At 71.8% G+C, this 57671-nt stretch carries 45 protein-coding genes; 31 read left to right on the forward strand and 14 right to left on the reverse strand.

The window, feature by feature from the left end; all coding sequences use genetic code 11:
* Positions 1-439 (forward strand): flavodoxin-dependent (E)-4-hydroxy-3-methylbut-2-enyl-diphosphate synthase (locus ABZ478_RS35560; protein ID WP_359556280.1); only part of this gene is annotated, 439 nt, incomplete at its 5' end.
* Positions 440-686: 247 nt separating this feature from the next.
* Here ABZ478_RS35560 and ABZ478_RS35565 read toward each other — a convergent pair.
* Positions 687-2537 (reverse strand): SpoIIE family protein phosphatase, encoded by a 1851-nt coding sequence (locus ABZ478_RS35565; protein ID WP_359556282.1) that lies wholly within the window; start codon positions 2535-2537, stop codon positions 687-689.
* Between the two features lie 266 nt (positions 2538-2803).
* On the opposite strand from ABZ478_RS35565, the gene ABZ478_RS35570 reads away from it, so the two are divergent.
* From ABZ478_RS35570 to ABZ478_RS35580, 3 genes are all read left to right on the forward strand, one after another.
* Positions 2804-3652 carry a GNAT family N-acetyltransferase gene (locus tag ABZ478_RS35570; protein WP_359556284.1) on the forward strand — a complete coding sequence of 283 codons (849 nt, stop codon included), beginning with the start codon at positions 2804-2806 and terminating at the stop codon, positions 3650-3652.
* Positions 3653-3672: 20 nt separating this feature from the next.
* Positions 3673-4206, forward strand: coding sequence for a GNAT family N-acetyltransferase (locus ABZ478_RS35575; protein ID WP_359556287.1), 534 nt, complete (start codon positions 3673-3675; stop codon positions 4204-4206).
* Positions 4207-4316: 110 nt separating this feature from the next.
* Positions 4317-6020 carry a proline--tRNA ligase gene (locus ABZ478_RS35580; protein ID WP_359556288.1) on the forward strand — a complete coding sequence of 568 codons (1704 nt, stop codon included), beginning with the start codon at positions 4317-4319 and terminating at the stop codon, positions 6018-6020.
* A gap of 532 nt (positions 6021-6552) precedes the next feature.
* Here the strand turns inward: ABZ478_RS35580 and ABZ478_RS35585 are convergent.
* From ABZ478_RS35585 to ABZ478_RS35595, 3 genes are read right to left on the reverse strand one after another with little or no spacing between them, the layout of a single operon-like run.
* Positions 6553-7461: an aminoglycoside phosphotransferase family protein gene (locus ABZ478_RS35585; RefSeq protein ID WP_359556289.1), complete on the reverse strand. Its 909-nt coding sequence runs from the start codon at positions 7459-7461 to the stop codon at positions 6553-6555.
* A 52-nt stretch (positions 7462-7513) separates the two neighbouring features.
* The gene (locus ABZ478_RS35590; RefSeq protein WP_358935801.1) at positions 7514-7999 is read right to left on the reverse strand and encodes a ferritin-like domain-containing protein; all 486 of its coding nucleotides are present in this window, start codon (positions 7997-7999) and stop codon (positions 7514-7516) included.
* The gene (locus tag ABZ478_RS35595; protein ID WP_359556290.1) at positions 7996-8541 is read right to left on the reverse strand and encodes a hypothetical protein; all 546 of its coding nucleotides are present in this window, start codon (positions 8539-8541) and stop codon (positions 7996-7998) included. The genes ABZ478_RS35590 and ABZ478_RS35595 overlap by 4 nt, the downstream gene beginning before the upstream one ends.
* A 238-nt stretch (positions 8542-8779) precedes the next feature.
* On the opposite strand from ABZ478_RS35595, the gene rimP reads away from it, so the two are divergent.
* The 9 genes from rimP (at position 8780) to ABZ478_RS35640 (ending at position 21625) form a co-directional block, all read left to right on the forward strand.
* On the forward strand, positions 8780-9289 hold the full coding sequence (gene rimP, locus ABZ478_RS35600; protein WP_359556293.1) for a ribosome maturation factor RimP: 510 nt from the start codon (positions 8780-8782) through the stop codon (positions 9287-9289).
* 2 nt (positions 9290-9291) lie between these two features.
* On the forward strand, positions 9292-10290 hold the full coding sequence (nusA, locus tag ABZ478_RS35605; RefSeq protein ID WP_359556295.1) for a transcription termination factor NusA: 999 nt from the start codon (positions 9292-9294) through the stop codon (positions 10288-10290).
* Positions 10291-10391: 101 nt separating this feature from the next.
* On the forward strand, positions 10392-10697 hold the full coding sequence (locus tag ABZ478_RS35610; protein WP_359556298.1) for a YlxR family protein: 306 nt from the start codon (positions 10392-10394) through the stop codon (positions 10695-10697).
* Between the two features lie 149 nt (positions 10698-10846).
* A complete protein-coding gene (gene infB, locus ABZ478_RS35615; protein ID WP_359556300.1) occupies positions 10847-13909 on the forward strand; it encodes a translation initiation factor IF-2 in 3063 nt (1020 codons plus the stop codon).
* A gap of 211 nt (positions 13910-14120) precedes the next feature.
* Entirely contained in the window at positions 14121-14414 is a 294-nt protein-coding gene (locus tag ABZ478_RS35620; protein WP_359556302.1) for a DUF503 domain-containing protein, read from the forward strand.
* Positions 14415-14466: 52 nt separating this feature from the next.
* Positions 14467-14928 carry a 30S ribosome-binding factor RbfA gene (rbfA, locus tag ABZ478_RS35625; protein ID WP_358935815.1) on the forward strand — a complete coding sequence of 154 codons (462 nt, stop codon included), beginning with the start codon at positions 14467-14469 and terminating at the stop codon, positions 14926-14928.
* Positions 14925-15830: a tRNA pseudouridine(55) synthase TruB gene (gene truB, locus ABZ478_RS35630; RefSeq protein ID WP_359556303.1), complete on the forward strand. Its 906-nt coding sequence runs from the start codon at positions 14925-14927 to the stop codon at positions 15828-15830. Before rbfA ends, truB begins: the two co-directional genes overlap by 4 nt.
* 1271 nt (positions 15831-17101) lie before the next feature.
* Entirely contained in the window at positions 17102-20548 is a 3447-nt protein-coding gene (locus ABZ478_RS35635) for a serine protease (protein WP_359556366.1), read from the forward strand.
* Between the two features lie 129 nt (positions 20549-20677).
* Complete coding sequence (locus ABZ478_RS35640) at positions 20678-21625, forward strand: bifunctional riboflavin kinase/FAD synthetase (protein WP_359556306.1); 948 nt, start codon at positions 20678-20680, stop codon at positions 21623-21625.
* A gap of 70 nt (positions 21626-21695) precedes the next feature.
* Here ABZ478_RS35640 and ABZ478_RS35645 read toward each other — a convergent pair whose 3' ends face one another.
* The 3 genes from ABZ478_RS35645 to eccE all read right to left on the reverse strand — a co-directional run bounded on the left by ABZ478_RS35645 (position 21696) and on the right by eccE (position 27560).
* Positions 21696-25229: an SCO5717 family growth-regulating ATPase gene (locus ABZ478_RS35645; protein WP_359556309.1), complete on the reverse strand. Its 3534-nt coding sequence runs from the start codon at positions 25227-25229 to the stop codon at positions 21696-21698.
* A gap of 364 nt (positions 25230-25593) precedes the next feature.
* Complete coding sequence (locus ABZ478_RS35650; protein WP_359556311.1) at positions 25594-26373, reverse strand: hypothetical protein; 780 nt, start codon at positions 26371-26373, stop codon at positions 25594-25596.
* On the reverse strand, positions 26373-27560 hold the full coding sequence (gene eccE / locus ABZ478_RS35655; RefSeq protein ID WP_359556314.1) for a type VII secretion protein EccE: 1188 nt from the start codon (positions 27558-27560) through the stop codon (positions 26373-26375). Before eccE ends, ABZ478_RS35650 begins: the two co-directional genes overlap by 1 nt.
* 389 nt (positions 27561-27949) lie before the next feature.
* Between eccE and eccB the strand changes: the two genes are divergently transcribed.
* Genes eccB through ABZ478_RS35670 form a run of 3 tightly spaced genes read left to right on the forward strand, consistent with a single transcriptional unit; the run spans position 27950 to position 31427 of the window.
* Positions 27950-29473 (forward strand): type VII secretion protein EccB, encoded by a 1524-nt coding sequence (gene eccB, locus ABZ478_RS35660; RefSeq protein ID WP_359556316.1) that lies wholly within the window; start codon positions 27950-27952, stop codon positions 29471-29473.
* Between the two features lie 23 nt (positions 29474-29496).
* Complete coding sequence (gene mycP, locus ABZ478_RS35665) at positions 29497-30831, forward strand: type VII secretion-associated serine protease mycosin (RefSeq protein ID WP_359556317.1); 1335 nt, start codon at positions 29497-29499, stop codon at positions 30829-30831.
* Entirely contained in the window at positions 30819-31427 is a 609-nt protein-coding gene (locus ABZ478_RS35670; RefSeq protein ID WP_359556320.1) for a hypothetical protein, read from the forward strand. The genes mycP and ABZ478_RS35670 overlap by 13 nt, the downstream gene beginning before the upstream one ends.
* A gap of 18 nt (positions 31428-31445) precedes the next feature.
* Here ABZ478_RS35670 and ABZ478_RS35675 read toward each other — a convergent pair whose 3' ends face one another.
* The 5 genes from ABZ478_RS35675 to ABZ478_RS35695 all read right to left on the reverse strand — a co-directional run bounded on the left by ABZ478_RS35675 (position 31446) and on the right by ABZ478_RS35695 (position 34852).
* Positions 31446-31958 (reverse strand): hypothetical protein, encoded by a 513-nt coding sequence (locus ABZ478_RS35675; protein ID WP_359556323.1) that lies wholly within the window; start codon positions 31956-31958, stop codon positions 31446-31448.
* Between the two features lie 65 nt (positions 31959-32023).
* The gene (locus ABZ478_RS35680; RefSeq protein ID WP_359556325.1) at positions 32024-32521 is read right to left on the reverse strand and encodes a hypothetical protein; all 498 of its coding nucleotides are present in this window, start codon (positions 32519-32521) and stop codon (positions 32024-32026) included.
* Between the two features lie 56 nt (positions 32522-32577).
* Positions 32578-33897 (reverse strand): hypothetical protein, encoded by a 1320-nt coding sequence (locus ABZ478_RS35685; protein WP_359556328.1) that lies wholly within the window; start codon positions 33895-33897, stop codon positions 32578-32580.
* Between the two features lie 69 nt (positions 33898-33966).
* Positions 33967-34410 (reverse strand): hypothetical protein, encoded by a 444-nt coding sequence (locus tag ABZ478_RS35690; protein WP_359556331.1) that lies wholly within the window; start codon positions 34408-34410, stop codon positions 33967-33969.
* A 97-nt stretch (positions 34411-34507) separates the two neighbouring features.
* Complete coding sequence (locus tag ABZ478_RS35695) at positions 34508-34852, reverse strand: DUF4333 domain-containing protein (protein WP_359556333.1); 345 nt, start codon at positions 34850-34852, stop codon at positions 34508-34510.
* 552 nt (positions 34853-35404) lie between these two features.
* On the opposite strand from ABZ478_RS35695, the gene ABZ478_RS35700 reads away from it, so the two are divergent.
* From ABZ478_RS35700 to ABZ478_RS35740, 9 genes are all read left to right on the forward strand, one after another.
* Positions 35405-35851: a hypothetical protein gene (locus ABZ478_RS35700; RefSeq protein WP_359556335.1), complete on the forward strand. Its 447-nt coding sequence runs from the start codon at positions 35405-35407 to the stop codon at positions 35849-35851.
* A 2-nt stretch (positions 35852-35853) separates the two neighbouring features.
* A complete protein-coding gene (locus ABZ478_RS35705) occupies positions 35854-37638 on the forward strand; it encodes a hypothetical protein (protein ID WP_359556369.1) in 1785 nt (594 codons plus the stop codon).
* A gap of 98 nt (positions 37639-37736) precedes the next feature.
* Positions 37737-38966, forward strand: a complete 1230-nt coding sequence (locus tag ABZ478_RS35710) for a S8 family serine peptidase (RefSeq protein WP_359556336.1) — start codon at positions 37737-37739, stop codon at positions 38964-38966.
* A 133-nt stretch (positions 38967-39099) separates the two neighbouring features.
* Positions 39100-39447: a WXG100 family type VII secretion target gene (locus tag ABZ478_RS35715; protein ID WP_143640178.1), complete on the forward strand. Its 348-nt coding sequence runs from the start codon at positions 39100-39102 to the stop codon at positions 39445-39447.
* Between the two features lie 96 nt (positions 39448-39543).
* Positions 39544-39843, forward strand: coding sequence for a WXG100 family type VII secretion target (locus ABZ478_RS35720; RefSeq protein ID WP_358935850.1), 300 nt, complete (start codon positions 39544-39546; stop codon positions 39841-39843).
* A gap of 145 nt (positions 39844-39988) precedes the next feature.
* On the forward strand, positions 39989-40921 hold the full coding sequence (locus tag ABZ478_RS35725; RefSeq protein WP_359556339.1) for a serine/threonine protein kinase: 933 nt from the start codon (positions 39989-39991) through the stop codon (positions 40919-40921).
* A gap of 14 nt (positions 40922-40935) precedes the next feature.
* Positions 40936-43125 carry a protein kinase gene (locus tag ABZ478_RS35730; protein WP_359556341.1) on the forward strand — a complete coding sequence of 730 codons (2190 nt, stop codon included), beginning with the start codon at positions 40936-40938 and terminating at the stop codon, positions 43123-43125.
* Positions 43126-43208: 83 nt separating this feature from the next.
* The gene (locus ABZ478_RS35735; protein WP_359556343.1) at positions 43209-45362 is read left to right on the forward strand and encodes a protein kinase; all 2154 of its coding nucleotides are present in this window, start codon (positions 43209-43211) and stop codon (positions 45360-45362) included.
* Positions 45363-45448: 86 nt separating this feature from the next.
* Positions 45449-45577: a hypothetical protein gene (locus ABZ478_RS35740; protein ID WP_359556346.1), complete on the forward strand. Its 129-nt coding sequence runs from the start codon at positions 45449-45451 to the stop codon at positions 45575-45577.
* A gap of 143 nt (positions 45578-45720) precedes the next feature.
* On the opposite strand, the gene eccCa is transcribed toward ABZ478_RS35740, so the two are convergent.
* Positions 45721-49695, reverse strand: a complete 3975-nt coding sequence (gene eccCa / locus ABZ478_RS35745; protein WP_359556347.1) for a type VII secretion protein EccCa — start codon at positions 49693-49695, stop codon at positions 45721-45723.
* 336 nt (positions 49696-50031) lie between these two features.
* Between eccCa and eccD the strand changes: the two genes are divergently transcribed.
* Positions 50032-51540, forward strand: coding sequence for a type VII secretion integral membrane protein EccD (gene eccD / locus ABZ478_RS35750; RefSeq protein WP_359556371.1), 1509 nt, complete (start codon positions 50032-50034; stop codon positions 51538-51540).
* A 68-nt stretch (positions 51541-51608) separates the two neighbouring features.
* Here eccD and ABZ478_RS35755 read toward each other — a convergent pair whose 3' ends face one another.
* Positions 51609-51902 carry a DUF397 domain-containing protein gene (locus tag ABZ478_RS35755; protein WP_359556349.1) on the reverse strand — a complete coding sequence of 98 codons (294 nt, stop codon included), beginning with the start codon at positions 51900-51902 and terminating at the stop codon, positions 51609-51611.
* Between the two features lie 280 nt (positions 51903-52182).
* Here ABZ478_RS35755 and rpsO point away from each other — a divergent pair, with 280 nt between their 5' ends.
* The 5 genes from rpsO to ABZ478_RS35780 all read left to right on the forward strand — a co-directional run bounded on the left by rpsO (position 52183) and on the right by ABZ478_RS35780 (position 57633).
* Positions 52183-52470 (forward strand): 30S ribosomal protein S15, encoded by a 288-nt coding sequence (rpsO, locus tag ABZ478_RS35760; protein WP_005479656.1) that lies wholly within the window; start codon positions 52183-52185, stop codon positions 52468-52470.
* A 324-nt stretch (positions 52471-52794) separates the two neighbouring features.
* On the forward strand, positions 52795-55014 hold the full coding sequence (locus ABZ478_RS35765) for a polyribonucleotide nucleotidyltransferase (protein WP_359556351.1): 2220 nt from the start codon (positions 52795-52797) through the stop codon (positions 55012-55014).
* On the forward strand, positions 55011-56390 hold the full coding sequence (locus ABZ478_RS35770; protein WP_359556354.1) for a pitrilysin family protein: 1380 nt from the start codon (positions 55011-55013) through the stop codon (positions 56388-56390). The genes ABZ478_RS35765 and ABZ478_RS35770 overlap by 4 nt, the downstream gene beginning before the upstream one ends.
* Positions 56391-56414: 24 nt before the next feature.
* Complete coding sequence (gene dapB / locus ABZ478_RS35775) at positions 56415-57167, forward strand: 4-hydroxy-tetrahydrodipicolinate reductase (RefSeq protein WP_359556356.1); 753 nt, start codon at positions 56415-56417, stop codon at positions 57165-57167.
* A gap of 13 nt (positions 57168-57180) precedes the next feature.
* Positions 57181-57633, forward strand: a complete 453-nt coding sequence (locus tag ABZ478_RS35780) for a hypothetical protein (protein WP_358935869.1) — start codon at positions 57181-57183, stop codon at positions 57631-57633.
* The last annotated feature ends 38 nt before the right edge of the window (positions 57634-57671 follow it).

Consider the following 57671-nt stretch of genomic DNA (forward strand, 5'->3'; position numbering starts at 1 on the left):
GGGCATCGGCGACACCATCCGGGTCTCGCTGTCCGCGCCCCCCGTGGAGGAGGTCAAGGTCGGCAACCAGATCCTGGAGTCCCTGAACCTCAAGCAGCGCGGCCTGGAGATCGTCTCCTGCCCGTCCTGCGGCCGCGCCCAGGTCGACGTCTACAAGCTGGCCGAAGAGGTCACCGCCGGTCTGACCGGTATGGAGGTCCCGCTCCGCGTCGCCGTCATGGGCTGCGTCGTGAACGGCCCCGGCGAGGCCCGCGAGGCCGACCTCGGCGTCGCCTCCGGCAACGGCAAGGGCCAGATCTTCGTCAAGGGCGAGGTCATCAAGACCGTCCCCGAGTCCAAGATCGTGGAGACCCTCATCGAGGAGGCCATGAAGCTCGCCGAGGCCATGGAGGCCGACGGCGTGGCCTCCGGCGAGCCCGAGGTCTCGGTGGCGGGCTGACCCCCACACCGGCCGGCCCGAAGTGCCGGCCGGCTCGTTCCCTTCGCGCGCCCCGTGCCGGGCCCTGCGCCGGAGCGTCCTGCTGGACGCGTCCGGAGCGGGCCGGGCCCGGGGCGTCCGGCTGCCGGGGATAAAAAGGGGAGCGGTGGCGCGCGGCGAGGTCACCGGGCGTGCCGTGGGGCGTGCCCCGTCGGGCGTGCCCCCTTGGGCGCCCCTCTGCGAGCCGGGCGGGATGCGGCGGGTCCCCTCACTCCTCGCCTTCGCCCCGCGTCGGGTCCTGGACCGGAGCGTCCTGCTGGACCGAGCCGGGAGCGGCGCGGTCCGGGGCGGCCGGGCTGTAGGGGGACTGCGGAGGCGGTGGGGCGTTGCGGTCGCCGGGGGCGCCCGCGCCCGCGGCCGGTATGCGCAGCGCGAGCAGGGCCACGTCGTCACCGCTCGGCCCTATCCGTCTCAGCAGCTCGTCGCAGAAGTCGTCCACGGTCCCCTCGTCCAGCCGCCCGGCCAGCATGGCGGCGTGGTGGCGCAGTTTGGCCATGCCGAGGTCGATCGGACGGTCCCGGCTCTCCACGAGGCCGTCGGTGTAGAGCAGCAGCGTGCACTCTGCGGGCAGTTCCTCGGTGGCGTCCGGCCAGCTCAGGCCCAGGTGCAGCGTGGCGCTCATGCCGATCAGCGGCCCGTGCCCGCCGGTCAGGAACCGCGCGTCGCCCTCACGCGTCACCAGCAGCGGCGGCGGGTGCCCGGCGTTCACCCAGCGCAGCCGCCAGGGCCCGCCCTCGGGGCCCTCGATCCGGGCGAAGAGCAGCGTGGCCATCGGGGCGTCGCTGGTGTTCGTCACCGCCTCGTCGAGGCGGCGCATGATCACGCTGGGCGGCTCCCGGTCGACCCAGGCCAGGCCCCGCAGCATGTTGCGGACCTCGGCCATGTGGGCGGCGGCCTTGAGGTCGTGGCCCACCACGTCCCCGATCACCAGGGCCATCACCCCGTCGCTGAGCAGGAACGCGTCGTACCAGTCGCCGCCGATCTCCATCGCCCGCTGCGCGGGGAGGTAGCGCGCGGCCATCCGCAGGTGGTCCACCTGGGGCAGCGGGGCCAGCAACTGGCGCTGCATGGTCGCGGCGACGTTGCGCTGCTCCTCGTAGAGCCGCTCGTTGTCCAGCACCAGTGCCACACGCCAGCCCAGGTCGGCGAGGAGCCGTACCTCGGCGTCGGTGAAAGCGGAGGACGCGTCGGCGCGGCCCACGGTCAGCATCCCGTAGTGGTGCCGGCGGGCGCGCAGCGGCACGACGACGGCCGAGTGACCGCCGAGCCGCTCGAACAGCGGCCCGTGGGTCGCGGCGAGCGGGGCGTCCCGGTCCCGCAGCTCCTCCGCGATCAGCAGCACGGGCTCCTCGTCACTCGTCGCCCGCGCCAGCGCCCGGCGGGCCCTGCGCGGCAGCGGCGGCAGCGGACCCTCCAGCCGTTTCGCCCGGTGCGGGTGCGCCGGACAGCGGACGGCGACCCGCTCCAGCGCCCCGGTGCGCTCCGAGCGCAGGGCCACCGCGGCCCAGTCGCCCAGTTCCGGGACGAGCATCCGCAGCACCCGGCGCACCTGGCCGGTCGGGTTCCGGGCCGAGATCAGCACCGAGGAGATCTTCGACACCAGGTTCAGCCGGGCCGTCAGCGCCTCCAGGGCGCTGGTGCGCGCCGCCGCCCGCCGCTCGGCGTCCCGGTGCAGGCTGAAGTCGCTGAAGACGATCGCCAGCCCCGCCCTGAGGCCCGCCAGCCGCAGGGGAGTGGTCGCCCAGATGATCGGCAGCGTCGTGCCGTCGGCGCGCAGGAAGTACTCCTCGCTGCCTTGCTCCACGGACCGGTTGTCGTGCAGGGGAGCCCGCATCAGGCACTGATCGCGGGGCACCGGGCTGCCGTCGGGACGGCGGTGCAGCAGGTCGTGCGCGTCACGGCCGAGCATCTCGCCGGACGTCCGGCCCAGGAGCTGCTCGGCCCACGGGTTGACGTACGTGATGCGCCCGGCCAGGTCGATGGTGAAGACACCGGTGCCCAGATCACGCAGGATCGCGTCCGGGAGCTCCGGCTCACGGCTCGCGTCCGCCCCGCTCATGTCCTCACGCCCTCGTCGTCGTACCGGACGGCCGTCCGGTGGTCCGGCACCGCGCGCTCCGGTGCCACACCCACCGCGTTCCCGCCACCGTCCGATAAATGGCTTCTTGTGTCATTTTCACCTTTACTCGCGGGTCGCTCCGCCTTCGGCGCGGCGTGTTGCCGCCGGCCCCACCGCGAGCCCGGGCCCGGTACCGGGGGCGGCGCCGCCAGGAATCCGCAGGTACAGTGCGGAGATCAGCAGAACCCCAGCGTGAGGCCCCGCCCGTGTTGACCCAGACCACCTCCCGGGTGCTCGAACCGAGCGACCTTGACGCCGCGCTCGCCGTCCTCGACCGCGAGCCGGTCGCGAACGCCTTCGTGACCTCCCGGGTACAGGTCGCGGGCCTCGACCCCTGGCGGCTCGGCGGCGAGATGTGGGGCTGGTACGAGGACGGCATGCTCACGTCCCTCTGCTACGCCGGTGCCAACCTCGTCCCCATCTGCGCCACCCCGCGCGCGGTGCGCGCCTTCGCCGACCGCGCCCGCAGGGCCGGCCGCCGCTGCTCCTCCATCGTCGGACCCGCCGACTCCACCGCCCAGCTCTGGCGCCTGCTCGAACCGCACTGGGGCCCGGCCCGCGAGGTCCGCGCCCAGCAGCCCCTGATGGTCACCGACCGCCTGCCCGGTGACATCGCCCCGGATCCCTACGTCCGCCGCATCCGCAAGGACGAGATGGAGACGATCATGCCGGCGTGCGTGGCGATGTTCACCGAGGAGGTCGGGGTGTCCCCGCTGGCCGGGGACGGCGGCCTGCTGTACCAGGCACGGGTGGCCGAGCTCGTCGGCTCCGGCCGCTCCTTCGCCCGCCTCGACGAGCACGGCAAGGTCGTCTTCAAGGCGGAGATCGGCGCGGCGACGCCCCAGGCCTGCCAGATCCAGGGCGTGTGGGTCGCCCCCGAGTACCGGGGCTTGGGCCTGGCCGCGCCCGGCATGGCGGCGGTGCTGCGCTACGCCCTGGCCGACGTGGCGCCCGTGGTCAGCCTCTACGTGAACGACTTCAACACCGCGGCGCGCCGCACGTACCGCCGGGTGGGCTTCCAAGAGGTGGGAGCCTTCATGAGCATCCTCTTCTGAGGCCCCTGTACGCTCCCCGCATGGACCTCGTGATCGGCCCCCTGGACCTCGCAGCCCACGTCGACGAGGCCCTGTCCGTCCAAGCCCTCGCCTTCGGACTGGGCCCGGAGGAAGTCGCCGTACGCCGCCAGATCGTCCAGCGTCACATGCAGTACCCGGGCGCCCGGGCCCTCGGCGCGACGACCGCGCGGGGCCACCTCGTGGGCTTCGTCTACGGCATGCCCAACTCCCGCGGCCACTGGTGGTCCACCGTCGTGGAGCCATACCTCCGCGCCGGGCGGAACGAGTACTGGCTGGACGACTCCTTCGTCATCACCGAGCTGCACGTCCACCCCGACCACCAGAACCGGGGCATCGGCCGCCGCCTGATCACCACCATCACCGACGCTGCCGACGAACCCCGCTCGATCCTCTCCGCGATCGACGTCGAGAGCCCCGCCCGCGGCCTCTACCACTCCCTCGGCTACATCGACCTCGCCCGCCAGGTGCACTTCCCGAGCGCCGCCAAGCCGTACGCCGTGATGGGCGCCCCCCTGCCGCTGCGCAGGGGTTAACCGATTTCCACCGGCACAGCCCGCCCGGCTAACCTCCTATGCCATAACCCTCCCCCACTCCCGGCTTCGCCCGAGCGGGGGGACCACCATCCGGCAGGAGTACGACAACCATGGCGAACGCACCGGTCCAGCGCATGTCCCAGTTGATGGCGAAGACGCTGCGCGACGACCCGGCGGACGCCGAGGTCCTCAGCCACAAGCTCCTCGTCCGCGCGGGCTACGTCCGCCGCACCGCGGCGGGCATCTGGTCCTGGCTGCCGCTCGGCAAGAAGGTCCTCGCCAACGTGGAGCGGATCGTCCGCGAGGAGATGGACGCCATCGGCGGCCAGGAGGTCTCCCTCCCCGCCCTGCTGCCGCGCGAGCCCTACGACGCCACCGGCCGCTGGGACGAGTACGGCCAGGAGCTGTTCCGGCTGAAGGACCGCAAGGGCGGCGACTACCTCCTCGGCCCGACCCACGAGGAGATCTTCACCCTGCTGGTCAAGGACCAGTGCACGTCCTACAAGGACCTGCCGGTGATCCTCTACCAGATCCAGTCCAAGTTCCGTGACGAGGCCCGCCCCCGCGCCGGCATCCTGCGCGGCCGCGAGTTCCTGATGAAGGACTCGTACTCCTTCGACCTCGACGACGAGGGCCTGGCGAAGTCCTACGCCCTGCACCGCCAGGCCTACCAGAACATCTTCGACCGGCTCGGCCTCGACTACCGCATCTGCGCGGCCACCGCCGGCGCCATGGGCGGCTCGAAGTCCGAGGAGTTCCTCGCCCCGGCCGAGGCCGGCGAGGACACCTTCGCCGACTGCCCGAACTGCGACTTCGCCGCCAACACGGAGGCCATCACCTACGAGCTGCAGCCGGTGGACGGCTCGGACGTTCCCGCGCTCGAGGAGATCCCGACCCCCGACACCCCGACCATCGAGACCCTCGCCGCCTCGCTCGGTGTCCAGGCCTCGGCCACTCTGAAGAACCTGCTGGTCAAGGTGGACGGCGAGATCGTCGCCGTCGGCGTCCCCGGTGACCGCGAGGTGGACCTCGGCAAGCTGGAGGAGCACTTCGCCCCGGCCGCCGTCGAGATGGTCACCGAGGCCGACTTCGCCGGCCGCCCGGACCTGGTGCGCGGCTACGTCGGCCCGCAGGGCCTGGGCGACAAGGTCAAGTACGTCGCCGACCCGCGGGTGGCCCCCGGTACCGCCTGGATCACCGGCGCCAACAAGGAGCACACCCACGCGAAGAACGTCGTCGCCGGCCGTGACTTCGAGGTCGACGAGTACGTGGACGTCGTCGTGGTGCGCGACGGCGACCCCTGCCCGAAGTGCGGCACCGGCCTGAAGCTGGACCGCGCCATCGAGATCGGCCACATCTTCCAGCTGGGCCGCAAGTACGCCGACGCCCTCAAGCTGGACGTCCTCGGCCAGAACGGCAAGCCGGTCCGCGTGACCATGGGCTCCTACGGCGTCGGCGTCTCCCGCGCGGTCGCCGCCCTCGCCGAGCAGCACGCCGACGAGCACGGTCTGGTCTGGCCCAAGGAGGTCGCCCCGGCCGACGTACACGTCGTCGCCGCCGGCAAGGCGGTGCAGACCGAGCTGGCGCTCGACGTCGCGGAGCGGCTGCGGTCCGCCGGCCTGCGCGTCCTGGTCGACGACCGGGCCGGTGTCTCCCCGGGCGTGAAGTTCACCGACGCCGAGCTGATCGGCGTACCGCAGATCCTGGTGGCCGGCCGCCGCTCCGCCGAGGGCGTGCTGGAGCTCAAGGACCGCAAGACCGGCGAGCGCGAGGAACTGTCCGTCGAGGACGCCATCGCCCGTCTGTCCGCCTGACCCCTGACCGGCTCGCGCCCCGCGCCCCTTCGGGGGAGCGGGGCGCGAGCCGTGTGGCGTTGCCGTGGTCGGGGCCGGTGGACTTGCGGGTGCGGGACTTTCCGTCGTGGGCGTCCCGGTGGTCACGTGGCTCCGCGCCGGGGCCCCGCCGCATCCATGACGTGCCCGCCGGGAGGCGCGGGGCTCGATGCCTGTCGGGTTCCTGCCGCGTCCACGCCGTGCTCAAGCCCCCTGGCCGCGGAGGCCGGGCGTCGGGCGGCCGTCGACGCGGTTCTGCGTCCTGCTCCGCGCGGAGCGGTTGCGGGCGGTGTCCTGTGGATCGCGCCGGGAGCCGCAGAGGGCTCGGTGCCTGTCGGGTCCCTGCGGTGCCGGCGCCCTGCTCGGGCCCGTGGTCGCGGCGAGCGGACCGGTCCCGGCGGGCACCGCGCGCCCGGCGTCTCCGGGAAAGGGGCCCTGGAGCGCGAAAGGCGGCCCGGCCGTGCGGGCCGGGGCCCGCGGTGCGTCCCGCCGTGCCGGGCGCCGCCCGCCGGGGCTACAGCCAGCCCGCGAATTCGAGCAGCAGCTCCGCGTCCTTCGGGCGGCCCACTCGCAGGGCCCGGGCTCCGGACTCCACCGCGCGGAACAGGGTCCAGCCCCGCAGCCGTTCCAGGTCCACCTCCAGCGACTCCGCGAGCCGCTTGATCCGGCGCCGGGTGGTGGACGCCCCGGACGGGTTGGCGATCAGGTCCTCCACCCGGTCGCGCACCAGCCGCGCGAGATCGAAGGCGCACTCACCGACCACCGGGTCCGGCCCCACCGCCAGCCAGTGCATCCGCTCCCCGGCGAGCACCTTGCTCTGCCGGAACGTGCCGTGCAGCAGCCGGTGGTCCGGCGGCGCGGCCAGCAGTTCCGCACGGGCCGTGAGCGCCGCGTCCACCAGCGGTGCCGTCTCCGGCTCGGCCAGCGCGCCCGCCCGCATCGCCTCCGCCTGCCGCCCGGTCCGCTCCGCAACCGTCTCGAAGGCATGCCCGTCCGGCGGCTCGACCCACAGCCGTCGCAGCGTCCCCGCCGCCTCCAGCAGCGCCTTCGCCTCCGGCAGCGACCGCACCGACACATCCGGATGCAGCCGCTCCAGCAGCAGCGCCCCGTCCGCGCTGTCCCCGGCGTCCGACTCCAGCAGCTGTACGGCACCCCGTCCCGCCCAGTGCGCCAGCGCCGCCCGCTCGCTCTCGGGCCGGGCCCGGCCGGGGGCCAGCTTCAGCACCGCCGGTGTGCCGTCCGCCCGCCGGACCAGTACCACCAGGCTGCTGCGGCCGCCCGGCACCTGGACCCGCTCCACGGTCAACTCGCGCCGCGCGACCGTCCGTTCGGCCGTCTCCGGCAGCCGTGCCAGCCAGTCGTCCCCGGCCGGCGCCGTCTCACCGAGCGCCCGCACCAGCCGCCGGGGCGGTTCGAAAACCATGCGCGAGTCGTTTCCTTCCTCTCCTGAGCCTGCCCCGCGGGCGGCTCCGCCGTCACCTCGACGGGGACGCCGAGGTACTCGGCCCCGCCGCACCCGTGTCGTCACCGGTCCGCTCGGCGAGCCCAGGGAAGGCTACGCTCTCCCCGCTCCAGCGCACCGCCCGCACCGCGGCCTCCCGCAGTGCCCCGGCGGCCGCACCGCGCCGCTCCCCGGCCGTCGCCCGGACCAGGTCCGAGTAGACACCGGCCACCCGCTCCTCCAGATCGGCGGCGAGCCGCACCGCGGCCGCGGAGTCCGCCACCTGGAACGGCAGCGCGTACGCGGCGCTCGCGGCGACCGGCTCGCCGCCCAGCTCGCGCACCTCGCGCACCAGCGCGTCCCGGCGGGCCCGGTGCGCGTCGTACGCCGCGCGGGCCTGCTTCAGCCGCTTGTCGCCGACGCGCCCGCCGACGACGCCGTACCCGTACACCGCGGCGTGCTCCGCCGCCAGCGCGGCCTGCAGCGCGGTCAGTTCGGCAGATCCGTCCCGCTCGCTCACTTGGCCCCCTCGGTCAGCAGATACGCGTGCGCCGCCCCGGCCGCCGCCGCCGACGCCATCAGCCGGGCCAGCTCGCCCGGCACGTCCAGCAGGTCCTTCGCCCGGCGGTCGGCGAGGCTCCGTTCGGCGGTGGCGAGGAACGCCAGCGCGTCCTTCTCGCCGGCGGGCACGGCCAGGGCCGGCGAGGACGCGGCCGCGGCCGTCGGTGCGGCAGAACCGGCGGAGCCGGACACCGGCGCCTGCGTGCCGGTGGCGGTGCGGCCGGCGAACGCCGCCCGGTGCGCCGCGACCTGCGCCCGCAGCGGTCCCAGCGGCTCCGCCAGCGCGGGGTGCGCGGCGAGCACCGCGTCGTACCGCTCCAGCAGCCCCTCACTGTCCCGGGCCGCACGCGCGCGTGCCCGCGCGGTCACCGAAGGGGTCCCGCCGGCGGCGGAGTCGGGACCGGCCGAGCAGCCCACCAGCAGGGCGGCCCCGGCGGCCGAGGCGAGCAGGGATCTTCTGCGCGGACCCGAGAGGGTGCGCGGCGGCGGAGGGTACGACACTGCAGACGTCCTCGGGCACTCGTACGAAGGGAACGGCAGGCAACGGCAGGGAACCGCAAGGAGGGGCGACGCCCATCGGGCGGCATGCCCGTGATCACCGTACCCGCGCCCCGCTGGTACGCCACTCACCGGCACCGCGCGTACACAGGTGGACGGCAACAGTCCCTGCGACCGGATACCCTTTGATCAGACACGCGACCCATCCCACAACAGCACACGCGGCCGAGGAGTCACCCGGATGAGCACCACCCAGAGCGAGAGGCTGCGAGAGCTGCTCGAACCGCTCGTCACCTCCCAGGGGCTGGACCTCGAAGAGATCGCCGTGGAATCCGTCGGACGCAAGCGTGTGCTGCGCGTGACCGTCGACTCCGACACCGGAGCGGACCTGGACCGGATCGCCGATGTGAGCCGCGCGCTCTCGGCGAAGCTCGACGAGACCGACGCGATGGGCGACGACGCGTACGACCTGGAGGTCGGCACCCCCGGCGCGGAGCGCGCCCTGACCGAGCACCGGCACTTCGTGCGCGCCACCGACCGGCTGGTGAGGTTCCAGCTGACCGACGGCGGCGAAGTGGTCGCGCGCATCCTCGAAGTGGACGAGGAGGGCATCGAGGTCGAGGTGCCCGGGGTGAAGGGCCGCAAGGCGACCGCCCGCAGACTCGGTTTCCCGGAGATCGCGAAGGCGCGCGTGCAGGTCGAGTTCAACCGCAAGGACAAGAAGGACATGAAGGAAGAGGAGGAGGCGTAGCCGTGGACATCGACATGAGCGCCCTGCGGGGCTTGGTGCGGGAGAAGGAGATCTCCTTCGACCTGCTGGTCGAGGCGATCGAGTCGGCCCTCCTCATCGCCTACCACCGCACCGAGGGAAGCCGCCGGCACGCGCGCGTGGAGCTCAACCGGGAGACCGGGCATGTGACCGTGTGGGCGAAGGAGGACCCGGAGGACCTCGAAGAGGGCCAGGCGCCCCGCGAGTTCGACGACACCCCGTCCGGCTTCGGCAGGATCGCCGCCACCACCGCCAAGCAGGTGATCCTGCAGCGGCTGCGCGACGCCGAGGACGACGCGACGCTCGGCGAGTACGCCGGCCGCGAGGGCGACATCGTCACCGGCGTGGTCCAGCAGGGCCGCGACCCCAAGAACGTGCTCGTGGACATCGGCAAGCTCGAGGCCATCCTGCCGGTGCAGGAGCAGGTGCCGGGCGAGACGTACCAGCACGGCCTGCGCCTGCGGTCGTACGTCGTCCGGGTGGCCAAGGGCGTCCGCGGCCCCTCGGTGACCCTCTCCCGCACGCACCCCAACCTGGTGAAGAAGCTCTTCGCCCTGGAGGTGCCGGAGATCGCCGACGGCTCGGTCGAGATCGCCGCGATCGCCCGCGAGGCCGGTCACCGCACCAAGATCGCCGTGCGGTCCACCCGTTCGGGCCTGAACGCCAAGGGCGCCTGCATCGGCCCCATGGGCGGCCGGGTGCGCAACGTGATGGGCGAACTGAACGGTGAGAAGATCGACATCGTCGACTGGTCGGACGACCCGGCCGAGATGGTGGCGAACGCGCTGTCACCCGCCCGGGTGAGCAAGGTGGACGTCGTGGACCTGGCCGCCCGGTCCGCCCGGGTGACCGTGCCGGACTACCAGCTGTCGCTGGCGATCGGCAAGGAAGGGCAGAACGCCCGGCTCGCCGCCCGGCTGACCGGCTGGCGGATCGACATCCGGCCGGACACCGAGCAGGCCGGGGACCGCGACGGGGAATAGATCTCGGCCGAGTGGCGCTGAGATCACGTCAGCTCGCAGCAAGCAAGCGTTCGACTTTTCCCCCGAAGGGGTGAGGTCGGTTCGGGGAGGTAGACTTAGGAGTGTCTGGCCGGACGCAAGCCCGCGCATGCCCTGAGCGCACCTGTGTGGGGTGCAGGCAGCGAGCGGCCAAAGACGTTCTGCTGCGGACCGTGGCGGATCAGGAGCGGTGCGTTCCCGATCCTCGCGGTACGCTGCCCGGCCGGGGTGCGTACGTACACCCCGACCCGGTCTGTATCGACCAGGCGGTACGCCGCCGGGCGTTTCCTCGGGCGCTGCGCGTGCCCGGGCCGCTCGACGTAAAGGCGTTGCGCCGCTACGTCGAGCGACAGACAGTTGCCGAGCAGGCAACGCAGGCAACACCGTAGAAAGCGAGCCGTGCGGAACCCCCCGCGCGGCCTGGTACCTCGCGAGTCGAAAGCAGGTCGAGATTGCGATGAGCACTCGATGAGTACGCGATGAGTACGCCCATGAACTAGCGACGGTCCGGACGCAACCCGGACCTCAGAGGAGCGAAGTGGCTAAGGTCCGGGTCTACGAACTCGCCAAGGAGTTCGGTGTGGAGAGCAAGGTCGTCATGGCCAAGCTCCAGGAACTCGGTGAATTCGTCCGTTCGGCGTCTTCGACGATCGAAGCGCCCGTAGTACGCAAGCTGACCGACGCCTTCCAGGGTGGTGGCTCCGGCAAGTCCGGCAAGCCCGCCCCCCGCAAGGCTGCCCCCAGGCCCGCCGCGCCGTCTCCGGCGCAGGCGGCCCGTCCGGCTGCACCGAAGCCGGGCGCCCCCAAGCCGCCGGCCGCCCCGCAGCCCGCGGCTCCGTCGGCTCCCGCCGCCTCGACGCCGGCCCCCGGCCCGCGTCCGGTCCCGGGTCCGAAGCCCGCGCCGCGTCCGGCGCCGGCCGCCCCGGAGTTCACCGCTCCGCCGGCTCCGCCCGCGCAGACCCCGCAGGCTCCGGCCGCGCAGGGCCCGCGTCCCGGCGGCGCCCGTCCGGGTGCGCCGAAGCCCGGTGGCCGTCCCGCGGCTCCCGGTCAGGGCCAGGGTGGCCGTCCCGGCCAGGGTGCCCAGCGCCCCGGTGGCCAGGGTCAGCGTCCGGGTGCCCGCCCGGCCGGCCCGCGTCCGGGCAACAACCCCTTCACGTCCGGTGGCTCCACCGGTATGGCGCGCCCGCAGGCGCCCCGTCCGCAGGGCGGACCCCGGCCGGCCGGAGGCCACGGCGGTCCCGGTGCCCCCGGCGCCGGTCCCCGTCCGCAGGCTCCCGGCCAGGGCGGCGGTCCGCGTCCGCAGGCTCCGGGCGGTAACCGTCCGTCGCCGTCCGGCATGCCCCGCCCGCAGGGCGGTCCGCGTCCCGGCCCGGCCGGTCCGCGTCCGAACCCCGGCATGATGCCGCAGCGTCCCGCTGCCGGCCCGCGTCCCGGTGGCGGTGGCCCCGGCGGCCGTGGTCCCGGTGGCGGCGGTCGTCCCGGTGGCGGCGGCGGTCGTCCGGGTGGCGGCGGCTTCGCCGGTCGCCCGGGTGGCGGCGGTGGCGGCTTCGCCGGTCGTCCCGGTGGTCCCGGTGGCGGTGGCGGCGGCTTCGCCGGTCGTCCCGGTGGTCCCGGTGGCGGCGGTGGCCGTCCCGGCTTCGGTGGCCGTCCCGGCGGTCCCGGTGGCCGCGGTGGCACGCAGGGCGCCTTCGGCCGTCCCGGCGGTCCCGCGCGTCGTGGCCGCAAGTCGAAGCGGCAGAGGCGCCAGGAGTACGAGGCCATGCAGGCCCCGAGCGTCGGCGGCGTGATGCTGCCGCGCGGCAACGGCGAGGCCATCCGCCTCTCCCGCGGCGCGTCGCTCACGGACTTCGCGGAGAAGATCAACGCCAACCCGGCGTCCCTCGTCGCGGTCATGATGAACCTCGGCGAGATGGTCACCGCCACGCAGTCCGTCTCCGACGAGACCCTGCAGCTCCTCGCCGGCGAGATGAACTACACGGTTCAGATCGTCAGCCCCGAGGAGGAGGACCGCGAGCTGCTCGAGTCCTTCGACATCGAGTTCGGTGAGGACGAGGGCTCCGAGGAGGACCTGGTCGTCCGTCCGCCGGTCGTGACCGTCATGGGTCACGTCGACCACGGTAAGACCCGACTGCTCGACGCCATCCGCAAGACGAACGTCATCGCGGGCGAGGCCGGCGGCATCACCCAGCACATCGGTGCCTACCAGGTCGCGACCGAGGTCAACGACGAAGAGCGCAAGATCACCTTCATCGACACCCCTGGTCACGAGGCGTTCACCGCCATGCGTGCCCGTGGTGCGAAGTCGACCGACATCGCGATCCTGGTCGTCGCGGCCAACGACGGCGTCATGCCGCAGACGGTCGAGGCGCTCAACCACGCCAAGGCCGCCGAGGTGCCGATCGTCGTCGCGGTCAACAAGATCGACGTCGAGGGTGCCGACCCGACCAAGGTGCGCGGTCAGCTGACCGAGTACGGCCTGGTGGCCGAGGAGTACGGCGGCGACACGATGTTCGTCGACATCTCCGCCAAGCAGGGTCTGCACATCGACTCGCTGCTGGAGGCCGTGGTCCTCACGGCCGACGCCTCGCTCGACCTGCGGGCCAACCCGCACCAGGACGCGCAGGGCATCTCGATCGAGTCCCGTCTCGACCGCGGCCGCGGTGCCGTGGCGACGGTCCTCGTCCAGCGAGGCACGCTGCGGGTCGGCGACACGATGGTCGTGGGCGACGCCTACGGCCGGGTGCGCGCCATGCTCGACGACAACGGCAACAACGTCGCCGAGGCCGGACCCTCGACGCCGGTCCAGGTCCTGGGCCTGACCAACGTCCCGGGTGCGGGCGACAACTTCCTGGTGGTCGACGAGGACCGTACGGCCCGTCAGATCGCCGAGAAGCGTGCCGCCCGTGAGCGCAACGCCGCGTTCGCCAAGCGCACGCGCCGCGTGTCGCTGGAGGACCTGGACAAGGTGCTCAAGGCCGGCGAGGTCCAGCAGCTGAACCTGATCATCAAGGGTGACGCTTCCGGTTCGGTCGAGGCCCTCGAGTCCTCGCTGCTCCAGCTGGACGTCGGCGAAGAGGTCGACATCCGCGTCCTGCACCGCGGCGTCGGTGCGGTCACGGAGTCCGACATCGACCTGGCGATGGGCTCGGACGCCATCGTGATCGGCTTCAACGTCCGCGCGGCCGGCCGCGCGGCGCAGATGGCCGAGCGCGAGGGCGTGGACGTCCGGTACTACTCGGTCATCTACCAGGCGATCGAGGAGATCGAGGCGGCCCTCAAGGGCATGCTCAAGCCGGAGTACGAGGAGGTCGAGCTCGGCACGGCGGAGATCCGCGAGGTCTTCAAGTCGTCCAAGCTGGGCAACATCGCCGGTGTGCTCATCCGGTCCGGCGAGGTCAAGCGCAACACCAAGGCGCGCCTCATCCGCGACGGCAAGGTGGTCGCGGAGAACCTCAACATCGAGGGCCTGCGTCGCTTCAAGGACGACGTCACCGAGATCCGCGAAGGCTACGAGGGTGGTATCAACCTCGGAAACTTCAACGACATCAAGGTCGACGACGTCATCGCGACGTACGAGATGCGAGAGAAGCCGCGGGTGTAACACCCACGGTTCGCCGCCGGCCGGCGGGACTGCGGTCCCGCCGGCCGGCGTGCCGTTGCCCGGGGGCTCCGTCCCCGGGCAACGGTCCGGCCGACGGTGCCGCGGAAACCCTGTCGAGCCACCGGCGGGTACGGGGTACCGTTCTTGGTGTCCCCGGCCATACGGACCCGGGGCCACCGATCCCGTACCGGCGGGTGAACCGGTTACACACATGTACGTGGGGACTCTGTCCTTCGACCTGCTCCTCGGCGACGTCCACTCGCTGAAGGAGAAGCGCTCCGTCGTCCGCCCGATCGTCGCCGAACTCCAGCGTAAGTACGCGGTGAGCGCGGCCGAGGTGGACCACATGGACCTCCACCGGCGAGCGATCATCGGCATGGCCATGGTCTCCGGCGACACGGCGCACCTCGCCGACGTACTGGACCGGTGCGAACGGCTGGTCGCCGGCCGCCCCGAAGTGGAACTGCTGTCCGTGAGACGGCGCCTCCACGGTGAAGACGACTGACGACGACCAGACCAACAGAACGCCAGAAGAAGAAAGAACGGGAGACGGACCAGTGGCCGACAACGCGCGGGCGAAAAGGCTGGCGGACCTCATCCGGGAGGTGGTGGCCCAGAAGCTGCAGCGCGGGATCAAGGACCCGCGGCTCGGCTCGCACGTCACCATCACGGACACCCGGGTCACGGGTGACCTGCGGGAGGCGACCGTCTTCTACACGGTCTACGGGGACGACGAGGAGCGGCAGGCCGCGGCCGCCGGCCTGGAGAGCGCCAAGGGCATCCTGCGCTCCGAGGTCGGCCGCGCGGCCGGTGTGAAGTTCACGCCGACCCTCAGCTTCGTCGCGGACGCCCTTCCGGACACCGCCCGCACCATCGAGGACCTCCTCGACAAGGCCCGGCAGTCCGACGCGAAGGTCCGCGAGGCCTCCGCGGGCGCGGCGTACGCGGGCGGCGCCGACCCGTACCGCAAGCCGGACGAGGACGAGAGCGCCGAGACGGACGGCGACGCCGCGGAATGACCCAGAAGCACACCACGCCCGACGGCCTTGTCATCGTCGACAAGCCGTCGGGCTTCACTTCGCACGACGTGGTCGCCAAGATGCGCGGCATCGCCCGGACCCGCCGGGTCGGCCACGCGGGCACCCTCGACCCCATGGCGACCGGCGTCCTGGTCCTCGGTGTCGAGCGTGCCACCAAGCTCCTCGGGCACCTCGCGCTGACCGAGAAGGAGTACCTGGGCACCATCCGCCTGGGCCAGAACACGCTCACCGACGACGCCGAGGGGGAGATCATCTCCACCGCGGACGCCTCCGAGGTGACCCGGGACGCCATCGACGCCGGCATCGCCAAGCTGACCGGCGCCATCATGCAGGTGCCGTCCAAGGTCAGCGCCATCAAGATCAACGGCGTGCGGTCGTACAAGCGGGCCCGTGAGGGCGAGGAGTTCGAGATCCCGGCCCGCCCGGTCACCGTGTCCTCGTTCGCGGTGTACGACGTCCGTGACGCCGTCGCCGAGGACGGCACCGCCGTGCTCGACCTGGTCGTCTCGGTGGTCTGCTCGTCCGGTACCTACATCCGCGCCCTCGCCCGCGACCTGGGCGCCGACCTGGGCGTCGGCGGCCACCTCACCGCGCTGCGCAGGACGCGCGTCGGGCCGTACAAGCTCGACTCCGCGAAGACGCTCGACCAGCTCCAGCAGGAGCTGACCGTGATGCCCATCGCCGAGGCGGCCACGGCGGCGTTCCCGCGCTGGCGGGTGGACGCCCGGCGCGCCGGGCTGCTGCTCAACGGCGTCCGCCTGGAGATGCCCGAGGAGTACGCGGGCGCCGGACCCGTCGCCGTGTTCGACCTGGAGGGCCGATTCCTCGCCCTCGTCGAGGAGCAGAAGGGCAAGGCGAAGAGCCTGGCCGTCTTCGGCTGACCGGGACCCGGCCTCCGGGCGGCGCTCAAGCCTGCCCGTGGAGCGGCGGCGGCCACGGGGTACCGCCGGTGCCGCCGCTCCACGGGTCCCCCCTCGGTTCCCCCACCCCTAGGGTGTATCCAGCCGCCCCCGCTCATTCACCCGACCGGGCGGGCGCTCGGAGTGAACCGGGGGAGCGGAAGGGGGCGCTTTCGCTCCGCGAACTGTCCCGCTGATCATCCCCCGCCTACCGTCGAAGACGAGGGCACGCGTGTACGGGCGGGGAGGGTACGGCCATGGCGGCACAGGACGAAAAGCCAGAACCCACCGACGCCTTGGACCCCGCCCGGCCCATCAACCGCACGGAGTTCCCGGACCCCGGCGACGGCGACTCGAGCGGGGCCGTCGTCCCGGGCGAGGTGAGCACGGCCGGCCGCACGGACGGGGCCGGCGCCGCGGGGCGGGACGGCTTCCCCGCCCAGACCGGCGACAGCGCCCCCGCCGCTGCTTCGGGACCGGTTGGCGGCCCAGGCCCCATCGGCTACCCGAGCGTGACCGGATCGCCGAGCCCCGTCGGCGATCCGGGCAGGGTCGGTGGCTCAGACGGGATCGGCGTCCCCAGGCAGACCGTCAAAGCGAGCTGGGTCGGCCTCCCGGGCTGGATCGCCGCCCCGAGGGGGAGTGGCGATTCGAGCCGTGTGGCCGTCCAGGACGGGGCCGGTGGCTCCAGCGGTGCCGGCGGCCCGGAGTCGACCGGTGGCCTGGGCGGGGGCGGTGGCTCCAGCCGTGCCGGCGCACTTGGGGCGACCGGAGACTCGGGCTCGACCGCCGTTCCGGGCGGGACCGTTGCCCCGTGGCGGGCCGGCGGCCTGGAGCCGCCATGCGGGCTGAAGGAGTCCGGTGGCCCGAGGGCAGCCGGTGATTCGGGGCGTGTCGACGGCCCAGGGCCGATCGTCGGTCCGAGGGCGTCCGGTGAGTCGGGGCGTGCCGACGGCCCGGGGCCGATCAGCGGGCTGAAGGGAACCGGCGATTCGAGCCGGACCGGTGATTCGCGGCATGCCGTCGGCCCGATCCCGGTCGACGGCCCGATCCCGATCGACGGCCCGGAGCGGATCGGCGGGCCGGGGCCGATCGCCTGGCTGGGGCCGATCGCCGGGCCAAAAGAGACCGGCGGTCAGAGCGTGACCGGCTATCCCGGGCGGGCCGGTGCCCTGAGCCGGATCGCCGTGCCGGGTCGGGCCGTTGTCGCCGGCCGTGGTCGTGGCGCGGACCGCGCCGGGTTCGACGGGCTCGTGCAGATCCGTGATCTGGCCGGGCGTCCCCGGGGCACGGGGTTTCTGGCCGATCACAGTGGCACCCTCCTCACCAGTCACGAGGCCGTCGACGGGCTCGGGCGGCTCGTACTGCACGCCGCCGGGCAGCGCACCTGCCTGGTCGGCGTCGAGGCCGTCACCGCGCTGCCCGAGCTCGGGCTGGCCCTGGTGCGTACGGAGGGGCTGGACGTGGCGCCGCTGCCGCTGACGGTTCGCGAACGGGTCGAGTCCGGTGCCTACGTCAGAGTCGCCGCCGGCTGCTGGCGCGAGGCACGCGTACTGGCCGCCACCCAGGTGACCTACACCGCGACCGACCGCTTCCACCTCATCGACGACGCCCTGGAACTCGCCATCGGAACGGCGGGTCAGGACGCGCTCCGGCTCGGCGGTGGCGCGACCGGGGGACCGGTGCTCGACGCCGGGACCGGTGCGGTGCTCGCCGTGCTCGGCACCGCCCTGCGCTCCGCCCGGCGCGACACCGGGTTCGCGGTGCCCCTGCGACCGGCGGCCGAGGGCCCGCTCGCCGAACTGCTCACCCGCAACGCGGCGACCGTGCCCGCCCACGGCGCCGACCTCAACCTGGCCGGTGTCCTCGAACTGGCCGCCACCTCCGTGGGCCAGGACGGCCCGCCCGGCGCCCTGGCCGGACACACCGGCGCGGCCGGCCTCACTCCCGTGCGGCCGGTCGAACGAGAGCGAGTGACAGTCGAGTTGGGTGCCTTCGCCGATGCCGATGCCGGTGGCCATGGCGATGGTGCGGCCGCCGCGGGACGCGCCGTGCTCGGCCTCGTCGGCGCCCCGGGCAGCGGCCGTACGACGGAACTCGGGGCCCTCGCCGCCCGCCGCCATGGGGCCGGGCGGCCCGCCCCCACCCTGTGGCTGCGTGGTGCCGACCTCGAGGACGCCGACGGGTCCGTGGCCGACGCGGTGCGCCGCTGCCTGGCGCGCGCCGCGCGTATCGTCGCCGCCGGTCCCTCCGCGCCGCCCGCAGGTACCGCCGACCCCACTCCCGAGCGGGTGGCCGGCCTCGCACGGCGGGCGGGCCGGCCGCTGCTGCTCCTGCTCGACGGACCGGAGGAGATGCCGCCCGCCCTCGCCGGCCGACTGCCCGAGTGGATCAGGGACACGGCGGAGTGGCTGGGGGAGACCGGGACGCGGCTGGTGGTGGCCTGCCGGGAGGAGTACTGGGAGCGTGCCGGAGCCGAGCTCCCCGCCGGTCTGCTGCACGCCCCGACCACGGCGGAAGCCGGGGCCCCGCTGCCGCCGTGCGTGCGGATCGACGATCTCACCCGCGAGGAGGCCCGCGAGGCCCGTGCCCGCTACCGCGTCCCCGAGGGAGTCCTCGACGACCGCGACGCCCGGCACCCGCTCACCCTGCGCCTGCTCTCCGAGGTCCGCGCCGCCCTTCCGGACGACGTTCCGCCCGCCGGCCCCGTCGACCGGCACGAGGTCCTCGCCGCCCACCTGGACCTGATGTGCCTGCGTGTCGCGGTCCGCCTCGCCGCCGAGAACGGCCTGCGCGGCACGGCCGTACGGCGGCTCGCCGCCCGGGTGGCCGGGCAGGCGCACGAGGCCGCCCGGCGCAGCCTCGGCACCGGACAGGGCGAGCTGGACCGGGAGTCCTTCGAGGCGGTGTTCCCGTGGGGGCCCGCTCCGGCGCGGCTGGGCGGCGGCTCCGGCTGGGCCTCCGCCGTCCTCGCCGAAGGTCTCCTGGTCCCGGCCGGCGACGGCTACCGCTTCGCCCACGAGGAACTGGCCGACTGGATCCAGGGTCTGCACCTCGACCTGGACGAGGCCCTCGACGCCCTCGTCCACCGCCCCCCGCGGGATCCGCACCTCACGCCCCTGCCGCACCACCGAGTCGGACCGGTGGTCCAGGCCCTGCTCCTGCTCGCCCGCCAGCAGGGCCACCGCGAACTCACGCTGCGACTCCGTGAGTTGACGGACGCCATCGACACGGAGCCGAATTCCTGGTGGCCCGCCCGGCTCCTCGCCCGTACTCTGCTGGCCGTCCCGGACGCGACGCCGTACACCGTGGTGCTGCGCATCCTCGCCGATCACATCGTCACCTGGCGCCGCGAACAGCGCCCTGTGCCCACCGAGTTCGGGCCGGCCTTCTGGACCGCACTGCCCGTCCCGGTCGAGGAACGCCTCTCGTTGCTGCGCGAGCTGGTCCTGGCGGACACCGCGCCACCGGAGCCGGCCGACGCGGGCGGACGTCACCTCGACGCCGTGGCCCGGCTGCTCGCCGCCCGGCCCCGCGTCGTACAGCCGTACCTGGCCGGCTGGTTCGACGACGAGCGGCCGCTGCCCGCGGCCCCGGACGCCACCGTGGCCACCGCAGCCCAGGCGCTGCTGCACACCCACCGGCACGGGGCCCTGGACGACCTGACCGAGGTGCTCGCCACCAGTGCGCACCCGCGCGCCGACGAACTGCTCGCCGTCCTCGCCGAGGACGAGCCCTCGGCGCTCTGCCGGGCCGTCGACCGCTGGGCGCACGACGAGCGCCCCGCCCGCCGCGCCGCGGCCGTCGTGTCCGGGCTGCGCGCGGCCCCCCACGTCCACTCGGCGGCCGACCGGGAGCTGCTGCGCTACGCCGCCCTCGCCCTGCTCGCCCGCCCCGCCGACCGCACGCTGCACGGCGGTGCCCTCGCCCTCCTGGTCCGCGACCCCGCAACCCGTGAACGGCACCTGACCGAGGCCCTGCGCCACTTCGCCGACGGCGATCCGCTGTTCCCGCCCGCCGCCCTGGTCCCGGTCCTGGACACCCACCCCGGGCCGGTCCTGGAGGCGTTCCGCGCCCGCCTGAGCGGTGATGGCGGCCCGGACGCCGGGGAGACACTGCGCCCGCTCGCCGACATCACCTCCCATGCCGTCGCCGGCCGGGTCGCCGCCCTGGTCCGGGACGCGGTGGAGACACGCCCGGAGCTGGCCGCGCCCGTGGCCGACTACGTGGACCGCTGCCTGGACCGGGGCCCCGCCACCCGCTCCGTACTGCTGCCCCTGGTCACCGGACTGCTCGACGACGGCCCCGAGGAGGTCCGGGCGGCCCTGGCCACCGTCCTCGCCGCCCCCGGAGCCCTCGCCTCACGGCCCCTGCGCCGCGAGCTGCTCGACCTCCTGCTCGCCCACGAGCGGGAGCCGTCCGTCCTGGACGCCGTCCTGTACGCCGCGGCCCCGCACGGAGACGGCCGGGAGACGGAGCTGCGCGCACTGGTCCACCGCACCGGGCTGCTCCTCGTCCGCACCCCCGAGGGCGCCACCCGCTTCGACTGCGCCCTGGTCGACCTGGCCCGGCACGCGCCCGGCTTCGCCGCCCGGATGGCCCGCTGGCTGAGCGAGGCCCCCGACGACTGGGCCGCGGTGGTGGGCCCCAGCGCCCACCGCATGATCGACAACCTGGCCGGCGTCCGCGTACCGGCCTGAGCTGCCGGGGAACGTGCGCCCGGTCACAGCCTCCATGCCGATGCGGGCGCCGGGCACCCGGCATGGCACCCTTAGACCTGCACAAGAGGTCAACGGTAGACACGGACAAGGGTTCGAGGAGCGGTCACAGTGCAGCGCTGGCGTGGCTTGGAGGACATCCCCCAGGACTGGGGGCGCAGCGTCGTCACCATCGGTTCCTACGACGGCGTCCACCGCGGCCACCAGCTGATCATCAAGCACGCCGTCGACCGCGCCCGCGAGCTGGGTGTCCCGGCCGTCGTCGTCACCTTCGACCCGCACCCCAGTGAGGTCGTCCGCCCCGGCAGCCACCCGCCGCTGCTCGCCCCGCACCACCGCCGGGCCGAGCTGATGACGGAACTGGGCGTCGACGCCGTCCTGATCCTCCCCTTCACGACCGAGTTCTCGAAGCTGTCGCCCGCCGAGTTCGTGGTCAAGGTCCTGGTCGACAAGCTGCACGCCAAGGAGGTCGTCGAGGGCCCGAACTTCCGCTTCGGCCACAAGGCGGCCGGCAATGTCGGGTTCCTCACCGAGCAGGGCGAGATCTACGACTTCGGGGTCGAGGTCGTCGACCTGTACGTCACCGGCGAGGCGGGCGGCGGCGAGCCGTTCTCCTCGACCCTGACCCGGCGCCTGGTCGCCGAGGGCGATGTGACCGGCGCCCGCGAGATCCTGGGCCGTCCGCACCGCGTGGAGGGCGTGGTGGTGCGCGGTGCCCAGCGCGGCCGTGAGATGGGCTTCCCCACGGCCAACGTGGAGACGCTCCCGCACACCGCGATCCCGGCCGACGGCGTGTACGCCGGCTATCTGCACGCGCAGGGCGAGGCCATGCCGGCCGCGATCTCGGTGGGCACCAACCCGCAGTTCGACGGCACCGAGCGCACGGTGGAGGCGTACGCCATCGACCGCGTCGGCCTCGATCTGTACGGCCTGCACGTCGCCGTCGACTTCGTCGCCTATGTCCGCGGCCAGGCGAAGTTCGAGTCGCTCGAGGCGCTGCTGGAGCAGATGTCCGACGACGTGAAGCGGTGCCGGGAGATCGTGGCCGCGGAGGCGTAGACCCCCTGGACATGGAAGGGCGGCCGGTGCGATGCGCACCGGCCGCCTTTCGTCGTACCGTCCCCGTGGCCTACCGCTGCGGCGGAGCCTGCGGGGGCTGGGCCTGGGGCGGGGCGGGCTGCGGCGGATAGGGCTGGGCGGGGGCGTCCTGCTGGTGGGGCGGGCCCGGCTGTGCCTGCTGCCCCGGGTACGGCTGCGCCTGCCCCGGCTGTGCCTGCTGCGGCGGGTACGGCTGCTGCTGCGGCGCGTACGGCTGGCCGGGCTGCTGCGGATAGGGCTGGCCCTGGTGTGACTGACCCGGATACGGCTGACCCGGATACGGCTGACCGGGGTAGGGCTGGTCCGCCGCGGGCTGTCCGGGGTACGGCTGGCCCGGCATCGGCTGACCCGGGTACGGCTGGGCCGGCATCTGCCGGCCCGGCATCGGCGGGGCGGCCACCGGAGGCGGGTTGCCGTCGTTGGTCCACAGACCGTGCATCTGCTGGTGCCGCACGATGTCCTCGGCGACCATGGCCGCGAGGTTGAAGTACGCCTCCCGCACCTTCGGCCGCATCATGTCGAGGTCGACCTCGGCACCGGCGGCCAGATGCTCGTCGAAGGGCACCACGATCACCCCGCGGCAGCGGGTCTCGAAGTGCGAAACGATGTCCTCGACCTTGATCATCTTGCCGGTCTCGCGTACCCCGGAGATGACCGTGATCGACCGGGAGACCAGGTCGGCGTAGCCATGCGCGGACAGCCAGTCCAGCGTGGTGCTGGCGCTGCTCGCCCCGTCGACGGACGGCGTCGAGATGATGATCAGCTGGTCGGCGAGGTCGAGCACCCCGCGCATCGCGCTGTAGAGCAGGCCCGTGCCGGAGTCGGTGAGGATCACCGGGTACTGCCTGCCCAGCACGTCGATGGCGCGCCGGTAGTCCTCGTCGTTGAACGTGGTCGAGACGGCCGGGTCGACGTCGTTGGCGATGATCTCCAGACCGGAGGGCGCCTGCGACGTGAACCGCCGGATGTCCATGTACGAGTTCAGGTACGGGATCGCCTGGACCAGATCGCGGATGGTCGCCCCGGTCTCCCGGCGCACCCGGCGGCCGAGCGTGCCGGCGTCCGGGTTCGCGTCGATCGCGAGGATCTTGTCCTGCCGCTCGGTGGCGAGGGTCGAGCCGAGGGCGGTGGTGGTGGTCGTCTTGCCGACGCCGCCCTTGAGGCTGATGACCGCGATCCGGTAGCAGGACAGCACCGGCGTGCGGATCAGGTCCAGCTTCCGCTGCCGCTCTGCCTCCTCCTTCTTCGCGCCCAGCTTGAAACGGGACCCGACGGCGGCGGGCCGGCCGCTCTTCGCCTTCTGCCGCTTGTTGTTGAGCAGCCGGTCCGAGGACAGCTCCACGGCCGCGGTGTAACCCAGCGGCGCGGCACCCGGGTTGGTCGGCTGCCGCTGGTCGTGCTGGATCGGCTGCGGCCATGCGGCACCGGCCCGGGGATCGGCGGCCGGCTGCGCGGCCTGGCCCGCCGCACCGGCCTCCGGGTTCTGCGCGGACGGCTGCGGCTGTCCCGGCTGTCCCTGCTGGGGGAAGCCGTAACCGCCGGGCTGAGGCTGGGGGTTGGGCATGCCGGGGTGCTGCGGCTGGGGTGCGGCCGCGTTGGGCTGCTGCTGTCCCTGCTGGGGGAAGCCGTAGCCGCCGGGCGGGGTGGGGCCGGTGGGGGCCTGCTGCTGTCCCTGCTGGGGGAAGCCGTAACCGCCGGGCTGAGGCTGGGGGTTGGGCATGCCGGGGTGCTGCGGCTGAGGTGCGGCCGCGTTGGGCTGCTGCTGTCCCTGCTGGGGGAAGCCGTAGCCGCCGGGCGGGGTGGGGCCGGTGGGGGCCTGCTGCTGTCCCTGCTGGGGGAAGCCGTAACCGCCGGGCTGAGGCTGGGGGTTGGGCATGCCGGGGTGCTGCGGCTGAGGTGCGGCCGCGTTCGGCTGCTGCTGTCCCTGCTGGGGGAAGCCGTAACCGCCGGGCTGTTCGGGCGTGGGGCCCGGGTGTCCGGGTGCTCCGGCGGCCGGCGGCTGACCGGGCTGGCGCCAGGCGGCGGGCGCGGGCTGAGGCGCCTGCGGCTGGAACGGCGGCTGCTGCCCGGGCACACCTCCCGGGCCCTGCGCCGCGGCAGGCTCCGCCTGTCCGGCCGGCATCGGGCCCGGCTGCTGCTGCTGCGCTTGCGCGGCCTGCGCGGGCCACTGGGCGGCCGACGCAGGGGCGGCGGGCTGGTACGACGGCGGCAGCGGAGGCAGTCCGTTCTGCGCGGGCGGAGGCCCCCAGGCGGGCGGTGCGCCCTGGGGAGTGCCGGGAGCGGCCGGATCGGCAGGAGCGGAGTGCTGCGGGGCACCGGCCTGCGGAGCGCCACCCTCGGGCGTACCGTCCCGCGCCGGGACGTCGCCGGACTCCGGTGCGTCCGGCCGGGCGTCGGCGGCCGTGCCGTCCTGCGCCGACACGGCGACGGCGGCCTCGGCGGCCTCGTCGTCTTCGCTCCGGCCCTCGGGGGCGGTGCCTTCCGCGGCCCCTGTCTCCGTGTCGCCTTCCGCTTCCGAACCCGCGGGACCGGCCCCCGCCGCACTCTCTGCGGACCCGTCGGTCTCGGCGGACCCGGCGGGCTCCGTGACCTCGGCCGACTCGGCGGAGTGAGCGGCCGCATCGGCGTCCGCTCCCTCGGCGTCCCCGTCCGACGCGTCTACAGCGGCGACAGCGGCGACAGCGGCGACAGCGGCGGCATCGGAGTCACCGTCACCGCTGCCGTTCTCGCCGGCGCTCTTCTCTGCGGAGCCGTCCGGCGAAGCGACCTCGCCCTCGGCCCCAGCCGGGGGCTCACCGTCCTCCGCGAGCGGGCCGGCACCGTGAGCCAAAGCCTCGTCCGCGGCACCGGCGGCCTCCTCCGCGGCGGCCGCGCGCTCAGCCCGCTCCGCGATCTCGGCCATCTCGCGCTTCAGCGCGACGGCGGAGAACCGCATGGTCGCCCCGCTGTCCAGGTCCCCGTTGTCCGGCTCGGGCGCGGTCGGCGGCGCGGCGGCCGCGGCCGAGCTCTCCTGCCGGGGCGGTTCGGCCGGCCGCGACGGCTGCTGCGGCTCGAACCCCTCGGGCAGTCGCGGCACCGGAACCGGGCTCCCCGTCGGGGGCGCGGGAGGGGCGTACGGCGCACCGGGACCGCCGGCCGGAGCCTGCGAGGCGAACGGCGCCCCCGGGGCGGGAGCGGGCGGTGCGAAGGGCGCGCCCGGCGCGTGCGCCGGGGGAGCGGGCGGGACCGGCGGGGCGTACGGGGCGCCTGGCGTCGCCGTACCGGCCGCCGGAGTCGCGTACGGCGGCGGCGTCGGCCCCGAATCGGGGGCCCCGGACGGGAACTGCGGAAGCGGAGCGGCACCGGGGACACCAGCGCCGCCGGCCGTACCGGAACCATGGGCGCCACCGGCGTCGCCCGCGCCACCGGAACCTCCCTGCGTCCCGGACGCGTTCTGCGTGTACCAGGCGGGCGGGGCGTAGTCGATGGTGAACTCGCCGGTGGTCTCGATGGCCGATTCCGCGTCGGGCTGGTCATCGCCGGGTGTGGCCCAGCCCCCGCGGATGCCGTCCCGATCGCTGCTCACAGTTCCTCCTGGTGTGGTCGGGCACCCTCATGCCGTGCTCGGGGCGCCCCGTTCCGTCGTGCGATGTCGCCGGGGCCTCCCCGCGTGGGCCACTGGCCCCCTCAGTCGCGAAGCCGTTCCGCCCGCTCGCGGGAACTCGCGACGTGCCCTGCCCCAGCCTAATCACCAAAAGCGCGGGCCCGGCAGGCCCGTCCGCCCCCAACCTGCCTGCTCCGCGGCGTCACACCGGGCCTACGAGGGGCGGGGCGCGCATCGACGTACACCAAAACGTGACGAAAACGCACCGCGTTCAGCCCCCGGAGGCGCCGGAATTGACGCGAAAAGTCGCCAATCCAGCTCGAAAACGGGCCAAGTTGGACGCGTGTCAGTCCATCCGGCGTGCCACGCCCAGCAGCCCGGTCTCGGCGTCCGTCGCCCGCGTCATCACGTACTGCCGGTCCCGCTCGGTGCACCACAGGGTCACGCCGTCCGGAAGCGTGGGCAGCGCCTCGAGCTCCGGGCGCGGCAGCGCCAGCACCCGCCCGATCTCCGCCGCCTCGTCAGGCGACACCCGCTGCACACCCACCAGACGCGCCTGACGCATCAACCGCGGCGCCACCGGGCTCAGATACGGCAGCAACGTCAGCACCGACTGCCACGGCGCCGACGCCACCCGTCCACGCGGCGGCCGCATACCGCAGTCCCGCACCACCAGCACCGGCGTCCCCGCCGAGGCGCCCTGCGGGGGCACCCGGCCGACGTCGTACACCGCGAGGCCGTTCTGCCCGCCGCCCATGGCGTGCACCATCGGCATCCAGGCCTGGGCCCGGCCCGTCTCCACCGCCACCCGGGCACCCGTGGCGGCCGCGCGCAGGGCCATGACCTGCGCGGTCCACAGACCGCCGATGAGCACCATGTCGAACGGTGTCGGACGGTTGACCCCGAGCACCGCGGGCTGCCCCTCGGTGTCCAGGCCGACCACCACACCGTCGTCGCCGATCGGCAGGGACAGCGCGTCGGCCTGCTCCACAGGCAGTGTGTGCCGCGGATGGCGGGGGCCCAGCAGACCGAAGCCGGTCCGCAGCCGCTCGCCGAGACCCGCGCGCGACGGGGCCGCGCCCGGACGCGACCCACCCGGCTGGGTGGGCGAAGTCGTGATGGCCATCAGCGGGCACCTCCGAGCGGCAGGGTGGCCAGAACGCCAGGCAGCTGTTCCCGGTCCAGGCGGGCGAGCCCGGTCCGCGCCTCGCGCGCCGCACGCTCCAGATCGCGCCGGGCGTCGGTCAGTTCCTGGTTGCTGCGGCCGGTGATCCGCAGGTGACCCGTGATGGACACGTTCTGCTGCGCGCCCCTGGCCAGGGTCAGACTGAAGGTCGTCGCCAGCGCGGGCACCGCGGTCAGCCGCGCCACCAACTGTGCCAGCGAGCCCCCGGAACCGCCCAGTTGCGGCCAGCGACGCACCCAGTAGGTGGTGTGCCGGCGGTTGTCGCAGCGCCAGCTGCGGCTGGACTCCTCGGTGCGACGCTGCGGAGCCTCGCCCCGCCCGGCCTGGGCGGCCTGCGCCGTCACCATGGGGTTGGCGCACGCCGAGGTGGCGATGGCCGCCGTCAGCTCCTCCTCGTTGAGCACGCTCGCCCGGAACCCGGCGCCGGTCAGCCGGCTCGCCAGGTGCTCGGCCGAACGCGCCAGGCACTTCTGCGCCCCGAGCAGCCCGCCACCGCGCGCGGCGACCGCCTCCGGGCAGAGTTCGGGATCGAGCTTCAGCGCGATCCACGTGATGCGCACCGCGGGAGAACCGGTCTCCGCCTGCAGCGGCGCGTAGTTGCTCACCACCACCGACTGCTGCGGCAGGTGCAGCGCGGGCGCGGGCTGCGTGTGCACCACGATCTGCGCCGACTCGAGGTGGATCCCGTCGACTTCGAGGACGTCCCGCACGAGGGCCACCGGCAGCGGTCTGCGGCCGCGCTCCGCGCGCAACGCGCCCGCGTCCGACTCCACCTGGAGCACCGCGGTCAGGAAACCGCCGTCGCCCACCATGCCGATCGGCCGCTGATCGCGGTCGTCACCGCGGCTGTGGCTGTACGTGCGCAGGGACGGGTCGCACTCCACGGCGGGCGCCAGACCGGAGTCGGTGCCCACCGGCACCGGCGTGCCCGCGGCGCGCCGGTTGCGGGCCCGCAGCGCCAGCAGGGTGCCGAGCCACTCCGGCAGCGAGCGCCCCCGGCGCCGTACGACGGCGAGCACCACCAGCACCGCGGCGATCGCGCCCGCGACGATCAGCGCGACCGTGCCGACGAGCCAGCCGCACACCACGAGCGCGCCCGCGATCTCCAGCAGCACCAGCCGCTGCACCGCGAACGAACCGCCGCGCCCGGAACGGGACTCGGTGTGCGGAGCGAAAGCGCCCTGCGAGGACGCGGAAGCCCGCTCACCACGCCGCCCGGAGGAGGAAGAGCCGCGGGCACCCGACCGGCCCGCGTCACCCGATCGTGCCCCCGATTGCGATCGCGACCGGGCCCGCGTTGCGGAAGCCATCACTCCAAAACCCCCGAACTCTCCCGAAATCCCTTGCGCTCCGGTCCCTTCAAGCCCTGAGCACCCTACCCGTGCCACACGCACGTCCACGCAACAGGCATAGTAGGGGCCGGGTCTGACAGTCGAGGCACCAGACGCAACCGAGGACGGGGGACGGATCTTCACAGGTCCCCCACGGCTCCGCAACGGGGAGAGAGCGGACACAGATGGCATCACGGCGGGACGAACTCAACGCCTACACCTTCGCGAAGCGCCGCACGCTCGCGTCATTCCTGCAGCCTTCCCCCTCCGGTTCCGAGGAGGGCGCCCCGAAGCCGCTGAAGGCACTGGTGCCCGGCCTCGTCGTCGGCGCCGTCGTCCTCGCCGTGTTCGGCGCGATCGGCATGTTCAGCCCGACCGCGCCCAAGGGCTGGGACACCCCGGAAGAACACGTCATCGTCGCCAGCAAGTCCACCACCCGGTACGTCGTACTGAAGACCGGCAAGCAGAAGCAGCTCCACCCGGTCCTCAACATGGCCTCCGCCAAACTCCTGCTGGACCCCGGCAAGGACAGCGTCATCACCGTCGACGAGAAGATCCTCGACAGCGGCAAGCCCCCGCACGGCGCCACCATCGGCATCCCCTACGCCCCCGACCGCCTGCCCACCCCGGACGAGGCCTCGGCCACCAAGCGCTGGTCGGTCTGCGAGCGCCCCGGCGACGGCGGCCGGGCCATCCAGAAGGCGGCGTTCGTCCTCGCGCAGAAGGAGTGGTCCAGGACGGACGGGGGCGACAAGCTCGCCAAGGGCGACCTGATGTACGTCGTCGGCCCCGACGGCAAGACCCAGTACGTGGTCGACGCGCGGGGCACCGCGTACGAGATCGCCGACCCGGCCGACAAGGAACTCCTCAAGGCCCTCGACACCCAGAGCCGCGCCCCGCAGCGCGTCTCCCAGGACTGGCTCGACACCCTCCACAAGGGCGACCCGGTCTCCATCCCGTCGATCCAGGGCACCCCCGGCGAGAAGGCGGGCGCCTCCGAACTGCTGCGCCAGTACGACAAGGTCGGCGAGGTCATCAAGGCGTACGACGGGCAGACGATGCAGTACTACGTCGTCCTGAAGGGGAAGGTGGCCCGCGTCTCCGAGTTCACGGCCACGCTCCTGCTCAACAGCGGCGACCTCGTCGGCGTGGGCCAGGCCGGTGAGGCGCAGCAGGTCAGCCCCGGCGCGGTCGTCGACAGCACCACGTTCGACGGCGGCCGTAACTGGCCCGCGTACAAGCCGAGGACGGTGAACGACGGCTCCAGCACCACCAGCGGCCGCAACACCCTCTGCAACGTCATGCGTTCGGTCGGCGCCAAGGGCGCCACCACCCTGTCCACCTGGGTCGGCAAGGACTTCCCCGCCCAGCTCCCCACCGGTTCCTCCAGCGCCTACGTCACCCCCGGATCCGGCCAGCTCTACCGCCAGTTCCAGGGCACCGAGACCACCGCCGGCGGCGTCTTCCTGGTCACCGACACCGGCCTGCGCTACGCCCTGCAGTCCAACAGCGACAGCGCCACCGACGACCAGGGCATTGGCACCTCAGCCAAGCGGCGCAAGGAGGAGCTGAGCGAGGCGAAGATCGCCCAGACCCGGCTCGGCTACGAGAACGTGACGCCCACGCCCATCCCCGTCGAGTGGTCGAGGTTCCTGCCGACGGGCCCGCGCCTGTCGGAGTCGGCGGCGCGGCAGCCGCAGGGTTCCTAGCGGCGCGGGAGGAGAACGCACTCATGCAGAAGTCGAAGCCGTCGGGGACGCGGCCCGCGCGGACGGTGCCGTCCGGCCCCCGGCCCCCGGCCCCCGGACGTCCGAGCACCGTGGCCCGGACGGCGGCCCTGGCCGCCGCGGCGCTCCTCACCGCCACGACCACCACCCTCGCCCTGCCGGCCACCGCGGCCCACGCCGACGACGGCCAGTGCACCTTCCCGGCGAAGAACTACACGGGCCGGCCGTGGGCGCTGCAGCGCGTCAACCTGGACGCGCTGTGGGCCCAGTCCACCGGCAAGGGCGTGCGGGTGGCCGTGATCGACACCGGTGTCGACGTCAAGAACCCGCAGCTCACCAAGGCCGTCGACGCCTCGAAGGGCAAGAACCTGCTGCCCGCGAAGAACTCCAAGGGCGAGAAGATAGAGCGCGGCAACAGCTCGGGCACCACGGACACGGTCGGCCACGGCACCCGCGTCGCGGGCATCATCGCCGCCCGGCCCGCCAATGGGACCGGCTTCGTGGGCCTGGCCCCGGACGCGACGATCATCCCGATCAAGCAGAACGACGCCGAGGGCGACGGCACGGCGCTCACCCTGGCCGATGCGATCAAGCACGCCGTCCAGGCCGGCGCCGACGTCATCAATATCTCCCAGGACACGGCCAACGCGGTCCGGCCGGACTCCAGACTGGAGCAGGCCGTCGCCTACGCCCTCAACCAGAAGGTCGTGGTAGTCGCCTCGGCCGGCAACGACGGCCTGGGCGGCAACGTCAAGGTGACGTACCCGGCGTCGTACCACGGCGTGCTGGCGGTGGCGGCCTCCGACCGCAACAACGAGCGGGCGGCGTTCTCACAGTCGGGGGACTTCGTGGGCGTCGCGGCTCCCGGCGTCGACATGATCTCCACCGTGCCCGGCGGCGGCCACTGCTCGGACAACGGCACGAGTTTCTCGGCACCGTATGTCGCCGGCGTGGCCGCCCTGCTGAAGGCCAAGTACCCCGACTGGACGGCCCAGGAGGTCACCGCCCAGATCGAGCAGACCGCGGAACGCTCGATCCCCGGGCACGACCGGCTGGTCGGCTGGGGCGTGGTGGACCCGGTGAAGGCGCTGACGGACGTGGACCCGGAGCACCCCGTCCAGTCACCGCGCTCCGAGGACGGCGTCTCCAAGGGCGAGGCCCCCTCGGTCACCCCCCTGCACTTCGGCGAGACGGCGGAGGAACGCGACACCCGCATGGCGACCTACGTGGTGGTCGGCGGCCTGGTCCTCGTCGCGGGCCTGACCGGCACCGCCGTTGCGGTCCGTGACGCACGGCGCCGGCGTCCGCGGCAGCCGGGAGGCGGCTCGTGGACGCGCTGACGAAGATGAACGTGTTCCTCCTCGTCCTGTGCGCCGTCCTGCTGGCCATGGCCTGCGTGCCGGCGGACCGGGTACGAGCCTGGCGCGCCGGCATCAACCCGTCGGCCCCCGAACTGCCCGACGCCTCCTTCGTCGTGGCCCGCGTCCTCTTCGTGGCCCTGGCCATCGGCGGCGTCTACACGGCCGTGCAGGGCTTCGGCGTCTCCGACCGGATGTCCTGGAGCGACAGCGAGCTGACCGGCGCGGTGCACCAGGCCACCGACGACCTCGACGGCTACGCCTACAGGACGGACGAGACGGGCGACTCGCCCTACTTCACCGACTACGAGTCGCTGACCGAGGAGAAGGTGACCCGTTACGGCGGCGGCGACGCCCCCGAGACCGGCGTCCTCGCCGACCCGGCGGACACCGACACGGACACCGACGCCCACCTCACCGTCACGGCGTCCGGCGCGGACAACGCCTTCTGCGTCCACCTGCAACGCACCCGCGCGAAGAAGGACGACTACACACCCCCGGGCCTGAACGGCAGCCCGGGCACCCTGACCTTCCGGGGCTACCGGCTGACGGCGGGGGTGCGGACCGGGGAGTGCTGACGTTCCTTCCGCCTGGCCTCACAACTTGCCGAGAACGACCCCACGCCAGGTCCAGCCGGACTTCAGCACAGCGCTCTGCAGGGGCTCGCGCAGCTCCGCCGCATCGAACCGGAAGGTCTCCGTCGCCTCCAGACGCCCGTTGTCCCCCCGGCCGAGCGTCCACTGCCGCGTGACGGTCCGGTCCTGCCCGCGCGAGTACGACGACGCGACCTGAAGCCTCGGCGGACTGCCGACCCGGCTGACCTCCCACTGCTCCTCGAGGGCACGCACCTCATGGGCGTCGCGGTCCAGCCGCATCCGGATGCGCACGGCGTGCGTGATCTGTGACTCCACGAAGAAGCCCTGCCAGGCGGGTTCCGCGATCCGCCACTCGGCCACCAGATCGGCGCCTTCCGCGGCACCGTAGCGGACGACGTACGGAACATCCGGCCCGTTGAGCCCGAGCAGGGCCGTACGCAATTCATCCGCCTGGATCGGCGGAACACCGTCCGCGGGACGCCGGGTTCCGGTCAGCTTGTCGAAGAGTCCCATGGGCTCAACCTACGAGGGACACTGCCGCCGGCACAACAAACACCCTTCCCGCTCCCGCGGACCACTCACGACGTCGCGCCGCTGCCCGGACGCACACTGCGGACAAGGTCGCTGAAGTCGTCGAGGACGGCCGGATGCTGGGCCGCGGTCGAGGTGAGGATCAGCCGGATCACCGCCCGCTTGTGCGGATCGGAGACGTCCAGCATGGACATGTACACCTGCGACTGGACGAGGTCGCGGCGCACTCCGCCGGCGATGGTCGAGAAGGACAGCGTCTGCGTGAGGCCAGGAGCCTCCGCGGAACCCGTCTCGCGCCGGCCGGTGACGGCGACCGAGGTGACCGCCCGGCCGAGGCGCTCCACGGACTCGTCGGCGATGTCCGGCAGCGTCGCCGGGTCCGGACGGTACTCGCCGTCGACCGTGATGTTCGCGGTGAACCCGCCGTCGGACGGCAGATGCACCGCCACGAACGCGGCACCGGGGGCACCGACCTCGTCCGGAGGCGCCGAGCGCCAGCCCTCCGGCAGCTCGAAATCGATCGGGACCGGCAGGCTCGTGGCCATTGCGAGCCCTCCTTCCTAAAGCGCTGCGCCCTTGCGACGGGCATGAGAAGTGTGGATCAGAACAGGCTGCCGATGGCGTCGCCGGCCGAGCTCAGCCCGTCGCCGACGGCATCGGCCAGATCGCCCGCGGTGTCGGTGACCTTGCCCGGGTCGACGGTGAACTCGAGGCCCACTTCACCACCGACGATGGGGGAGAGACCCACACTGGTCTTGAACTCCCACTTCCCGTCCTGGGTCTTCCCGATGTCCAGATTGGCCTCGGCACCCGGACCGGCCCACCCCTCGGCGGTGACACCCGCGCCGATACCGCCGATGTCCGCGCCCACGGTGCCGCCGCCCTTCGCCCCCGCGAACGCCTCGCCGCCCAGGTTGATGCCCTCCAGGCCCGCCCCGGCGTGGCCTCCGGCCTCGGCACCCGCCATCGCCTCGGCACGTCCGTACACACCCACCGGGCCCACGTCGAAGCGGCCCTTGGACGAGGCCTCGCCGCCCACCAGTGCGCCGGCCTCTCCCTGGATGCCCTCATGGGTGATGCCACCGCTCACGGAGCCCTTGGCGCCCGCATAGGCTTCGGCCTCGCCGTCGAGCTTCACCGGCCCGTTGGTGAGCGAGCCCTCCGCGCTCGCGCGGCCCAGGTCGGCATGCGCCTCGGCCTCGCCCATCTTGCCGGATCCGGTGTCCGGTCCGGTCGCCTCCGCATCGACATCGGGACCTGAGGCCTCGGCCTCCCCGTCGGAGACCCACCCGTCGGGTTTGGTGGGGGTCTGCTTCGACTCGGCCACGTATTTGTCGATGCCGGTGTGCGCCTGGCCGTTGAAGCCGGTGAGCGTGCCGTCGTTCATGTCGGAGTCGAGCACGACCGCCTTGAGAGCGGTCTCGACATGGGCGTCGGCCTCGACGACGTTCTTCACGGCCTTGTCCACGTGCTCCTGCCAGGAGGCGACGGCCGAGTGCACGGACTGCTGGTAGTCGGGGTCGTGGTGCATGGCGTTGCGCTCGCCGTCGCTGAGCTTCGAGGTGTCGTAGGAGACCACGCCCGCTTCGGACACCGCCATGCCGGCCTTGACCGCGTCCGCCCGGGCCGACTCCAGCTTCTTGCGCAGGTCCGTGAACTGCGTGTGCGCTTCACGGAGCAGCGAGGCCACCGCCTTGGCCTCCTTCTGGGCGCTCTGGAACTGCTTGAGCGTGACGTCGAACCGCCGGCCGGCGGCGTTCGCGCTCAGCCCGGTCCAGGTCTGTCCCGTGGAGACGCCGTGCACATCCCGCTTGTAGGCGATCTCCTGCTTGTTGAACTCCTTCGCCATCCCGTCCCAACGGTCCGCCGCCGTGGAGAGCTTGGACAGGTCGGTGGTCATGATCTCGTGGTAGTTCGGCATGGGTTCCCCGTTGTGTGGCGTGGCAGCGTGCCGGTCGGGACGGCCGATCGGTGACCGCGGCCGGTTTCGTCAGTAACTGGTGAGCACGGACACCGAGCCGGCGTTCGTCCCGGTCTGGATGTCCGTGTTCTGCAGCACGGTGTTGGCGCTCCGCAGCGACGCCTTGTCGGACGCGAGCATGTTCATCAGGTTCTGCACCTGCTCGCCCCACGTCTCATGCGCCTTCTTCAGAGCCCCCGACGTGTGCCAACCGTCCCGGAACTCGGAGACGGCCGAGTCGGTCTCCGTGTCCGCCCAGTCACCGGCCTTTCGGGTGTCGGGCTCGATGTGGTCCTCGATGGCCTTCGCGGCGGCCTTTTTCTCGGCCGGAGAGGAAGCGAGGTCCTTCTGCCCCCCGAGCAGCGGCGGGGGACCGGAGGACCCTCCGGGATCGGACGGCAACTGGTTCAGCCGCATCCCGACGGGCTGCGCGGCCGCGTCGCCCGCGGTCTGTCCTGCTTCCGGCACTGCCATGACTCCGCCTCTCCCCGTTCGCCGCCGAGTCCGCGCGGCAACTCCCTGCATCCGAGCGCGTCGTAGCGCATCAACCGAACGGCCCGGCTGAACGGCCTCAGCCCGCAGCGGGCGAAGCCTTGTCGTCGGCCTTGAAATCGAAGTTGATCTTCCCGTCGTCCACAGAGGTCACCTTGACCGTGACCCCCAGGGTGCTGCCGTCGTCCGCGGTGAGCGTGCACCGGGTCGTGGTACCGACCTTGCCCTTGAGATCCTCGGGGCAGGTGACGTGCGGCTTGGGCCGCCCGGTGGCGGCGGCGAGCTTCGCGGAGAGCGTGGAGGCCAGCTTGTCGGCGGACAGTTTCGGCGTGGACTCCCCGACACTGACGGAGGCCGAGCAACCGGAGAGCAGAGCGCCCACGGCTACCGCCGAAACGGCCGCGGACCTGCGGAACTTGGGCATGTGGGATCTCCGATTTTGCTGAGCATGACAGAAAGACCCACGCAGCATACTTGGCAGGACTGCCCCCACCCTCTCGAGGAGGGAGGTGCATACAACGCTCGCCGGCTCTCCATTACTCCTTCGGATCTCCCGCGCGTGCTCTTCACGGACGGCCCGCTGAGGGATGCTGCCGGGCATCGCCAACTCACGTGTGGCACGCTCTAGTTACCTTGTACGCACCGACCTCGTGTAGAGGTTCGATGGAGATCGCCAACGGTGTCCCCGCCCGCGTCGGCCGTGCCAGGCGGGCCGGTTCATCCGCGGCTGAGGCCGCAACGGGGTCGCGGTGGGCGCCGGTTCACTGCAAACAGGAAAATGGGACAAACCGTGGCGTCAGGTGTTGTCTCGTAACCGAGTTAAGACACATGCCTGGTTGGACCGGTTGGGCAGGTTGACTAGAGTGGTAAAGGCGTTGTGAGACGCGGCTCGCTTTGCGATCGTACGGCGAGCGGGTGGTTGGTCCCGGCCCGTCAGGGCCGGCGGACCGTACGGGGAAACGGGGAGGAGCGCGTCGTGCTTCCGGCAGACATGGTGGGGGGCGTGTCGGCTACCAGGGCGGCGAACCTGGAGGCCAGCGGTGAGGCGTTGGACAAGTTCGTGTCGCGGGTGGATGCGGTTCTCGCCACTCTTGAGGCGTCCGCGGGCAACCCGATGAAGGTCGGGGCTCAGACGATCAGACCCACCTCCCTGACTTCAGGCGCGGAAAGCGACTTCCCTGAAGCGCACGGCCTGTACAAGCAGTACAACCGAGTCCACGCAGAGCTCACCTCCTTGTCCAAGACCCTGCACTTGCAGATCGAGGCGATCGGCATCGCGGTCCAGGGCGCGTACCACGGCTTTGAGAAACTCGAAGAGGAGCAGCGTCAGCGGTTCTGGGCGATCCAGACGGAGATCGGCAAGATCGAGGACAAGCAGGGCGGGAAGCAGCGCACCGGCACCGGCACTGAGATGAAGGCGTGACGATGACGGACAAGCGGCATGAAGCGGACCTGAACCGAATCTCATCGCAGAACGATGTGACGGACTTCGTCCGCGGTGTGGAGGACGGCCCGCGAGCCGGGTTTCTCGACGGCATCGTCAGGGCTGCGGTCGGAGCCACCCCTTTCGGACAGGCCATCGTCGGCCGGACGGACTTCGGGCAGCGCGATCTCGATCTGAACAAGATGCTTGATCTCGTCGAGCAGACGGACCCGGAGGATCTCGAGTCCTCGGGCAAGGCGCTGTGGGATGCGCGAGACGCGATCAAGGCGGCTGCGGACGAACTCTATGGCCACATCGACAAGGTTCACTGGGTCGGAGAGTCCGGCGACGCGTTCCGCGGGTGGGGCGCCAAACTCGTCACCAACACGCACCACTTGAGTGACTTCGCAGGGACAGCCGGCGACCAGATCACAGCGGCGGCCGTCGGGCTCGCGTCGGTGAGGGGTGCCATGCCGGACCGCGATCCGGCAAACCACAAGCGACCCGCGGGTTTCACGGCGGCCGAGAAGGCAGCAGACAAAGAGGGGTATGCCGCCGCTGTAAAGGTGGAGAAGGACCGCCAAGAGGCGATCAACCAGATGAACCGGTTGGCGTCGTACTATGCGGTGTCCGAAGAGGTGCTGTCAGGCCTGCCTGTCAAGGAGAAGACCCCGCAGTTCACCTCCATGCCTGACGTGGGAGTGCCTCGGCCCCGCGGCGTGCGCGAAGTCGACCGTTCGGGGTCAACCACGGGTTCGCACGGGGGTACCGAAGCAGCCTCCGCTGTATCTCCTGGAGCCCACCACGCATCTGTGACTGGTGATGTTCCCAGCCACGTGGCGACCGATGGTGCGACGCCGACCAAGCACATCCCCGGCAAGATCGCGGATCCGGATGTGCCTGTGGGCACGAACATCGACACCGTAGGCACACTGCCTCCCCCTGCTACGCCGGCCGGTACCAGTCACACGCCGCCGGTCGTGGGTACACCTCCGACAACCGGCGGCCAGCCCAATGTGTTCGAAGGGCCTTTCGGGACTCCGGTTCCAAATGCCTCATCCGGGCGGGGCTTGAGCGGCACAGGATATCTCCGCACGCCTCCGTCCGCTCAAGGCCGTGCGGGTACGTCCGGCACGACCGGTCCGGCCTCCGGACGTACCTCGGGGCAAGGACCCATGAACCAGATGGGCCGCTCTTCCCCGACGGGTCAGTCCGCGGTCAAGGGCGCCACCTCCGGATCGAAGCCGACGTCGATGGGCCGAGCGGTCACCGGTGGCACGCCGAGGACCGGCGGCTCGGCAGCACCTCGGGCGAATGCCGGGCCGGCGACCGGGGCCGGTCGCTCCAACGGAGTCGTCGGAGGACGACCTACGAGCACCGGTGGCAATCCGGCGAAGGGCGGATCGAAGATTCCCCGCGGCACCGTCATCGGCCGCGAAGGGGCTGCTGGTTCCCGTCCCGCGACGGGCCGACTGGGGCAGCGTGGCGTCTTCGGGACGTCCGAGTCCGCCGCCAGGTCGGGCTCGAATGCGACTGGTTCCCGTCCGGGTACGGGAGCGTCCGAAGCCGTCACCGGGAGGCCGTCCACACGTAACTCCGCCGCAGGAGCCGAGCGCAACGGCATGACGCGTGGGGGCGCAGGACTCATGCGCGGCACCGGACGCCAGGGCAAGCCGCGCGGCGAGGAGAACGTCCAGGCGGCGCCACGCCCCGACTACCTGGTCGAAGACGAAGAGACACACCTGCCCGACAAACCCCGGCGTGACGTACCGCCGGTGGTCGACTGAGCGCGAACGAGGACACGGAAACGATGAAGTCACGGACCACCCGGCGAGCCGAGCGGGTTGCGGGCCGCGGAACGCGCTGCAGCGGACGAGCGCGGGCCGTGGGCACGGTCGTCGGTGTCCTTGCGGCCGCAGCCGTGAGCTTCGCTCCGAGTGCTGCCGCATCCGACGTTCAGTCGAAGCAGTGGTACCTCGGACCGATGCAGGCCGAGAAGATGTGGAAGGTCAGCACGGGGGAGGGCGTGAAGGTTGCTGTCATCGACAGCGGTGTGAACGCGGAGACTCCGTCGCTCAAGGGACAGGTCCTGACGGACGAAATCCCCGAGGCGGTTGCGTACCGAGCGACGGACGACTACCTCGGCCACGGGACGACCATGGCCGAGCTCATCGCAGGCACGGGGGCCGGGGGAGGCCTGAAAGGCCTGGCACCCGGGGCGAAGATCGTCCCGTACCGCTCGGTGTTCGACGGATTCAAGGGCGGGGCTGAAGAGAAGAAGAAGACGCCAGACGCCACAGAGGAGATCCGCGCGGCGGCCGACACCGACGCGAAGATCATCAACATGTCCTTCGGGGCAGAGGGACCGAGCTCCAACGAGAAGGCCGCTGTCGAGTACGCCGCGTCGAAGGGCAAGTTGCTGGTCGCCGCTGTGGGTAACAGCGGCCGCAAGTCAGGCGACACCATCGAGTATCCGGCTGCGTTTCCGTACGTAGTCGGCGTTGCCTCGGCGAACCAGTCCCTTACGGTGTCACCGTTCTCCTCATCCGGGAACTACGTGGATATTTCGGCCCCCGGCCAGGGTTTCCCCGGATGGTGCGACGCGAGCTTCCGTTCCTACTGCGACAACGTGAACGGAACGAGTGCGGCGGCCGCAATCACCTCCGGTGCCGCCGCGCTGATCTGGTCCGCCCATCCTGACTGGACGGTGAACCAGGTGACCCGCGCTCTTATCGACACGGCCGGTCGCAAGTGGGACAAGGACAACCCGAGTAAGTACGCCGGCTATGGGTTCATTCGCCCCCGCCTGGTCCTCGAAGACCCCAAGTACGATGCCGGCCCGGCGCACATCGACCCGCTTGCCAAGGACAATGGCGGCGATCTCCTGGCCAAGGCAGGAAACTCCGCCTCAGCTTCCTCATCCGAATCCCCTTCTGCACCAACCCCGTCACAAGCCCCCGCGAAGGGTTCTACCGGCGGCACCTCGGCGGCAGGATCGAGCACGGAGTCGTCGAACGACAGCAACACCCTCTGGATCGCACTCGGCGCGGTCGCCGCGGTCATCGTGATCGGTGGCGGAGGGGCTGCCGTCGTGCGGGCCCGGCGTGCCAGGTGACGTCGGCAGTCGTACGTAGCCCTGTGTTCTCGGAATAGGGCATGCAGTGCGGGCTCACCGCCGCAACGCACCGACATCAGCGGTGAGCCGTATCAGTTGGACCGAAGAGACAGACAAGAAAGGGCGGGCTGACATGGCCGACAAGCAGAAGCTCGAAGATGCCGCAGTAATTCACCTGCAGAAGCGGATGGCCGAGAAGTACGAGGGCATCCGCAAGCGCGTGCACGGCCTGCAGGGCGTCATCGACGGTCTCGAGGGTCAGTGGCAGGGCATCGGCCGTGCCGCGTTCGACAAGAAGCAGTACGAGATCAACGAGTCGCTGAAGAACATCGGCGACATCCTCGGTGACGTCATCGAGGCGATGACCGCGACGCGCAACATCAAGGACAGCAAGGAAGACGAGGTGCGCGCCTCCGTCAACAAGATCGACGTCCAGGACGGCGCTCCCACGGTCCAGTCCTCCTCCCTCAGCTCCTACTGAGGCTCGGCCTCTTCACGAGGCGAGCGGCATTCGGAGCTACCGCCGGGCAGCCGGCGCACACAACAGGCACACATCGGCGAGACGAGGTAAACAGCCATGGCCAACAACGCTGAGGGACTGTCAGTAACTTACGACGGGCTCGACGTCGCGGCGACGAAGATCGGCAACGAGGCGAGCCAGCTCGAGCAGGACCTGCAGGAGCTCCGCAAGATGGTGGTGAGCAGCATGCAGTACTGGGAGGGCCAGGCCCAGACCACCTTCCACGAGAAGCTGCACCGCTGGGACAAGGAGGCGAACGACATCCACCAGGCGCTGACCGGGATCGGTCACGTCGTCGCCCAGTCCGGCGGTACGTACATGGAAGGCGACAAGAAGGCCTCCAGCTACTTCCACTAGCACGAGGCCGGCGGAAGCAACTCCAGGGTGGGCGCGCGCGGGAGGCGCCCACCCTGCTGCTGCGCCGAGCCGGTGAGGTGAGCCGGACGTACGAAGGGTGAACATGCGCGCAGGCACCGGACCGAGTAGCCGAGGTAGCCGGTCTGTGGGTCCGTACACGGTGGTCACCCGGCTCGACACCCGCGTGCCTGCGCAAACACCCGTATCCGAGCACCGATTCATCGCACGCAGCGCCGACGGAGACCGCACCGTACTCCTGAGCACACCGCTGGCCACCGTCGATCCGCAGCGCTTCATGGCCGAAGCCGATGCCTCCCGGTATCTCCTGGGGTCCTGGGTTCTCCCGGCTGCCGAACTCTCCGCTCCCGGTGATCAGGCGTGGCACGCGCGTCCCTATGTGCCCGCGCTTCCGCTGCCCGTCGCCCTTGCCCTGCACGGGGGCCCGCTGCCCGAGCGGACCGTCCGGGCTCTCGCCGTGGCCTTGGCCGAGAACCTTGCCGTGATGCACGGGCAGAACCTGTCCCACGCCGGGCTCTGTCCCTCCGCAGTTCTCATCGCAGCGGACGGACCCCGTCTCACCTGCTTCGGAGCCGCACGGGCGGCCGTGCTTGACGCTGCCCCACGACAGGGGATCCCCGGGCTCGATCACGGCAGCCTGCCGCCTGAGCAGGCGGCAGGTGGCCAGCCGCGTCCGCTGGGTGACGTCTATGCGCTCGGCGCCACGCTCGCCTACGCGGCCACCGGATACACCATGCCGGAACGAGAGGAACTACCGGCCGAACTGCGCTCCCTTATTGCCCGGTGCCTTTCCCGTGACCCGGTACAGCGGCCGGAACTCACCGAACTGACAGATGAGCTGACCGGAGAAAGGCAACCGGACGCCCCTGTGGGCTTCGCCGCCCCTTCGCGGGCCGACACACTGCTCGGCCCCGGCTGGCTGCCTGCCCGACTCATCGCCGCCATCGTTCATCAGTCTGCATCCGTGCTGGCCGCAGAGGTGCGGACGCCTCAGCAACAGGACTGGACACAGGGTCGCGCGCCGTCCCCAGGCGCCGCCGCCCGCCACCCCAGCAACTGACGACAAGAATCCCGATGCCGACTCCACTCACCCACGACGATCCCGTCGCCCTCGGCCCCTACCGGCTCATCGCCCGACTCGGTGGCGGAGGCATGGGCACCGTCTACGTGGCGCGTTCCCCCGGTGGGCGCACCGTGGCCGTGAAAACCATGCACGCGACCATCGCCACGGATCCAGCGGCACGCACCCGTTTCCGGCTGGAGGTGGACGCGGCCAGGGTCATAGGCGATCAGTTCGGGGCGCGGGTCATGGACGCGGATCCCCTCGCGGAGACGCCCTGGCTCGCCACGGAGTACGTGCTCGGGCCCTCGCTCGGCGAGGCGGTGGAGACAGGGGGTCCCCTGCCCGAACAGTCAGTACGGGCCTTGGGCGCCGCGCTGTGCTCGGCGCTCGGCCAGCTGCACCGGTCCGATGTGGTGCACCGCGACCTCAAACCGTCCAACATCCTGGTGACGGCGTACGGCCCGAAGGTCATCGACTTCGGCATCGCGCGGGCCATCGGGGACGACCGGTTGACCCGTACCGGCTCCGCCGTCGGCACCCCGGCTTTCATGTCCCCGGAACAGGCGACCGGACAGGCACACGATGCGGCCGGCGACGTGTTCGCCCTCGCCGGTGTGCTGGTGTACGCGGCCACTGGGCGCGCCCCGTTCGGGCACGGCCAGGCAGCGGACCTGCTCTACCGGGTGCGGTACACGGAGGCGGACCTCAGCGGCGTACCGGCCCCGCTCGTGCCGATGCTCGCCAGGTGCCTGGCCAAGGAGCCGCGCGAGCGACCCTCGACGGCCGAACTGGCGGCTCATCTTCACGACGGAGCTGGCGATTTCGCCGATCACCTTCCCGACGAGCTGCTCGCGGACATCGGGCGGCGGGCTGCCGACGTCTGGCGGCTGGTACCGCAGCGGCTTCCGGCGCCCTCGGCTGAGAGGGATCTCTCCGCAGTCGCCGCACCGGCCTGGCGAGGCCCTTCGCGAAGGGCTTTTCTGGCTGCGGGCGGGGCGCTCGCGCTGACCGCGACCGTGGGCGGGACCGCGTGGTGGTACCAAGGGCGTGCCGCACCCGCTCCGGGACCGAAGAAGGCGCCGCGGCAGACACGTAACCTCGATCCGCTGTGGCATTACGGCGAATACATCGATCTCACGATGTACGGCTGGGGCCTCACAGTGCCGTACCACGCGTACGGATCCGTCGTGCTGCCGCTGAACGGGAGCGCCAAACGCTTCGAACCGTCCACCGGGCGGGCTCAGCGGGACGCTCTCATCTCGGGCACATGGTGGCGGACGGCGGTCCGGAACGGTCGGCTCTGCTCGCTCGATCAGGACTACGACGGTCAGCCGCAGCCGCGGCCGGAGTCGACGGCGATCGTCGCCTGGGAGGACAGTCAGCGTTACCAGAAGCCGACCTCGGTTCGTTTCGCCGACACCAACGCCAGGATCAGGCCCAACCAGATCGTGTCCATCTCCGACGACAGCGTGTACGTGGCACTGGGATCCGGGAAAGGGGATTCCGGCACAGGTTTCGAACCCTCACAGATCTGGACCCTGCGTGCCGCGGACTTCAGGACCGGCAAGACGCTCTGGAAGGAGTCCCTGCCGAAGCGGTCGGCCACGAGCACGCGTCTGCACTTCCTCGCCGCGAAGGTCGTCGGCGGTCGCCTGGTGACGCTTCAAGAGGTGGCTGACCGAAAGGTGCATGTCGTCGTGCGCGACACGGCCGGCGGAGCGGTCCTGTGGGACAGGCCGTGCGCCGTCGGGGACCCCGATTCCCTCCGGAGTGAAATCGCCGCGGACGGAAAATACCTCTACCTCGGTGGTGCTCAACTGCGTGCGCTGCGACTGAGTGACGGGGCCCAGGCATGGGCCCTCGAGGGCGACCGGGAGTACAGCCCGCCCACGTTGAAGAAGGGCGTGCTCTACGCCGTCCGGAAAGGGACGGGGCTCACGGCCGTGGACGCGCGACGGGGGCGCGTTCTGTGGACCGAGGCGACAGCCGAGGCGGACGAGGCGTACACGGGCTGGCAACCAGTCGTCGGCAACGGCTACGCGTACTACAGGAACGGGATGCAACTACGGGCCGTCTCGCTGTCCGGCCACGAAACCGCCCTGACGTACAAGACGACAGCCGAGCAGTTCCACGTGGATGCCCAAGCCGGACTGATCCTCGGCGTGGCCCCGGACCGCCTCTCCGCCTATCCGCTCAAGTAGCCGCGAGCGGGCGGCCTGCCTGTCACCGTCCGCGGCGGCATCACGGACACCGCAAACCGACCCCGGCAGAAGGACCGACCTCCATGAAAACCCTCGGCACCGGCGACCCGGTCCGTCTCGGCCCCTATCGCCTGCTCGGCGTCCTCGGCGAGGGCGGGATGGGCAAGGTCTACGTGGGTCAGGACGGCGCCGGCGCCCTCGCCGCCGTCAAGGTGCTGCGTCCAGAACTCGCTCACGACACGAATCTCGCCCAGCGCTTCGTTCGTGAGGCCCACGCGGCCCAGGCCGTGCGCAGCAAGGGGGTCGCAGCCGTGCTCGGGGCGCAGACGGAGGCCGCGCGGCCCTGGATCGCCACCGAGTTCCTGGCGGGCCTCACCCTGGACCAAGTGGTCGCCAGCCACGGTCCACTTCCCGAACCCGCGGTGCGCGACATGGCGGCTTCTCTGGCACGGACACTTGCCGACATTCACGCGGCGGGCTTTGTGCATCGAGATCTCAAGCCCCCGAACATCGTGCTCACCTCGGAAGGGCCGCGCGTGATCGACTTCGGCATCGCCCGCCCCGAACACGGGCTGACGCTCACGAACACCGGTCAGATCCCCGTCACTCCTGGCTACGGTGCGCCCGAGCAGGTCCTGGGACAGCGCGTCGCACCGCCTGCGGACGTGTTCTCCCTGGGCGCCGTGCTCGTGTACGCCGCCACCGGCAGACGCGCCTTCGACGGTGATCACGTCGCGGCACTGCAGTACGAGGTCGTGCACGGACAGCCGCGGCTGGACGGCGTGCCGCCCCATCTGAGGACTCTCATCGCCCCGTGTCTGGCCAAGGACCCGGCTGCCCGCCCGGTGCCCCTTCAGATCGTCCAGGCCATGTCAGCGCCCAAGGGGGCCGACCGGGTGTGGCGGCAGGGGAGGATCGCCGACGCGATCAAGGCGCGCGAGGCCGATGCCCGGCGGCTGACGACTCACGTCACGGCGCACGAGACCGCCGGGCCGCCGTCCGTGACCCGGCGACGACTGCTCACGGGTCTGTCCGGGGCAGGAGTGGTCGTCGCGGCCGGAGGGGGTACGACGGCCTGGTGGCTCGGCACGAGGGACGGTACGGCATCCCGCAGCACGAAGACGAGCGGCCCCTTCGACATCCCGCCGGCTGTACGGACCCCCGCGGAGCCGCTGGACCGCCGCCCCGGCAAGGACGAGCCCGCGGGCGACCATCCGGCGAACATCTGGTCACTGAGCGATGTGGCGGACATCTACTCGCCCGGACTGCTGCCCGTGCGGGACGTCCTCGTCTTCGGCGCCGCGAGCGGCGGTATCGCGGGGCACGACGTCACGAACGGCAAGCGGCGCTGGAGCGCACCGGACATCCTGGCGAAGGGCGGGTATCTGTCCCTGTCGGATCGGCTGGTTGCGTGCGCGGACGGCCAGGGCGCACTGCGCACCTTCGTCCCGTCCACCGGAGTGGCCAAGTGGGTGTGCTCAGACGCAGAAGCGGCGACGATGCTCGCCGCCGACGCGGAGGCGGTGTACGTCCTGACGAAGGAGGGCAGAGTGCGCAGCGTCGGCCGCTCGGACGCGAAGGTCCGGTGGACGGCGACCGTACCGGCTGATTTCCGTGAGAACTTGATCGTTCCCGCCGTTGTCGGGCAGGGGAGGCTTGTCCTGGCGGCGTCGAACGGGAGCGTCCTCGCCGTGCGGACGAGCGACGGCCGTGCCGCGTGGACCCGGACGGCGCACTACGACGAACACGACCTCAAGGTCCGTCCGGCCGTTTCCGGAAACACCGTATATGTCAACGGCAGAGCACTCGAAGCCTGCCGGCTCAGCGATGGGAAGACGATCTGGAGAGCGAAGTCCACAGGCGGCAGCGCCCGGGACGGCTGGGGTTCGCCGGCCGTCGGCGCGGAGGCGGTCTATGCCAGCGACGGCAGCTGCCCCATGCGCTTGGACAAGCGCGACGGAAGTCGCATGTGGACGCCTGAGCGCACCGGATACTTCGGTGAATCAATGACCTCACTGGACAAGAGCCGCGTTCTGGTGGCGGTCCACGCCGTCTGGGCGTTCGATTCCTCAGGCATGGAGAGTTATCCGACGGAACTCATTGCGGCCAAGGCGGCCGACGGCCACCAGGTGTGGCGGTATCCGCTACCCGATTTCGACGATGTCCGTCTCGCCGCCGCGGGCAACCGGGTCTTCGTCATGTACGACAGCGCGCTCGAAGCCTTGACGACGTTCTGAGAAGGCGTTGCTTCCCGTCGGTGGTCGCGAGGCCACCCGGTGTCCCGTTCCCTCCCTCAACCGTCGAGCTCGGTACACCCCTTGACGTGGACGCCGCCCCGGCGTACTCGGTGACGGCCCTCTCCATCGAAGCCGCGCCGGCCGGGTCGCCGTGCTTCCTGATCACCGCGAAGACTTCGGCGCCGTCCTTCCGCTTCGGGCTGCAGTTCACGTGACCCACAGCGGCGGCGTCGGAGATGACGTACCGCTGCTCGTCCTTCTTGACGCTCGAGGAGGTCAAGCCGTAAGTGCCGAACGCGACGTCCGAGAGAGTGGTCCCCGGCTTCAAGCACCGGGACGACCGCCGACCCGGACGGGCTCAGTTCACCTCGTCCGTGACCTGCCCCACCTGCACCATCGGCTTCCCCCGCTTCCGTGACACGAAGACGCCCCGGCCCGCCGGCATCGGGCGGGGCCGTACGCCGCCCAGCAGGTCGCCCTCGGCGGGGTCGCCCGCGAGGACGACGCCCTGGGCGCCGAGTTCCTTGATGCGCTGCATGAAGGACTCGTAGCCGGCGCGGCCCGCGCCCGCCGTGGAGCGGGCGATGATGAAGCGGACGCCGACGTCGCGGGCGAACGGGAGCAGTTCCGTCAGGCCGGCCAGCGGGTTGCCGCTCGACGTGGACACGAGGTCGTAGTCGTCGATGACGACGTACACCGTGGGGCCCCGCCACCAGCTGCGGTTGCGCAGCTGCTCCGGGGTCACGTCGGCCGTCGGGGTGCGGCGCTGCATCAGGTCGGCCAGCGCGTCCATGTGGTGCTGCATCTGGTTCGACATGGGGATGTACTCCGCCAGGTGGGACGGCGGCGTCACACCGAGCAGCGAGCGGCGGTTGTCGACGACGAACAGCTTGCAGCTGTTGCCGTCGTAGCGCTCGGTGAGGCGCTTGATCAGCAGCTTCAGCAGGTTCGACTTGCCGGACTCGCTCTCGCCGAACACCACGAAGAACGGGTCCTGTTCGAAGTCGACGAACACCGGCTCGAGGTTGTCCTCGTCGAGCGCGAAGGAGATGCCGCGCTGCGGGAAACGGTCGCCCGGCGGGAGCTGCGCCGCGGGGAACTCGCGGGGCAGCAGACGCACCTCCGGCGCGCCCGGCTCCTGCCAGTGGCGGGTGACCTCGGCGGCGAGGGCGTTCGTCGCCTCCGCGAGGTCCGTGTCGGAGGAGAGGCCGTCGATCCGCGGGACGGCCGCCATGAAGTGCTGCTTCTGCGGGGTCTGGCCGCGCCCCGGCACACCGGTGGGGACGTTGGCCGCGACCTTGCGGTCGAACTCGGAGTCCATCGGGTCACCGAGCCGCAGCTCCAGGCGGTTCATCAAGTGGTCCTTGAGGTTCGCGCGGACCTCCATCGAGCGCGAGGCGGTGAGGACGAGGTGGATGCCGTAGCCCAGACCGCGTGCGGCGATGTCCAGGACCAGCGGCTCCAGCGCCTCGTAGTCCGTGCGGAAGTTGCCCCAGCCGTCGATGACCAGGAAGACGTCGCCCCAGGGCTGGTCGGTCACCGAGATGTCACCGCGCGCGCGGCGGGAGCGGAACTCCGCGATGGAGGAGATCCCCGAGGAGCGGAAGTACTCCTCGCGGCGGGTCATGACGCCGTAGACCTCGGCCGCGGTACGCCGGACCTTCTCGGGGTCCAGCCGGGAGGCGACGCCGCCCACGTGCGGCAGGCCGGCCACCGCGGCCATGCCGCCACCGCCGAAGTCCAGGCCGTAGATCTGCACTTCCTGGGGGGTGTGGGTGAGCGCGAACGAGGCGATGATCGAGCGCAGCAGCGTCGACTTGCCGGACTGCGGGCCGCCGATGATCTGCATGTGGCCGGCCGCGCCGCCGAAGTCGGTCCACAGCGGGTCGCGCCGCTGCTCGTACGGCTTGTCGACGAGGCCGACCGGGATGACCAGCCGGCCCGCGCCCTCGTAGCCCGGCTGGGTCATGCCGCGGCCGGACACCGGGGCGAGCCCGGGAAGCAGCGCGTCCAGCGACGGCGGGCTGTCCAGCGGGGGCAGCCACACCTGGTGGGCGCTGGGCCCCTGCGCCTCCAGGCGCCGCACGATCACGTCGAGCACGGTGTCGGCGAGCGCGTCGTCCTGCTGCTTCTCGGGCGTCTCCTGGCGCTGCCGCGGGACCGGCGCGTACTGCACCGGGACCTCGGCCGCCGTGAACAGCACCGGCCGGCGGTCGACGGGCAGCGGGCCGCCCAGCGCGGCCGCCGCCTGCGAGCTCGTGCGGTACACGCCGGAGACGTACGCCGCCTTGAAGCGCACCATCTCGTCCGTGCCGAACTTCAGGAAACCGGAACCCGGCACGTTCGGCAGCTCGTAGGCGTCCGGGACGCCCAGCGCCGCGCGTGACTCGGCCGCCGAGAACGTCCGCAGACCGATGCGGTAGGAGAGGTAGGTCTCCAGGCCGCGCAGCCGGCCCTCCTCCAGACGCTGCGAGGCGAGCAGCAGGTGCACGCCCAGCGAACGGCCGATACGGCCGATCTGCACGAACATCTCGATGAAGTCGGGCTTCGCGGTGAGCAGTTCGCTGAACTCGTCGATCACCAGGACGAGGGACGGGATCGGCTGCAGGGGGGCGCCCGCCGCGCGTGCCTTCTCGTAGTCGTGGATGTTCGCGTAGTTGCCCGCGTCGCGGAGCATCTCCTGACGGCGGTTGAGCTCACCGCGGATCGAGTCACCCATGCGGTCGACGAGGGTCAGGTCGTCCGCGAGGTTGGTGATCACGGCCGCCACGTGCGGCATCTGGGCCATGCCCGCGAAGGTGGCACCACCCTTGAAGTCGGCGAGGACGAAGTTCAGCGTTTCGGAGGAGTGGGTCACGGCGAGGCCGAGCACCAGCGTGCGCAGCAGCTCCGACTTGCCGGAACCGGTCGCACCGACGCACAGGCCGTGCGGGCCCATGCCCTCCTGAGCGGCCTCCTTGAGGTCCAGCATCACGGGCCGGCCGTCCTCGCCGAGGCCGATCGGCACGCGCAGCCGCTCCGACTGCGAGCGCGGCCGCCAGGTCCGCTTGGTGTCGACCGAGGCCGCGTCTCCGAGGTTAAGCAGGTCCGTGAACTCAAGGTTGGCGAGCAGCGGTTCGTCGTCGTCCCCGCCCGAACCCATCCGCAGCGGCGCCAGTTGGCGGGCCAGGGCCTCGGCGGCCTCGTACGACAGGACGTCCGGCGTTCCCTCGTAGACCATGCCGTGCGCCGACTCCAGGCGCAGCTCCTGGGGATGCACGACGACGGAGAGGTCACCGCGGCCGATGCTGAGGTCGCCGGGCACGACCTCCAGGACCGTCACGCCCTGCAGACCCTCGGGGCTGGCCAGCAGCGAAGTGGGCGGCAGCGAGACGCCGTCGAGCACGACCACCACGTGCGGCTGCTCGGCGACCGGGGGCGCGCCCGGGTGGAAACGGGGGCGGCCCTGGAGGCGGGAGGTGAGCCGGTCCTCCAGCTCCACCGGGCTGGTGGTGATCAGACGCATGCTGCCGGCGCCGTCGGCGAGGCCCGGGGCCTGCGCGTGCGGCAGCCACTTGGCCCACTCCCACTCGGGCGCAGACTCCCGGCCGGTGACGACGGCGATGACCAGGTCCTCGGGGGAGTGCAGGGAGGCGAGGGAGCCGGCGACGGCACGGGCGGTGCCGCGCACGGTGCCCGGCTCGCCGCTGATCGTCACGTGGTAGAAGGCCCGCAGCGACACCGCCATCGGCAGGTCGTCGAGGGCGCTGTGCGTGGCCAGGAAGCGCTGCATGGCACCCGTGGTCAGCGGCTCCAGCTCGTCGACCGGGGCGGTCTGCGGCGGGATCAGGGGAGTTGCCAGGGCCTGCGCGCCCAGACCCACCCGCACCTGCCCGAAGTCCTCGTCACCGGTGCGCCGTTCCCACACCCGGCTGCCCTCGGCGACCAGCGCCCACAGTTGCTCGGGTGAAGGGTGCAGGTAGAACTGGGCGTCGCGCTGCGCCTTCGCCGTGCCCAGGGCCTCGCGCCGGGTCTGCGACAGGTAACGGAGGTAGTCACGGCGCATGTCGGCCATCTGCCCCTGGCTGCCGCGCCGGTAGCGGACGAGCATCGAGATGCCCATGCCGATCGTCGACGCCACCATCACCAGGCCCATGATCTTCATGAACGGCTGGGCCTGGGGGTTGAAGAAGAACACCACGGACCCGCCCATGCCGAGCATGGGCAGGAGCTGCATCAGCGCGCCCTCCTGCTGGCCGCGCGGGAGCTCCGGCGGCGCCTGCAGTACGACCTCGTCCGTGGGCACTTCCTTCGGCAGTGCCCGTGGCGGGCGCTTGACGACGATGTGGCTCACTACGCACCAATTCCCTTGCCGGACCGAGATTTTTCGTCCGCCGCCCCGTGTCAGGCGAACGTCGACCGCGAAGCGCGATCCTACTGACAACCACGGACAACGGCGGGCGGTAGGGTGCCGGGTGAGACGCGTGAGCAGTTGCGAATCGTTCCGGGAAAACCCGGGCAATCCGCAACGGTTCGAGGCGAGCGCCACCCCGCGAACCCCGGATGCGACCCCGCGGTCGGCCGACGGAACGCAAGGCGCGGCTCAACCTACACAGGATCTTTACGGGCGGAAGGGTGCGCGGCGGCACCGCGGGCCCGCCCCACCGACAAGGGGGAACAGCAGGTGAGCATGACGGCCTCCGCGCCGGCCGGCGCGACCGGTGGACCGGGCACCGGAGCCCCTTCCGGGGCGGGCATGGGATTCGGCTTCTGCCGGGTCACCATCGTGGCACCCGACAGCCGTATCGACGTGGCCCTGCCCGACGACGTACCGGTCGCCGACCTGTACCCGGAGATCCTGCGCCTCTCCCAGCAGAGCCCCGCCGAGGGCGCGCCGGTCGGCTATCACCTCGTACGGCGGGACGGCACCGTCCTCGACGGCGCCCGCTCCTTCACCGCCCAGCGCATCCTCGACGGCGAACTGCTCACCCTGCGCCCGTTCGCCGAGTCGCTGCCGCCCGCCGTCCTCGACGACGTCTCCGAGGCGGTGGCCTCCGCCGTCACCCGCGACCGCACCCTGTGGAGCGGCGACCTCACCCGCGCCGCCGGCCTGGTCGCGGCCGGCATCCTGCCCGCACTGCTCGCGTTCGTGGCCTGGAGCTCGCAGATCCGGCACGACATGAACAGCCTGCAGGGCATCGTCGCGGGCGTCACCGGCGTCCTGCTCGTCAGCATCGCCTGCGTACGCGCGCGTGTGTACGACGACCGGGGCTCGGCGATCGCGCTCGGACTCGGGGCGCTGCCGAACGTCGGGGTGGCGGGCTCGGGGCTGCTGCCGCTCGCCGGCGGCGAGGGCATCGGCCGGCTGCAGTTCCTGCTCGCCTGCGCGGCGGTCCTCGTCGCCTCCGTGGTGCTCACCCTGGTGTCGCCGGGCGGTGACGGCCCCTTCGTGGCGTTCCTCTTCGCCTCCGCCATCGGCCTGATCACCACCTTCATCGCGATCCTCACCGATCTGAGGCCCATCGAGACGGCCGCGATCTGCGCCCCGCTGTCCGTCGTGGCGCTGGCCTTCCTGCCGGGTCTGTCCATGCGCTTCGCACGGCTGCCCATCGGCTTCGAGCCGCCCAACCCGTCCCGCGGCGGCTACGACAGCGGCGAGCCGGCCCCGCAGGAGCCGGTGGACGCCGAACGGGTGGCCGCCCAGGCCCGCCGCGGTCACGAACTCCTCGTCGGCCTGGTCGGCGGCTGCGCCCTCGTCGCCGTCGGCGCGTCGATCGTCCTCGGTTTCTCCAGCAACACCTGGGCCCAGCTCCTGGCCCTCGCGACCGGCGTGGCGATGCTGATGCGGGCCCACCTGTTCCGCTACACCCAGCAGGTCGGCGCCACCCTGGCCGCGGGCCTCGCCGCGATCGTCTTCCTCGGCCTCGGGCTCGCCCTGAACCCGCCGCGCGACTACGTGATCGACGCCTTCCAGGGCGACACCACCGCCCTCGACATCCGCAGCGTCTGGCTCGCCGCGGCGGTCGGTGCGGCCATCGCCCTGGTCACCGCGATCGCCCTGATCACCCCGCGGCGCGGCGTCACCCCCTTCTGGGGACGCTTCCTGGAGATCGCCGAGAGCTTCGTGCTGCTCACGCTGATCCCGCTGGCGCTGGCCGTTTTCGACGTCTACGCGCAGGCCCGCGCGATGACCAGCTAGGGGACACCGCGACCCCACGGCACCGAAAAGGGCGGCACGCGCGCGTGCCGCCCTTCGCCGTGCTCCGCTCAGTCCGCCGCGAGACCGCCGTTGTGCGGCATCGGCTTCAGGTCGAACTCGCCGTCGCGGGCGCCCAGGACGAAGGCCCGCCACTCGGCCTCCGTGTACCGCAGGACGGTGCCCGGGTCGAGGGAGGAGCGCATCGCCACCGCCCCCTCCGGCAGGTACGCGATCTCGACCCGCTCCTCGTGCTGCTCGGTGCCCGGCGCGCAGTGCCACTCGGCGTCCGAGATGTCGAGCGCGTACAGCTCGTCCCGCTCCCGCTCCTTGCGTGCCTTCATCTCCGCTTCCGACTCCGCCATCCCGAAGCGACCCCTTCCCGACGTACGTACGCTGAGTACGCTCACCCTAGTGGCGGCCAGCCGCCGCTCCGGGGTGTTCCGGAACCGGGGACAAGGGGGCCGCGCCCGCCTGGTAACCTGGTCGACGGCCGTTTGTGTACGCACCCCCGGAGCAACCGCAGGCACCCCCTGCCGCCCTGGAGGCCGCGCTCAGCGGATCCCCGCCTTTCGAGTCGTGGAAGCTCCCCCGAGAAGTGGACCGGGGGCACTCGATGGCACTTACAGACTATGAGGAGTACGCGTGTCGCTCGACGCCGCTACGAAGAAGCAGATCATCACCGAGTTCGGTACCAAGGAGGGCGACACCGGCTCCCCCGAGGTCCAGGTCGCCATGCTCTCGCGTCGCATCTCCGACCTGACGGAGCACCTCAAGACCCACAAGCACGACCACCACTCGCGCCGTGGTCTGCTGATCCTGGTCGGTCAGCGCCGTCGCCTGCTGCAGTACCTGGCCAAGAAGGACATCCAGCGCTTCCGTGCGCTGGTCGACCGTCTGGGCATCCGCCGCGGTGCGGCGGGCGCGAAGTAGGACGCCGTGAAGGGAGCGGTTCCCGAAAGGACTCGGGGGCCGCTCCCTTTGCCGTACGTGCGGAACGTGCGCGGTGTCACACCCGCTTTGTAGTGTGGTAGCACAACGCAGTACGCACGACAGGGAACACGTACGGCAGAACCCGTACGAAACAGAACGAGGAGGAGCGCACCTCGCCGCCGCCGGTCCTCGGTAGTGGCCCCCGGGGGGAAGTGAGCCCCGGGTGCTTCGATCGAAGACCGGCCCGCACCAGACGGAGCGCTTCTCCACAAACGTCCCCCGGCCACACGGGCCGCGAGGGACGAAGACGAGGAGAAAACGCTAGTGGAGAACGAGACCCACTACGCCGAGGCCGTCATCGACAACGGCGCCTTCGGCACCCGCACCATCCGCTTCGAGACGGGCCGCCTGGCCAAGCAGGCCGCCGGCTCCGCCGTCGCGTACCTGGACGACGACACCATGGTGCTGTCGGCCACCAGCGCTTCCAAGAAGCCCAAGGACCAACTCGACTTCTTCCCCCTGACGGTGGACGTCGAGGAGCGCATGTACGCCGCGGGCAAGATCCCCGGCAGCTTCTTCCGCCGCGAGGGCCGCCCCTCCGAGGACGCCGTCCTCACCTGCCGTCTCATCGACCGTCCGCTGCGTCCGTCCTTCAAGAAGGGCCTTCGCAACGAGATCCAGGTCGTCGCCACGATCATGGCGCTCAACCCCGACCACCTGTACGACGTCGTGGCGATCAACGCCGCCTCCGCGTCCACCCAGCTGGCCGGTCTGCCCTTCTCCGGCCCGGTCGGCGGCGTCCGCGTCGCGCTGATCAACGGCCAGTGGGTCGCGTTCCCGACGCACACCGAGCTCGAGGATGCCGTCTTCGACATGGTCGTCGCCGGTCGCGTCCTGGAGGACGGCGACGTCGCGATCATGATGGTCGAGGCCGAGGCCACCGACAAGACCATCCAGCTGGTCAAGGGCGGCGCCGAGGCGCCGACCGAGGAGGTCGTGGCCGCCGGCCTCGATGCCGCGAAGCCCTTCATCAAGGTCCTGTGCAAGGCGCAGTCGGACCTCGCCGCGAAGGCCGCCAAGCCGACCGCCGAGTTCCCGATCTTCCTGGACTACCAGGACGACGTCCTCGAGGCCCTGACCGCCGCGGTCAGGAGCGAGCTCGCCCAGGCGCTCACCATCGCCGGCAAGCAGGACCGCGAGGCCGAGCTGGACCGCGTGAAGGACATCGCCGCCGAGAAGCTGCTCCCGCAGTTCGAGGGCCGCGAGAAGGAGATCTCCGCCGCGTACCGCGCGCTGACCAAGAAGCTGGTCCGCGAGCGCGTCATCAAGGACAAGGTCCGCATCGACGGCCGTGGCGTCACGGACATCCGTACGCTGGCCGCCGAGGTCGAGGCCATCCCGCGCGTGCACGGCTCGGCGCTGTTCGAGCGTGGCGAGACCCAGATCCTGGGCGTCACCACCCTGAACATGCTCCGCATGGAGCAGCAGCTGGACACCCTCTCCCCGGTGACCCGCAAGCGCTACATGCACAACTACAACTTCCCGCCGTACTCCGTCGGTGAGACGGGCCGCGTCGGCTCCCCGAAGCGCCGCGAGATCGGCCACGGCGCGCTCGCCGAGCGCGCGATCGTGCCGGTCCTGCCGACCCGCGAGGAGTTCCCCTACGCGATCCGTCAGGTGTCCGAGGCCCTCGGCTCCAACGGCTCGACGTCCATGGGCTCGGTCTGCGCCTCCACCATGTCGCTGCTGAACGCCGGTGTGCCGCTCAAGGCCCCCGTCGCCGGTATCGCCATGGGTCTGATCTCCCAGGAGATCGACGGCCAGACGCACTACGTCGCCCTCACCGACATCCTCGGTGCGGAGGACGCCTTCGGCGACATGGACTTCAAGGTCGCCGGCACCAAGGAGTTCGTGACCGCCCTCCAGCTCGACACCAAGCTGGACGGCATCCCCGCCTCCGTCCTGGCCGCGGCCCTCAAGCAGGCCCGCGACGCCCGCCTCCACATCCTCGACGTGATGATGGAAGCGATCGACACGCCGGACGAGATGTCCCCGAACGCCCCGCGGATCATCACCGTCAAGATCCCCGTGGACAAGATCGGTGAGGTCATCGGCCCCAAGGGCAAGATGATCAACCAGATCCAGGAGGACACCGGCGCCGAGATCACGATCGAGGACGACGGCACCATCTACATCGGTGCCGCCGACGGCCCGGCCGCCGAGGCCGCCCGCGCCACGATCAACGGCATCGCCAACCCGACCATGCCGGAGGTCGGCGAGCGCTACCTGGGCACCGTCGTGAAGACGACGACCTTCGGCGCGTTCGTGTCGCTGCTCCCGGGCAAGGACGGTCTGCTGCACATCTCGCAGATCCGCAAGCTCGCCGGCGGCAAGCGCGTGGAGAACGTCGAGGACGTCCTCGGTGTGGGCCAGAAGGTCCAGGTCGAGATCGCCGAGATCGACTCCCGCGGCAAGCTGTCCCTCGTTCCGGTGATCGAGGGCGAGGACGGCGACGAAACGAAGAAGGACGACGCCGACCAGTGACGTCCCGTGGCTCCAAGGCGACGGCCCGCACCTCTTCGGAGGCGCGGGCCGTCGCCCGTACCCAAACCCTCATCAAGGGCACCGGCGGCATCGGGACGGTCCGCAAGACCACCCTCCCCGGCGGCCTGCGCATCGTCACCGAGACCCTGCCCTCCGTGCGCTCGGCCACCTTCGGCATCTGGGCGCACGTGGGCTCCCGCGACGAGACCCCCTCGCTGAACGGCGCCACGCACTACCTGGAGCATCTGCTCTTCAAGGGCACCGCCAAGCGCAGCGCGCTGGACATCTCCGCCGCCATCGACGCCGTCGGCGGCGAGATGAACGCGTTCACGGCCAAGGAGTACACGTGCTACTACGCGCGCGTGCTCGACACCGACCTGCCGCTCGCCATCGACGTCGTCTGCGACATGCTGACCGGCTCGCAGATCCTCGAGGAGGACGTCAACGTCGAGCGCGGCGCCATCCTCGAAGAGATCGCGATGACCGAGGACGACCCGGGCGACTGTGTGCACGACCTGTTCGCGCACACCATGTTCGGTGACAACGCCCTCGGCCGCCCGGTCCTCGGCACCGTCGACACGGTCAACGCCCTCACCGCCGACCGCATCCGCCGCTTCTACCGGAAGCACTACGACCCGACCCACCTCGTGGTCGCCTGCGCCGGCAACATCGACCACAACAAGGTCGTACGGCAGGTCCGAGCCGCCTTCGAGAAGGCGGACGCCTTCAAGGACCTCGCCGCGCAGCCCATCGCCCCGCGCGACGGCCGCCGCGCGATCCGTACGACAGGCAAGGTGGAACTGCTCGCCCGCAAGACCGAGCAGGCCCACGTCGTCCTCGGCATGCCGGGCCTGGCCCGTGCCGACGACCGCCGCTGGGCGATGGGCGTGCTCAACACCGCCCTCGGCGGCGGCATGTCCTCCCGCCTCTTCCAGGAGGTCCGGGAGAAGCGCGGGCTCGCCTACAGCGTGTACTCGTACACCTCGGGCTTCGCCGACTGCGGCCTGTTCGGCGTGTACGCCGGCTGCCGGCCCAGCCAGGTGCACGACGTGCTGCGGATCTGCCGGGACGAGCTCGACCAGGTGGCCCAGAACGGCCTCTCCGACGACGAGATCGGCCGGGCCATCGGCCAGCTCCAGGGCTCCACCGTCCTGGGCCTGGAGGACACCGGCGCGCTGATGAACCGCATCGGCAAGAGCGAGCTGTGCTGGGGCGAGCAGATGTCCGTCGACGACATGCTGGCGAAGATAGCCGCGGTCACCCCGGACGAGGTCCGGTCGGTCGCCCGGGACATCCTGGGCCAACGCCCGTCGCTGTCGGTCATCGGCCCGCTGAAGGACAGGCAGGCCGCACGGCTGCACGACGCCGTCGCCTAATCACCTCCGGTAAGGAAGCAACAGATGAGCAAGCTGCGCGTGGCGGTAATCGGCGCCAAGGGCCGGATCGGGTCCGAGGCGGTAAGGGCGGTCGAGGCCGCCGAGGACATGGAGCTGGTCGCCGCCCTCGGCCGGGGCGACAAGCTGGAGACCCTGGCTGAGACCGGTGCCCAGGTCGCCGTCGAACTCACCACCCCCGCCTCCGTCATGGGCAACCTCGACTTCTGCGTGCGCCACGGCATCCACGCGGTCGTCGGTACGACGGGCTGGACCGAGGACCGCCTCGCGCAGCTGACGGGCTGGCTCGCCCAGTCCCCGCGGACCGGCGTGCTCATCGCGCCGAACTTCTCCATCGGTGCCGTGCTCACCATGAAGTTCGCGCAGATCGCCGCCCCGTACTTCGAGTCGGTCGAGGTCGTCGAGCTGCACCACCCGAACAAGGTGGACGCCCCCTCCGGGACCGCCAGCCGCACGGCCCAGCTCATCGCCGAGGCCCGCAGCCGGGCGGGTACGGCCCCGGCGCCGGACGCCACCGTGACCGCCCTGGACGGCGCCCGCGGGGCCGACGTCGACGGCGTCCCCGTGCACTCCGTCCGGCTGCGCGGCCTGCTCGCCCACCAGGAGGTGCTGCTCGGCGCCGAGGGCGAGACCCTCACCATCCGCCACGACTCCCTGCATCACAGCAGCTTCATGCCGGGCATCCTGCTCGGCACCCGCCGCGTGGTGTCCACTCCGGGCCTCACCTTCGGCCTGGAAAACTTCCTCGACCTGAGCTGAGTCCGAACACGTCATGCGCGCGAAGATCACCTACCTCGTCACGGCCGCCGTCCTGGTCTTCTACTTCGTCCTGGTCGGCAGCCGCGGCGTGATGCTCATCCAGACCGGCACGCTTCTGACCGTCACCTTCGGTGTGGCGGTACTCGTCCTGCCGGTCATCGGCCTGTGGTTCCTGTGGAAGAACACCCAGTTCGTCCGCCGGGCCAACCAGCTCGCCGCGGAACTCGAGGCGGAGGGCGGCCTGCCCGTCGACGAGCTGAGGCGAACCCCGAGCGGCCGCGTCGACCGCGACTCGGCGGACGAGGTGTTCGCCCGGCGCAAGGCCGAGACGGAGGCGGCCCCGGACGACTGGCGCAGTTGGTTCCGGCTCGCCGTCGCCTACCACGACGCCCGCGACACCCCGCGCGCCCGCAAGGCGATGCAGCGGGCCATCGCCCTGCACGACGGAAGGCCCGTCCAGGTCTGAGCCGGCCCGGGCACCCCAGCCGGTACGAGGAAGGGGCC

The organism is Streptomyces sp. NPDC005706, assembly GCF_040631045.1.
Taxonomy (GTDB): domain Bacteria; phylum Actinomycetota; class Actinomycetes; order Streptomycetales; family Streptomycetaceae; genus Streptomyces.

Bases quoted from the DNA above. Each gene is read 5' to 3' on its own strand.
- ABZ478_RS35565 (WP_359556282.1), bottom strand. From the start codon at position 2,537: ATGAGCGGGGCGGACGCGAGCCGTGAGCCGGAGCTCCCGGACGCGATC.
- ABZ478_RS35575 (WP_359556287.1), top strand. From the start codon at position 3,673: ATGGACCTCGTGATCGGCCCCCTGGACCTCGCAGCCCACGTCGACGAG.
- ABZ478_RS35580 (WP_359556288.1), top strand. From the start codon at position 4,317: ATGGCGAACGCACCGGTCCAGCGCATGTCCCAGTTGATGGCGAAGACG.
- ABZ478_RS35585 (WP_359556289.1), bottom strand. From the start codon at position 7,461: ATGGTTTTCGAACCGCCCCGGCGGCTGGTGCGGGCGCTCGGTGAGACG.
- rimP (WP_359556293.1), top strand. From the start codon at position 8,780: ATGAGCACCACCCAGAGCGAGAGGCTGCGAGAGCTGCTCGAACCGCTC.
- ABZ478_RS35620 (WP_359556302.1), top strand. From the start codon at position 14,121: ATGTACGTGGGGACTCTGTCCTTCGACCTGCTCCTCGGCGACGTCCAC.
- truB (WP_359556303.1), top strand. From the start codon at position 14,925: ATGACCCAGAAGCACACCACGCCCGACGGCCTTGTCATCGTCGACAAG.
- ABZ478_RS35650 (WP_359556311.1), bottom strand. From the start codon at position 26,373: ATGGCCATCACGACTTCGCCCACCCAGCCGGGTGGGTCGCGTCCGGGC.
- eccB (WP_359556316.1), top strand. From the start codon at position 27,950: ATGGCATCACGGCGGGACGAACTCAACGCCTACACCTTCGCGAAGCGC.
- mycP (WP_359556317.1), top strand. From the start codon at position 29,497: ATGCAGAAGTCGAAGCCGTCGGGGACGCGGCCCGCGCGGACGGTGCCG.
- ABZ478_RS35675 (WP_359556323.1), bottom strand. From the start codon at position 31,958: ATGGGACTCTTCGACAAGCTGACCGGAACCCGGCGTCCCGCGGACGGT.
- ABZ478_RS35680 (WP_359556325.1), bottom strand. From the start codon at position 32,521: ATGGCCACGAGCCTGCCGGTCCCGATCGATTTCGAGCTGCCGGAGGGC.
- ABZ478_RS35685 (WP_359556328.1), bottom strand. From the start codon at position 33,897: ATGCCGAACTACCACGAGATCATGACCACCGACCTGTCCAAGCTCTCC.
- ABZ478_RS35690 (WP_359556331.1), bottom strand. From the start codon at position 34,410: ATGGCAGTGCCGGAAGCAGGACAGACCGCGGGCGACGCGGCCGCGCAG.
- ABZ478_RS35695 (WP_359556333.1), bottom strand. From the start codon at position 34,852: ATGCCCAAGTTCCGCAGGTCCGCGGCCGTTTCGGCGGTAGCCGTGGGC.
- ABZ478_RS35705 (WP_359556369.1), top strand. From the start codon at position 35,854: ATGACGGACAAGCGGCATGAAGCGGACCTGAACCGAATCTCATCGCAG.
- ABZ478_RS35715 (WP_143640178.1), top strand. From the start codon at position 39,100: ATGGCCGACAAGCAGAAGCTCGAAGATGCCGCAGTAATTCACCTGCAG.
- ABZ478_RS35720 (WP_358935850.1), top strand. From the start codon at position 39,544: ATGGCCAACAACGCTGAGGGACTGTCAGTAACTTACGACGGGCTCGAC.
- ABZ478_RS35730 (WP_359556341.1), top strand. From the start codon at position 40,936: ATGCCGACTCCACTCACCCACGACGATCCCGTCGCCCTCGGCCCCTAC.
- ABZ478_RS35735 (WP_359556343.1), top strand. From the start codon at position 43,209: ATGAAAACCCTCGGCACCGGCGACCCGGTCCGTCTCGGCCCCTATCGC.
- eccD (WP_359556371.1), top strand. From the start codon at position 50,032: ATGACGGCCTCCGCGCCGGCCGGCGCGACCGGTGGACCGGGCACCGGA.
- ABZ478_RS35755 (WP_359556349.1), bottom strand. From the start codon at position 51,902: ATGGCGGAGTCGGAAGCGGAGATGAAGGCACGCAAGGAGCGGGAGCGG.
- dapB (WP_359556356.1), top strand. From the start codon at position 56,415: ATGAGCAAGCTGCGCGTGGCGGTAATCGGCGCCAAGGGCCGGATCGGG.
- ABZ478_RS35780 (WP_358935869.1), top strand. From the start codon at position 57,181: ATGCGCGCGAAGATCACCTACCTCGTCACGGCCGCCGTCCTGGTCTTC.